Genomic DNA, 57671 nt, shown 5'->3' with positions numbered 1-57671 from the left:
TTAGAGTAATGATCCATTATTAATTTTCTTTTTTGATTTGCGTCCATTTTATATAAAACTTAAAAAGTCTCCTCCTTCTTTTAGTGCTTGTACTAATTTATCTACATCTGTTTTATCATTATAAAAAGCTACAGAAATTCTTACATAATTATTTTCATTTTCTACTTCAGAAAGAAGTTTTGAACAAAAATTTCCGCTTCTAACATATATATCTTTATGACCTAAATAAGAAGCTATATCTTGTGGTGCATATTGTTTTATGTTAAATAAAGTTATAAAATCACCCCTTTTAGATGATATATTTATACCTTCAATTGTTGATAATTGGTCATATAAATAATTAGCTACTTCTAAATTTAAATTATGAATTTTTTCAATTGAAACTTCGTTAATTAAATCAATTGCTTTATCTAATTGTCAAATTGCCGCTAAATTCATAGTTCCTGGTTCAAAAGCACTAATTCCGCTTTTTCGAGTTCAATTATTAGATTTATCTATTTTTTCAACTGCTCCACCACCAAAAATAACAGGGTTAATTTTATTTAAAATTTTACTTTTTATTGCTAAAACTCCTAAACCTGTAGGTCCATACATTTTATTTGCACTAAAAACTACTATATCTGAATTTTTAAAAGAAACTTTGTCATGAGCAATTGCTTGAGCAGCATCATTGAACACTATTGCTTTTACTTCTTTTGCTTTTTTATAAATTTCAGTAGAATTAAAATTTTGGTTTATGTTATTTGTAACTTGAGAATAGCAAATAATTTTAGTATTTTTATTAATATCTTCTAAAAGGTTTTTTGAATATTTTACTTTTAAATTTAACTCTTTAGCTATTTCGATTCAAGGAACTATATTAGAAGAATGATTATAAAATGATAAAAGGATTTCATCATTTGCTTTTAAAAGTTGTTTAGACATTAATGCAAATACATTAATCGATTCAGTTGTTCCTGATGTAAAAATAATTTCATCTTTTTTAGCATCTATAAGTTTGGCAATTTTTTTTCTAACAGTTTCCACTTTTTTTAAAACCTGGATTCCTATTTTTGAATCTGATGTTCTAGTACTTATTGAGTAATTTGAATAAAAATCTACACCCGCTTCTATTACTGATAAAGGTTTTTGAGCTAAAGCTGCATTATCAAAATATGTTATTTTTGATAACATAGGAAATAATTTTTTGTAGTTATTCATATTGACTCCTTTTAAATAAAGTTATATATTCTATATTTTTAGATTTATTGCCTAAAATTGGCGATTTGAAAATTTTTATAAGTTCAAAACCATTATCTTTTCCGTATTCAACAACTCTATTTATTAAAAATTGATGATACTTTTCGTCAACATAACCACCTTTTTCCACATATTTACTACTTGCTTCAAATTGTGGTTTTATCAATAACATAATATCTGTATTTAATGTCACGATTTCTTTTATTACCTTAAACACTTCTTTTAAACTTATAAAAGAAACATCACAAACTATGATATCCATTTTTTCTTTAAAAAGTTCAAATGAAATTGACTTTAAATTTGTCTTTTCTAAAGGAATTACCTTTGTATTCGTTCTTAATGAGTAGTCAAGTTGGTTTGTTCCAGAATCCAATGAATAAACTTTTTTTGCACCATGTTTTAAACTAACTTCTGTAAATCCACCAGTTGAAGAACCAATATCTAAAACTGTTTTATCTTGAAAATTTAAATTAAAAAGTTTAATAGCTTCTAGCAATTTATAAGCCCCTCTAGAAACTCATTCTTTTTTTTCTTCAAAAACTTCTACTTTATCTTTTTCAAAAGAAATTTTAGTACTTGGAATAAAAATAATTTCACCATTAACTTTGACTTTACCCATCCTAATAAGAGTTTCAGCGTTTTTAAGATTTTTTTGTTCTAAAAGTTGTAAAAGAGTTAATTTAGACATTTTTATTTTGCTACCTCTAAAATTTTAGTTATATAATAGTTAAAATTGCAAGTCGACTCCATTAATTCATTTGCAAAAAAATTAAATTTTTTTCTACTTTCTTTTTCAAACTCAAAAATATTATTATGATTCATTTTTACGCGAAAATAAAGGAAATTAGACAAATAAGTAGAAATTTTTTTATTATCTATTTTACTTAAAACTTCATCTGTATTAAGTATTTGTTGTGATATCCATATAAAAGATTCTGAATTAAACTTTTTAATCAATGAAATTTCTTGTTCATAAATCTCTTTTATATCAATTTTTAAATTAAATATTAAAGCTAACTTTGTAATTAAAAAATACATTTTTTTATTACTAAAAATGTATTTATATTCTTTTTCATAATTATTTTTTTTAATTAAAGAATTAATTTTTTTCAATTTTAAATTGTTTTTCATATTCTTTACTTACTTTATCTAAAATAGCATTCACAAATTTATAATCTGTATCTTCTTCTAAAGTAAAATCCTTTGTTATTTCTACGAATTCATTAATTACTATTCTTTTATCCAAATACATTAATTCAAAAGCACCCATCAATAAAATTGCTCTAATTAAAGGTTTTACATTATTTCATAATACATTTTCTTTAAAAAATGAACTAATAATTTTTTTATGGAAAAAATACTGTTTTTCTATTAATTCTAATGTTTGTATTTGTTGCTTATTTAAATCTTTACTCTCAAAAATTCGATTACTTTCAATTACAAGATCTTGTAACTCATAAGAATAAATTACAGAAATTAACTCAATTCTATATTGCTTTCTTGATTTTTTACTAGATATTGATTTCATTTTTTACTCTTCTTCAGAAAGAACAGATAAATCCATATTATGAAATACTTCTTGGATGTCATCATCGTCTTCAAATTTTTCAATATGTTCTAATAATTTTTTTGTTTTTTCTTCATCTAATTGAACCTCTTGATTTGGGATATAAGTTACTTCTGCAGTTTTATATTCAAAATTGTATTGTTTATCCAATGCTGTTTTTAAACTTAAAAATTTTGATGGTTCACAATAAATTTCATAATATTCATTTTCTGATTTAAAGTCTTCTGCTCCATTTTCTAAAGAAAATAACATCAATTCTTCTTCATTTGCAAGATTTTTTTCAATTTCTAAAACACCTTTTTGATCAAAAACATAAGGGATAGAACCTTGTTTTCCAACTTGCCCTCCTGCTTTTTTAAATAGTGCTTGAATATTTGCTGTAATACGGTTCATATTATCTGTTAAACAAATAACCAAAAATGTTACACCACCTGCTAAAGTTCCTGAATAAATAACTTCTTTAAAATCAATGCCTTCTTTTGAAGCACCTGTTGCTTTTGCAATTGCCTTTTCAATATTAGCTTTAGGCATTGATTTTGCTCTTGCTTTAGAAACTACTAATCTTAAAGCTGGATTTGTGTCTATATCTCCACCACCTTTAGCTGCAGCAACCATTATTTCTTTTGAAAATTTAGCAAAAATTTTTCCTCTTATTGCATCTTGAGCACCTTTTCTATGCTTAATATTAGCTCATTTTGAATGTCCAGCCATTTTATCTCCTTATTTTATTGAATTAAATATATATGTAATAATTTATATTAAATTATAATAAATTTTTTGATTTTTATTATGGTTTTTTATATAAAAATTAAAAAAATCTAATTTTTTATATTTATATAGTTATTTTTAATTTTATTTTTAAAAAATGCTGTAAAAAGTTTTATAATTTTATTGTATAGATATTAAAGAAAGAGGTAAATATGTATCAATATAAAGCCATTTTAAAATCTACAAAAGAAGTAATTGCTCAAGGACATTCTTTAGAAGATATTGAAAAAGATATTGTTCATTTTATAAGAGAGCAAAAAAAAGGAATTCATACTAATAGTAATGTTCCTATTGAAATTTATCATATTCAAAGAAATAAAACAGATGGGATTGATCTATCTAAAGAAAAATTAGTAAAAACTATATAAAATTCATAAATATAAATAGGATTAAACAGGGACATAAATTTGGGACACCAAATTTATGTTTTTATTTAAGGAGAAAAATGTCAAAACAATTAAAACCAGAAGAATGAAAATATTGAATTAAAAAATATTTAGCTAATTGTGAGAAAATGAGAAATTTAGATTTATTTTGAACCCAATATTTTCATTTTAGAAAAACAGAACCAACTAATTTTAAAAAAATGTTTTTTAAAGAAAAAGTTAAACTTTATAATTTAGGTATGAATTTAGAATCTCAAACAGGAAAATCACCTAAGAAAAATAAAGGCGTTGGAAGAAAAAGAAAAATCTTAACACCAGAAGAAGAGAAAAAAATTTGGGATAGTATCCCAAGAGAAATTTTAATTAAATCCATAAAAATTTATCAAGATGTTTTACCTAAAGAAGTTTTTGATGAGATTTTTAATCGTGTTGTAAAAGAACATGAAGAAGAGCAAAAAAAAGAAGAAAAAGAAGCAAGAAATTTTAGAAAATTTCTCTTCACTATGAAAATTTCTAAATCAACTTTTTACAGAAACAAGAATAAAAATGTTGAAGCAAAAGAATTGAATCAAGAAGAAAAATTGATTTATGAAGGTTTTACTGAAAATAACTGTTTGTATGGAAGAAAAAGACTTGAAGTTTTTATCGAAAAAAAACATAAAATAAAGATAAATTACAGGAAAATGGGCAGAATTATGAATAAATTAAATTTATTTTGCATAGTTAGAAAAAAATCCAAAAGAAGAGAAGATAAAAATACTTCAGTAAAATTTGAAAACATAATTAATAGAGATTTTCAAGGAAAAAACAACAATATTTTTGCAACAGATGTTTCTTATATAATCTCTCCTAAAGATGTATTTGATTCTAATCATGTATATTTTTCAGCAACAATTCATCACAAAACTAAAAAGATTGTTTCTTGAAATTTATCAAGAAATAATGATTTAAATTTGGTTATAGAACATAATAAAGATTTAAGTTTTAATGAAAAATGAATTATGCATACTGATCATGGAAGCGTTTATTCTTCTAATAAATTTGTAGAAATTATTGAAAAAAATAATGGAATAATTTCAATGTCAAGAGTTGGTAATTCATTAGATAATAGAGAAATTGAATATTTCTTTTCTAATATAAAGAGCGAATGTTTATCACACATTAAAATTAAAAATTTAACTTTTAATAATTTAAAAGAAATGATTAATAATTATATAAATTGATATAATGAAGAAAGACCACAATCAATTTTAAATTGAAAAACCCCAAATGAAATTTGAAATTCTTGAATTTCAAAGTAAAAAAATTTTACCAGTGATATCACTGGTAAAATGTGTCCCAATAAATTGTCCCACTTTAGATTTAGTCCTATTTTTTTATACTTTAAATTAAAAAAGTTCAAAAAAATGGATTTTTTTCTTTTGAAAACTCATTTTTTAGTTTTTTTTATTTTTTAAGTGTTATAATGAATTTGTTATGAATGAATTAGAAATTAAAAAAACTTTTAATGAAATTTTCAGTTGAAAATCTCATTACGATGAAGAAAACAGTCTATCTTGTGGTTACAAAAAACAATACTATCACTTTTTAAGTTATGATTCAAAAACAAATACAATTTATTATAGAGTTAGTGATAGTAATAATCCTGAAGACAACAATGCTTTTTATTATGATACAAGCATTAAATATGAAAAAATGCTTGAAATAAAAAAATAAAAAATGGTGGAGATGCCGGGAGTTGAACCCGGGTCCACACATAAGCTTTATTAAAAGTTTACAGTTTATTTAGTTTTTATAATAAATTAGTCTAAAACTAACAAAAAGAATCTAATTTATTTAACTATAAATTTCTTTAGATTTTAGTTAAATCTATCTAAATATCCTTTAAAAAAACTTAAAAAATAAAATCAAAGGAAAATCTTATTTTTTAACTAATTTTTAATTAAGCAAAAATTAGATTTGAATTTGCAGAAGCTAACATGTTAAATGATACTTCTGATTTTTTATTTTCTTTTCCATTTAGAAAAGCCTAGAAGTAATTATAGTCTACTACACTACTGAGTTTTAATATTACTTATATATGTCGAAGCCAGTACACCCCCATACATAATTATTCTATCACATAAATAAAAAATATCTTAGGGAAAATCCAAGATATTTAATTATTTTAGTTTTGAAGCTCATTTTAGAAATTTTTTTACATTTGGAAAATCTTTTTTAAAATGTATATCATAAATAATTTCATCAATAAATGGTAAATAAAAATTGTCATTTCTTGATTTATACTGAATTTCAATTTGACTAAAAATTTCTTTAAAATCATTTATAGTTTTTGGTTTAGATAAATGTTTGATGAAATCTCTATAAAAATTTTCTGTTTTTAAATCCATTTTAAAAAATATTAAATAATTTGGATTTTGCTTTTTCTGTGGTAATTTTTCATATTCATCAATAAAAATGAATTCTTTTCTAAAAATTTTCTTTTTAGTAAAAATTATTTCATTGAAGATAACGATTCTTCTTGTATATTGTATTAAACTATAAATAAAAATAAATATCAAAATTTCTAAAATCAAAGTTAATGAAAAAATAACTATAAATGATATTCATATAACTTCTCAAGTAAATGAAAAGTAAAAACTATCTTCAACTTCTAAAACCTTTAAAATTGCAGAAAAAATAATCAAAAACAAAAAATACCAAAGGGGAAGTAATCCAATATATGACCGTGTATTATAACGATTAAATTTAAAGTAAATATTTTTTTCTATTTTTTCTTTATTTGTAACTAAAGTTTTAAGAGAAAAATAATTATCTTGTATTAATTTTCTAATTTTAGCACAATATTTTCTTATTAAAATAGGATATACAAATAACAATATTGAAAAAGTAACAACAAAAAAGATAATAACTAAAGGGATTAAAACATATAGTTCCATATTAACCTAAATTATATATTTTAATTTTGTTTTTTCTATTACTGATTATAAATATTGCTCTAAAGTTGCTAAAATTAGATAATAATTTTAAACTTTTTTTCATTTTTCTCCTTTTTTATATGTATAGGGCTAAAAAAATACCCTAAAAAGGGTATTCTAGATTTGTTTTTTTAATAATGTGCATTTACTATATTGTAATAACTTTTTGGTTATTACATATTAATTATAATACTATTTTTACATTTTTCAAGAAAAAAAGTAAAAAAGTGCATAAAAACTCTTATTTTAAAACAAAAAAATGAATTAATTCATAAAATTTAGATAATAAATATTATGAATTTTTCATTGGTTGTGGTGCATTTGTTGAATCTTGGTGTTGGTCACCACTCATCATTGAATTATCTGATGTTGTTTTATTTTTTTCCATACTATTAGAATCAGAATGCATCATATCATTTGAAGTATTAGGATTTTGTTTTGATGTTGATTTATCGCTAGAATCTTTCATCATCATATTTGATTTATCCATTGAATGCATTGTTTCTGTTGAATTTGATTTTCTTGTAGAGGTTCCTTTTATTGCTTCAAATGTATCTTTGCTTTCAACTACAAATTCTGGTTTAAATACTATTCTTTCAGTCCCATCTTTCGCAAAGAAAATAAATGTATAGAATTTTCCTTCTGTTAGTTTATTGTCTCCAGTTCATGAAAATTCTAAAGCATTTTCATTAACTACGTCTGCATTAGCTTTTGCCATAGCCATAGCTTTTTTAACTATTGGTTTTCCATTAGCATCTTTTACTAAAGTATTGTCATGTAATGAAGTTACTTCTGTTGCAAATGCTAATCATTCTCCTTTAACACCTTGTACTGGTGTGTTATGTAATTTAAAAGTAAATATACCATTTGCATCTAATACGTTTTCACTTCTAACTGCTGGAAATTCTAATTGTCTTTCTTTTACAGTTCCTGTTGTAAGTTTAGTTACTCCATATTCTGGTACAGTAAAGTCAATTGATAAATTAGTAATTGTTTTAATGGAAGTTGCAGGGAAAATGTCTTTATTGTCTTTAATAAAATCATTTTTGAAAGTTATTTTTTCTGTGCCGTCATTTTTTCAAAAAATGAATGTATAGAATTTTCCTTCTGTAAGTTTATTGTCACCAGTTCATGAAAATACTAATGGAAAATCTTTGGAAGCATCTACTTCTTTTGCCATCGCCATAGCTTTTTTAACTACTGGTTTTCCTTTTGTGTCTTTTACAAGAGTGTTATCAGTTAATGATTTTACTTCTGTTGCAAAAGCTGTTCACTCACCTGAAACTCCTTGTACTGGTGTGTTATGTAAGTGGAATGAGAAAACTCCGTTTTCATCCATTCTATTTTCTCCTCTTGCAGCAGGAAATTCTAATACTCTTTCTTTTACTTGGTTTGCTTTAGCAATTCCATAGGTTGTATAATCTAATGATTGATTAGTTTCGTTAGTAGTTTTAGCAGGATTAGAACATGAAACAACTGCAAAAACAGTTGTTAGTGTTGGTAAACCTAATAATAAAACTGATTTAAATCTTTTTTTCATAATTTCTCCTTTATATTTAAAGTTTTTTAAAATAGATCTAAAAATCTATTTGAATTATTATAGGTCTGTTGGAAGAAATTGATAACAAAACCCTATTTCTTATAATAAAATTCTTGTTTTTTACAATTTTTTGCTATTTCTAGATAAATTATTTGACTTTTTTGCAAAAAGTAGTATTATACGCCCATTTCATTTGAACTGAATTAAATAAAAAACATTTTGTAATTAAACAAAATGTTATTTTATTGTAATTTTAGTCTTTAAAGTAATTAATTGGGTCTTGAATATCATATTTAGATTTTGCTTCATATTTAGAGTTTGTTCCTGCTGGAATTTTATGTCCTACAATAATATTTTCTTTTAATCCTTCTAATTTATCAATTTGTGAAGAAATTGAAGCGTGAACTAAAATTTTTGAAGTTTCTTGATATGAAGCGGCAGCTAAGAATGAATCAGATAATAGTGGAGTTTGTTTTGCTCCTTTAATTACAATTTGACCAAATGCAGGTTTTTTTCCTTGAGATAGTAATTCTCCATTAACTTCTTGATATTCAAAAATATCAACTAAAGATCCAACAAATAAGTTTGAATCTCCTGCATCAGTAATTAAAATTTTAGAAAGCATTTGACGAATAATAATTTCTATATATTTATCACTAATGGAAATTCCTTGCATTCTATATAGTCTTTGTACTTCTTTTAATAAATAATTTTGTACTTTACGAGCATCAGTGTAGTTTAGTAACTCTTTTAAAATAATAGGACCTTCTGTAATTTTTTGTCCTGGAGTAATAGAATCACCAACTTGTACTCTTAATTTTCTATTTACAGGGACATGGAATACTTTTTCTAATTCTTCACCATCTTTATTTATATAAGCAACTTTTACTAACTTATCATCTGTTTGATTTCTTTCTTTATCCATTAATTGATCAATAGATTTTACATAACCTTTAACTGGAGAAATTTGTGCTGGTTTTCCTCATGGACGTTCAAAAGCATCGATTAATTCAATCAATCTAGCAAAACCTCCTGTAATATCTTCAACCCCAGCAACCCCTCCTGTATGGAATGTACGCATTGTTAACTGTGTACCAGGTTCACCGATTGATTGAGCAGCAATAATCCCTACAGCTTCTCCGATTGCAACAATTCTATTGGTTGCAAGATCTTTTCCGTAACATTTTTTACATACACCATTTCTAGTGTGACAACTTAAAATAGAACGGATATCTACTTCTTTTATGTTAGCATCAATAATTTTTTGTGCAATTTCAGGAGTAATAAATTTATTATCTTCGATTATGATTTCGCCTGTTTCTGGGTGAATTACAGGTGAATTAGTATATCTTCCTTCAATTCTTTCGTATAAAGAAACAATTGTAGAATTGGTTTTAGTATCGATGATTTCTTTTACTAAAAACCCAAAGTCTGAACCACAATCTTTTTGAGTTACTACAATATTTTGTGCAACATCAACTAAACGACGAGTTAAGTAACCTGATTTAGCTGTGTTAAGAGCAGTATCGGTTCCCCCTTTTCTAGCACCGTGAGTTGAAGAATAAAATTCATAAGAAGTTAATCCTTCAAGGAAAGAACTTTTAACTGGAACTTCAACAGTAGAACGTACCACACGCTCATTTTCAGCATCGGCTTTTAATGTTTTAACGTTATTAGCCATCAATCCACGCATTCCAGCTAATTGAACGAAGTTAGAAATATTTCCCCTTGCTCCTGATTTCATCATCATAAAAATAGGGTTATTTGGTTCTTGTAAAGTTACTGTATTTAAGTCTTTTTGAATTTCATCTTTAATTTTGGTTCATTTTTCAATGGTTAAAATATATCTTTCATCATCGGTTAACATTCCCATTCTAAAGTATTTATTAAGTTTAGCAGTGTGTTCTTCACCTTGTTTAATAAATTCATCTTTTCTTGGAGCTAATTTAATATCTCCAATGGAAATTGAAGTACCTGAAAGCATTGAATATGTGAAACCTAAATCTTTAATTTTATCTAGAATTTCAGCAACTAAATTTGTATATTTAAATCAAATTTTTTCCAATAATTCTGCTTTTTCTTCTTTTTCTAACTCTCTATCAATGTTATTGTTTCTGTATTTAACTCTTTTATATATGTTTTCAAATTCTTCAATTGTAAATTTAGTTAAATTGGAAGCATGTTTGCTAGAAATTATTTCATTTTTGTAATCAATTAATTCTGAATAATATTGAAAAACATCTTTATAATTTTCATAATTTATTTTTTTAACAACAGAAGCTACATCTTCCATTGAAACCACGATATCAAAATTGTCATAAGTTTGTCTTATTATTTTAGCAATATGTTTTTTGTTTAGTGGTTCATTTAATGGTAATGCTTTAATAAATTCAGGAATGTTTCCATGTTTTTTAATAACATATTTTTCTAATTGTTTTTGTTGATCTGCATATAAATTATCTACATTTGTGTCAAAAACAAATGGGAAATTATCTGGAAAAGCATTGTTAAAAATAAATTTACCAACTGTAGAAACTACGTATCCTTGAACTGAAGTTTCTAAAGTTTTTTTAACTTTTTCAAAAGGTAAAGCAACTCTTGCGTGTAATGAAACAACACCAACTTCGTGAGCTCTCATCATTTCATCGTAATCTGCAAAATATCTTCCTTCTCCTTTTCTACCGCTTTCTTCTTGTTCTTCTTTAGTTAAATAGTATAAACCAAGAATCATATCTTGTGAAGGGTTAACAATAGGTTCACCATCTTTAGGTCCAAGAATGTTTTTATTTGCAAACATTAATTCTCTAGATTCTCTAATTGCTTCAGGAGAAATAGGAACGTGAACAGCCATTTGATCACCATCAAAGTCAGCATTGAACCCTGCTGTTACAAGCGGATGCAATTTAATAGCACGCCCTCTAACTAAAATCGGTTCAAAAGCTCTAATTGATAAACGGTGTAATGAAGGAGCACGGTTTAAAAGAACTAATTTTCCTTTAATAACTTCATCAACGTGTGGTCAAATGATTGGATTTAATTCTTCAATCATTTTTCTAGCACTTTTAATTGAAGAAGCTAATTCACGCTCAGTTAATCTTTTGATAATTCATGGTTCAAATAGTTTTGCAACCATTTCCCGTGGAATACCAACTTGGTTCATTTTTAGATTTGGACCAACAACGATAACACTACGCCCTGAATAATCAACCCTTTTTCCAAGTAAATTTTGTCTAAATCTCCCTTTTTTACCTGTTAAAGCGTCAGAAATAGATTTTAATGGTCTTCCATCTTTAGCCGAAACTGGAGAAGGACTTCTTCTTTGATTATCAATTAATGCATCTACAGCTTCTTGAATCATTCTTAATTCATTTTGAATTATCAAGATTGGAGCATCTTTTTCCATTCATCCTTTTAAACGGTTATTTCTAATAATAATACGACGATAAAGTTCGTTAATATCACTAGTTGAGTGTCTTCCACCATCTAATTGAATTAATGGTCTTAAATCAGCAGGAATAACTGGTAAATGTTTAATTAACATAGAAGTTGGTTTTTGTTGAGAGTTAATAAAAGAGTTAATAACTTGTAATCTTTTATACAATTTATCTCTTTCTTGAATTTTTGTTGATGTTTGTTTTTCAGGACTTAATTGCTGAATTTCATCAACTTGTTTTTTAACTTTATCTCTTTCTTCTTCAAGATTAATATTTTTTAATAAGTATTCAATAGCCGCTGAACCGGTAGAAATTTTAGCATCTGAATACTCTTCAATAATTTCATTTAATTCATAAAAATCAATTCCGTATTCTTTACCAATTTTGGAAGATGCAAGTTCAGTTAAATCTTTTAAAGCTTCTGATAATTCTTCATAAGCTTCAGTTCCTTCTTTATAACGGGAACGAATTTCAATTAATGCATCTCTATAAATAACTCCAGCTTCATTTAGTTCGATAATTTGATTTTTTGGTAATGCTTTGATGTCTCCAGATTCCAAAATAATGTGAGCTTTATAGTAAATTAAGGATTCTAATGATGATTTAGAAACTGCTTTATTTGAGTCTTCTGTTTTTATTCCAAGTAATTTAGAAATAATTGAGTGATCAATTCTGAAAAATCAAAAGTGCACAACTGGTGATTGTAACTCAATGTGTCCCATTCTTGATCTTCTAGAAATTTTTGGTAAAATTTCAGATTTTAATGCCTTACATTGATCTGTTGCAGAACAAAGAGTTCCTTCGTTGGATTTTTTATATTTTCTTCCACAAATTGAACATTTATAATCAATAATAGGTCCAAAAATTAACTCATCGAATAACCCTTCTCTTTCTGGTTTATATGTTTTATAATTAATGGTTTCTGGTTTAGTAACTTCACCATGTGATCATTCTAAAACATCTTCAGAAGTAGCAAGAGAAAGTGAAATTTTATCAATAGAATTTTCATCAATTGTTGCGTATTTTCTTGTAATTTTATTTGGTTCCTTCTTAATCATTAATAATCTCCTTCTTCTTCTTCAAAATTATTTTCATGAGTATCAATTTTTTCACTAATTAAATTATAATCATTAATAATTTCTGGTGAAAATTCGTCTTCAATACTAATGTTATTTTCTTCATAACTACTAAAATCTTGTTCAAATTCTTCGTCTTTTAGGTAGTTTTCTTTTTTGTGCACTTCTAATTTGATTCCAAGACCTCTTAATTCATAAGCTAAAACGTTAAATGATTCAGGCATTCCAGGTTTAGGAATTTTTCCTCCTGTTGCTAAAACATTATAAAGAATATTTCTTCCTTGAATGTTATCAGATTTATATGTTAATAATTCTTGTAAAACAGTAGATGCACCAAATGCTTCTAATGCTCAGGTTTCCATTTCTCCAAATCTTTGTCCACCATTTTGAGATTTACCTCCTAATGGTTGTTGAGTAATTAGTGAATATGGTCCAACACTACGAGCATTCATTTTGTCATCGACCATGTGTTGTAGTTTTAACATATACATAACACCAACTGATACTTCGTTGTCAAATGGTATTCCTGTAATTCCATCGTATAGTTTAAATTTACCAGAAGTAGGTAAGTTAGCTTCTTTTAAAACATTTGTTATGTCGTTATTTTTTACTCCGTCAAATACAGGAGAAACAAATTTAACATTAAGTTTTCTAGCAGCCATTCCAAGGTGTAATTCAAGTACTTGACCAATGTTCATACGTGAAGGAACCCCTTGTGGATTTAATAGAATATCGATTGGAGTTCCATCTTCTAAGTATGGCATATCCTCTACTGGTAATACAAGAGAAATAACCCCTTTGTTTCCGTGACGACCAGCCATTTTGTCCCCAACTTTTATTTTTCTTTTTTGAGCAATAAATACTTTAACAATTTTATCAATTCCGTCTTCCAGTGAATCCCCTTGTGCTCTTGAAAGAATTTGCACATCAATAACTGTACCAGCATCTCCGTGTTTTACTTTTAATGATGTATCTTTTTGATTTGAAGATTTATTACCAAAAATTGCATTCATTAATTTTTCTTCAGGAGTTGGATTATCTTCTCCTTTCGGACTGGTTCTACCAACAAGAATATCTCCTGTACTTACTTCAGAACCAACACGAACAATCCCGTTTTCATCTAAATGTCTTTTTGAACGTAAAGAAGCATTTGGAATATCTGTTGTTAGAATATCATCTCCTGCTTTTGATGCTCTAAATTGAATAGTTTGCTCTTCAATGTGAATAGAAGTAAAGACATCATCTTTAACTAATTTTTCACTTATAATAACAGCATCCTCGAAGTTGAATCCATGTCATGTAGAGAAGGCAACTAGCACATTTTTACCAAGAGCTAATTCTCCATTTTTAGTTGAAGGACCATCACAAATTAATTGTCCTGCTTCAACTTTATCCCCTACTTTTACTATTGGTTTTTGATTAATAACAGTTCCTTGATTGGATCTTTCAAAAATTCTTAAATTATAATCGATTATTTCGTTTATTTTGTCACTACTTTTTATTTTAATTTGTTGTGAATCGACAAAAACAACTTCTCCAGCTTTCTTTGCTTTTAAATTGGTTGCAGCATATCTTGCAACATCATATTCAGCACCAGTTCCAACTAGTGGAGTTTCAGATTCAATTAATGGTACTGCTTGTCTTTGCATGTTTGCGCCCATCAATGCACGGTTAGCATCATCGTTTTCTAAAAATGGAATGGTACTTGCAGCAATAGAAGTCATTTGTTTTGAAGCTACATCAATATAATCAACTTCTTCAGGTTTAACAATTAAATATTCGTGATCTTTTCTAACAGTAATTTTATCCCCTAAAATTTTGTTATTTTCATCAACATCAACAGAAGATTGAGCAAATTTAAAACCATATTCTTGCACTGCTGTTAATCAGTAAACTTTATCATAGTTAATGATTCCGTTTTCAACTCCATAATAAGGAGTTTGGATAAATCCGTAATCATCAACTTTCGAATAAGAAGCAAGGTTTAAAATAAGTCCAATGTTTTGTCCTTCAGGTGTTTCAATAGGACAAATTCTTCCGTAATGAGTTGCATGAACGTCACGAACTTCAAATTGAGCTGTATCTCTATTTAAACCTCCAGGTCCAAGAGATGTAACTCTTCTTTTGTTTGCAATTTCAGCAAGTGGATTAATTTGATCCATAAATTGTGATAATTTTGAAGAGTTAAAAAATGTTTTAAATTGGTTATAAATTGGTTTATTATTATGAATACTTTTAGGTGTAATTTTATCCATTTCTTTTGTAGATAGTTTTTCTTTTGCGTGTTTTTCTAGTTTAGTAAGTCCCACAATGAATTGGTTTTGTAATAATTCACCAACTCCAACTATTCTTTTATTAACAAGTGAGTCAGGATCATCTTCTTTTCCTAAATTATCAATTAAATTAAAGTAATATGAAATGGTTGCAATAATATCAGAAATTAATAAATGCATTTCTGTAGAAGTAGGATCGTTTGCAATAACTAAAATAGGATCTTTGCCATTTTCTAAAGATCTTTTGTTTGGTCATACTTTTACCATAATTACTTTTGTTCTTTTTTCTAAAGAAGGATTTATATCAAGTTGTTTTCCATAAACTTGAGAAGTAATATCTGGAATGTCTACTGTTTTTAAGATACCTTTATCAAATTGAGATTGAATTTCTAAAGCAAGTTTTGGAGTAATAAAAGTTTCTTTTTTGTAAAGAATTTCCCCTTTGTCATTTGTTAAATCTTCTGCTAAATAAGTTTCTAAAATTCTTTCAACTAAATTTAACTTTCTATTCAACATGTATCTACCAGTTTTAGATAAATTGTATCTTCTGTCATTAAATAAAGTTAAAGGAATTAAATTGAAAATAGCTTCATCGGTGATTCTATCTCCTTTTCTAATAATTCTATAAATTAACTCTAAATTATCTTTACTGGATTCGATTTTTTCTTTTTTAATTGACTCTTTTAAAACACTTGAATTACCAAATAGTTGTAACATTGTTTCTTTTTTCAAACCTAAACCATTTAAAAAAGTGGTTAAAGGAATGTTTTTATGTTTATCAATTCTAATTTTTACTGTATCAATTGAGTTACCTGTAACTCTGTGGAAAATTTCAATTCAAGATCCAAGTTGTGGAATAATTTCAACTTTGTTAAACAAGTCATCCGCTTGTTTATTACGAACGTTTTTACCAAAATATGCCCCAGCAGATCTAATCAACTGAGCAACAATAACTTTTTCAGAACCATTTATGATAAAAGTACCACCACTTGTCATTAAAGGAACTTCTCCATAAATAATATCTGTACTTTCGTCAATTTCTCCTGTTTCCACAGTATGTTTTCTTAAAGAACCAACTATTTTCCCTGTATAAGATGTTCCTTTTTGTTTTGCTTCTTTAATTGCTTGAAATTCATCTTTTGGAATTTCAACTCTTACTGAACCAGGTATGTATTGAATTTCAATTTTTCCATTTGCAGAAACAATAGGGTAAATTTTATTCAATGATTCATCTAAACCATCTGTTAAAAATCAGTTAAATGATTTTCTTTGTGTTTCAAGAAAATCAGGAGTTTCTAACGTATGTTTAGTTTTTGAATAATCTCTTCTTTCAGTTATTGGTCCAAATTTTCTAATTTTGAATTTTTTTTCCATTTTTCTTCCTTTTTTAATTAATTTTGTGTTATATTTAATAGTAATGATTATGGAATTATATCATAATTTACATTAAACAGAATAAAACAATAACTAGATGATTAAATCTAGTTATTTTTTAAGTTTTTTTTCTATTTTCTTTCTTCATAAACAGAAGCAACTTTTCTGTTTCTTTTTGTTTCGAATTTTACATATCCGTCAATTAGTGAGTATAATGTGTCATCGTTTCCACGTCCAACATTATTTCCAGGGAAGATTTTAGTTCCTCTTTGTCTGAAAATAATTGCTCCTGCAGTTGCGAATTGACCATCACTTAATTTAACACCAAGACGTCTACCTATCGAATCTCTACCGTTTCTAGTAGAACCACCAGCTTTGGTTTTTGCCATTTTAAATTATCCTTTCAATTCTGTTATTTTTACACGAGTATAAGGTTGACGATGACCTAATTTTCTTTTATGAGTTGATTTAGGGTTGTGACGATAAACAACGATTTTTTTAGCTTTTCCTTGTTTTTCAATTACACCTTCAACAACTGCACCTTTAACAAAAGGTGTTCCAACTTTTTTATCAAGAACAAGAACTTCGTTAAAAGAAACTTTGTCTCCTTCGTTTCCATCAATTTTTTCAATAAAAATTGTATCTCCTGATTTAACAATAAGTTGTTTTCCACCAGTTTTGATTATTGCAAACATGCTTCCTCCTCATATGGCTCATCTTTGAGGTTCATTTTATAAATGATTGGACTTTTTAGTCACTACCTTTTTAGAATGGTTACACAAGTAACTATTTAATTATAACACTTTTTAATTAATATATAATAAAAAAATGTATTATATTTTGTATAAGAAAATATGTTTAAGTAAAATCTTTTTACAAATTTAATAGATAATTAAGCAAAATATTATATAATTCAAAAGAGTATTTCTAATATATACTCCTTGATCTTGAAAAAAGATCCTGATGACCGAAAGGAGCCAAAATGGCAAAATACGAAATTATGCTAATTTTAGCACCAACAGAAGATGTTGCATTAGCAGAAAAAATTGCAAAAGAAGTTTTTTCAAATGGTGTTAAAAGTGTAGACAAATTAGAAAGAACTGAGTTAGCTTATCCAATCAATAAATCTAAAACAGGAATTTTTGTTTTAATGAATGTAGAATCAGAAGAAAGCAAAATTGCTGAATTTGTTAGAAAAACAAACATTCAAAAAACAATTTGAAGAAGTCTTGTTGTTAACTTAGACACAGAAAAAGGTTTAAATAGAAAAGTAAAACCTAAAAAACGTAAACTTTCATTCTTTAAAAATCAACAAAACTCAAAAGAAAATTCTAATTCTGAAAATTCAGAACAAAATAAAGAAACAAAAGCTGAAGAAAAAAAAGTTGTTAAAAGAACAAGAGTTACAAAAAAAACTGAAAATAAAGAATAATAAGGGAGTTTGCAATGAATAAAGTTATATTAATAGGAAGAATAGCGAATAATTTAGAATTAAATAAAACTAAATCTAATATTAGTTATTTAAGATTAACAGTTGCTGTATCAAGAAGATATTCAACTAATGATGGCAATGAAATTACTGATTTTATACCTGTTGTAGTTTGAAGAAATAGTGCTGAATTTTTAGCAAGAAATGCATCAAAAGGTTCTAGAATCCTTGTGGAAGGTTCCTTTGCTACAAATAGTTTTGTTAATAATCAAGGACAAAACGTTACTTCAAATGAAGTTTCTGCTGAAAATGTAACTTTATTAGAAAGCAAGCAAGAAAGCGAAAATAGAAGAAAAAATATTAATAATAACCCTTCTGTTTCAGCAACAAATCCTGCAGAACCAACATTTTCAACTGTAAATAATTCAGAATATTCATCAAAAAATAATGTAGAAAAAACTACTTTAAATGATGATGAAGAAGAAACAGATTGAGATGTTGAAAGTTTTTTATAATTAACTAAGGAGAAAAATGATTAATCGTAAAGTAAAAAAACAATTCAAAAAAAGACCTTGTAATTTTTGTTTAGAATCAATGCAATATATTGATTACAAAAACACAGAATTACTTAAAAAATATATTAGTAGTCATGGAAAAATTCATCCTTCAAGATTAACTGGTACATGTTCTAGACATCAAAGATTATTATCTACAGCTATCAAAAGAGCAAGAATTATTGCATTATTACCATTCGTATCTGAAAGAATTAGAAAATAATATAAAAATCTTTAGAGCAATACTCTAAAGATTTTTTAAAGGAGAAATATGTCATTAAAAGCCGGAATAGTTGGATTACCTAACGTAGGAAAATCCACTTTGTTTTCTGCATTAACAAAAGTGCAAGCTGAATCAGCAAATTATGCTTTTACAACTATTGAACCAAATATTTCAATAGTTGAATTAAAAGATAAAAGATTAAACGAAATTGCAAAATTTGTTAATCCTGAAAGAATCTTGCCAACAACCTTTACTTTCGTTGATATAGCAGGGTTAGTATCAGGAGCTTCTAAAGGAGAAGGTCTTGGTAATAAATTTTTATCTAATATAAGAGAAGTAGATGCAATTATTCAAGTTGTTCGTTGCTTTGAAAACAAAGATATTTTACATGTTGCAAATGAAATAAATCCTAAAAACGATGTGGAAGTAATTAATTTAGAATTATTACTTGCTGATATGCAAGTAATTGAAAATGTAATTAAAAGGGTAGAAAAGAAAGCACTCAATAGTAGTGATAAAGATGTAAAGGCGGAATATCAAGTTGCTTTAAAACTCAAAAAAGCATTTGATAATAATATTCCAGCAAGAAACGTTAATTTATCAGAAGAAGAATTAAAAATTGTCAAAGGTTACCAGTTATTAACATTAAAACCTATATTATATGTTGGAAATATCTCTCAAGAAGATATAGAAAATCCTTTGAATAATAAGCATTTTTATAATCTTAAAACTCTTGTTGATTCTTACAATAATTTATTACTTCCTATTTCTATCCAATTAGAATATGAAATTAGTTTATTAAATGACGAAGATAAACAAATATTTCTAGATGAATATAAACTAGAATATTCAGGACTTGAAATTTTAACAAGAGAAGCATTTAAGCTTTTAAATTTAGCAACTTATTTTACAGCAGGTGTTAAAGAAGTTAGGGCTTGAACTTTCACCAAAGGAATGTTTGCACCACAATGTGCAGGAATTATTCATAGCGATTTTGAAAAAAAATTCATAAAAGCAGAAATAATTAGTTATAGTGATTATATTGATAATGGTGGTGAAAAAAACGCTAAAGAACAAGGAAAAATGCGTCTAGAAGGAAAAAATTACGAAATGCAAGATGGCGATATTTGTTTATTTAAATTTGGAAAATAAAAAATGAGATACTTAAATCTCATTTTTTTATTATTGTAAATAAAGTGTAGTATTATTAATCAATGAAATTAGATAATATAGAGAATAAACATCAACTAATATATCATTATAAACTTTATTTAAAATTTTAACTTTATCAGATGATTTTGGAAAATCTAGTTCCATAAAACCAAAACTACAATTATAAGTATAATAAATTCTAGATCCTGATGATAATAAATGTAATCCTGTAATTTGAACACCGTTTTTATCATGATATCTCTTTAGTGATAGTTCCATTGCAAGAGGTGTATACATTTGTCTTATTTTTAATTCGTTATTTGAACGTGGAGAAAATGTTTTAACAAAATCTTTATTTTCTAATTTCTCTATGTTTTTTTTACTAAAAAAAGATGATCTAAATAATTCAAAGGCAAAACCTTTATCACCAAGCACTGTTGTATCGATTTGCATAATACCGTTATCTACGTATGTAACTCTATCGTTATCCCCTTTTTTCTTAGCATAATCAATACATTTTCATTTTAAGTTTAAAAAAACAACAGGATATTTTTGATTAATTAAAACTCTTTTAATTGATGTTTTGCTTTCTAAAACAACTTTATCATAGCTTCTTGCTAAATCACTTTGAACTTCTTCAATGTGTCTTTTATCTAAACTAAAATTATTACTTTCGTCAATTTCTTTATTTATTTTATAATCATAGGTTTCATCTAAAACTTTAATGCTTTCTTTATAAATAGAAGGAACATTGAGGTTTTTTTGAATTTCAAGTTGAAGCATCAAAATTAAATTTTTCTTTTTCTTCATAAATATTGAAGCTACCAAAGAACTTATTAAACCTAAAACAAAGAAAACTAATGCAGCTACTGTTAAAGAAACATTTTTTTGAAGTAATCAAATAACAACAAATAAAATAGATAATCCAAGTAAAACTAGTGTTGTGATTATAAAAATAGAAAAAATTAAATGTGCTTTTTTTATTTTTTCTTGTAAATCTTTTGTCTTATCAAAAGTTTCATCTATTGTATTTTTAATAAATGGATAAATTGTTTCTTTTGAAATATGTTGAAACTCTGAAAATGTTTTATAATTGTCTATTGTTTTCATCTAATTTTATAAATCTTTCATAGAAACATCTTGTCTTTGTTGTGCGCTTGCTTGGAATAATGGATAAGTTTCTAAGTGTAATGAACTTGATATAACTGTTGCTGGGAAAACTAAAATAGAAGTGTTAAATGTGTTAACTTTACTATTATATAGTCTTCTTGCTGCAGCTATTTCTCTTTCTAAATAACTTGTTTGTTCCATTAATTCACCATAAAGTGCTGATGTTTTTAAATCTGGATAGTTTTCTGAAACAGCAATCAATCTACCTAAAACTGAATTAGTTAAACCTTCTACTTGAGAAGCATTATCAATACTTTTAGTCATATTTCTTAATTTAGTTACATCAGTAAGAATAGATTGTTCAAAATTTTTGTGTGATTTAACTTGATCTACTAATTTTATTAATGTATCACTACGTTTAGCTAATTGAGTTTCGATTGTACCAGCTGCCTCATTGATTTCATTTTGTTGTCTTAAAAATCCATTTCTTTTAACTAAGAAATAAATTGGTGCAAAAAATAGAAGTAATGTTCCAAAAACTCAGAAAAATACTTTTGCCGCTACTGAACAAACAGGTTTTTTTGCACTATTATCAACTGTAGGTTCAAATCCTTTTGGTTCATTGTTATTATTTGGATTAAATAAATTTGCCATAATTTTCCTTTCTTTTTTTTATATTTATATTATTAAATTATGTTTAACTTTATATAAATTAAATCAGTAGTAAAATTTGTTTTGATATTCAACTAAGATGATTTTTTATGAACAAATAATCCTACTAATAAAATTATATCAATTAAATAGATTTTATTTTACATTAAAATTTCATCCATTTTTTGAATTAATAAATTTAAATTTTTCTTTTTTGTTGAAGAAACAAAAAAACATTCATATTTATTTAGTAATTCGATTTCTTTTTTGACTTTATATAATTGTGACTGGTTTAATTTGTCTATTTTAGTTGCAACTAAAATAATTTTTTTATTTAAAAATTCTAAAAATTCTAACATACTTTTGTCATTATCAGTTAATCCAATTCTAGAATCAAAAAGTAAAAAAGTAGTATCTAAATTTTCCCTAAAAGTAAAATATTCTTCAATCATATTGAACATTTTTTCAGAAAGAGATTTTGACATTTTAGCATATCCATAACCAGGTAAATCCACGATTATTTTTTGGTCGTTGTTTTCAAAAAAATTAATTAATTGTGTTCTACCGGGAGTATTTGAAGTTTTTGCTATTTTTGTGTTTGCAAGAGCGTTTATTAAAGAAGATTTACCAACATTAGATCTACCTATAAAACAAATTTCTTTTCCTTTATGAAAATATCAATTTTCTTTTTTTGAAGAAGATACTATAAATTTTCACATCTAAAATCCTTTATCATAAATTTTTTTATGTCTTTCTAATGTTGAACTTATTTCTCGGTTTTTTTCATCTGGAAAAAATAAAATTGTTTCTAATTCGCTGTAAATTTCTTTATTTCCATATGCAAGTTCTAATTCATAACTAAAGTCTATATCATTTCTTGCTGCTCTTATTAAAAATTTAACATCTAGTTTTTTTGCAAATTCTGCAGTCAACTCTTTATCGTTAATCAATATTTCTACATTTTTAAGTTTATCTATTTTTTGCTGAACTATTGATTTTTTTTCTTGAAATGAACTTATTTGCTTTTTATCTGGATTTCTAGTTATTACAACATATATAAAATCAAATACTTTTAAAGCTTTTTGTAAAATATTTAAATGCCCTTCGTGAAAAGGATCAAAACTACCTGCAAATATTGCTTTATTCATATAATTTTAATGCGTCTTGTGCAATAAGTAATTCTTCATTAGTTCTTATTACATAAACAGGAATGTCGGATTTAGAAGAAGAAATTAATGTATAATCTTTAATTTCTGAAGGTGAAACATTATTTTTATCTTTATCCAGTTCAATATTTAAATTTGGTAAGGTTAATTTTTCAATAACTAATTCTCTAATAAAACTAGAATTTTCACCAATTCCTGCTGTAAAAACTAATGCATCTATTTTTTTACCAACTTTATTAATGTAGTTAACTAAATAATCTACAATTTTTTGAATATATAAATTTAAAGTAAAAATTACATTTTGATCATTTTCTTTGTATCTTTGAACCAAATCTCTCATATCAGATGAAATACCAGAAACACCTAATAATCCAGATTGTTTATTTAATAAATTGGTAAATTCTTTTAAAGAAATATTAGCAGCTTCGGTTGCATATTCATGAATCGCCGGATCTATATCTCCACTTCTTGTTCCCATCATTATGCCCGCTAATGGAGTAAATCCCATAGATGTATCAAATGATTTAGAATCTTTAATAGCACATAAAGATGCTCCATTTCCTATATGTAAATTAACAAAATTTATTTTTTCTTTATTTAAAATTTTTTCTAATTTTAATGTAATAAATTTATGACTAATTCCATGCATTCCATATTTTTTAATGCCGTATTTTTCTGCAAATTCTTTATTAATCCCGTATTTTGAATTAATATCAGGAATAGAAGTATGGAAGGCTGTGTCAAAACTAGCACTCATTTTAGCATTAGGTAAAACTTCTTGCATAGCTTTAATTGCTTGGATTGCTCCAGGATTATGTAATGGAGCAAATTTTGAACATTCATCTATTAATTCAATTGCTTCTTTTGTTAATTTTGTAGAATCTTTAAAATATTCACCACCATGAACTACTCTAAATCCGATTAACTCAATTTCATCTAAAGAATTAATAATTTTATTTTCTTGTCATAAATCAAGTGTTTTATTTGCTGCTTCTTTATGATTTTGCATTTCAACTTCTTTTTTAATATCATTATCACCAAATGACATTTTAATAAAAGAATTAGCTATCCCAACTCTTTCTGCGATTCCTGAAGCTATAACTTTAAAATCTTCTTTATTAAATAATGATCATTTCATTGATGAAGAACCAGCATTTATTACTAATATTTTTTTATTCATATTATTTTTCCTCTTTAAAAGTCTGTAATGTTGTAATTAAAACTGTATTATAAACATCCTCTACAGTTGATCCTCTAGATAAATCATTTACAGGTTCTGCAATACCAGTAATAACTGGACCAATTGCCCCATAATTCCCAAGTCTTTGTGCTATTTTATATCCTATATTTCCTGCATCTAAATTAGGGAATATAAAAACATTAGTTTGTCCCTCATATGACTCTTTTTTATATTTTGCTTTTCTTACATTTTCGCTAATAGCTGCATCGAATTGAATTTCACCGATAGCTTTAACATCATCACTTAATTCATTAAATTTAATAGTTGCTTCTGAACTTAATTTAGATTCATCACTAATAGCTGAACCATCTGTTGAAAAAGAAAGGAAAGCAATTTTTGGTTTTATTCCTAAATTCTTTGCAAATTCTTTTGAATTTAAACCAATTTCTGCTAACTGATCTGAATTTGGTTTTATATTTACAGATATATCTGAAAAAATAAATTTTTCATTTTCTTTGTGCATTATCATAGCAGATGAAATAGTTTTTATCCCTTTTTTAGGACCTATCACTTTAAAACCAGCTCTTAAAATATCGGCTGTAGTATAATTTAAACCACCAACTACACCATCTACTTCTTTGTTTTTTAACATCATCATTCCATAAAAAGGATTGCTTTCTAAACTTTTTTGAGCAGATTCCATTGTTTCTTTTCCGTTTCTTGCTTCAAAAAATAATTTTGCGTATTTTTCCTTTTTAGAAGAACTAATTACTTCTTGTTGAATTTTAGAAGAAAGGTTTTTATTTTCTTTATTTACAAGTAAAATAACATTTACTAAATCAGTATTAACTAATTTTTTAGCTGCATCAATAGCTCTTTGATCTTCTCCATCTATTAATAAAATGGTTTTTTTTGATTTTAATTCTTTGTTTTTTATATCAATTTTATTTTCTAATTCTTTTTGAAAAAACATTTTTTCTCCTTATTTATTTAATAATAAAAATTATAATACTTTTTTAAAAAACTATTTCTTTATTATTGAAAATAAATTCAATAAAAGAATTATTTTCGTTTTTTTATAAAAATTTATAAAAAATAAAGAAAGTTATTTTATTTTTTTGTATTAGTTTTATAATTTATAAATAGTAATTTTTAAATAATCAAAAGGAGAAAAATGTTAAAAAATAAAAAAGAAACAAAAAAAGCATTATTTATAGCTTTGCCAATTATCGCAATCGGAATTCCTGTTGCCGTGGGAACAACTGCTATTGTTTTAAAACATAAAAATAATCAAAATATAGATATTAAAAAAAATGAAACAACTAATTTCAGTATTTCTAAAAATACCAATGGATGACAAATTTTTCTAAAAACTAAAGATAATCAGCCTATAAACAATTCATCCAAAGAAATTGAATTTACTAATGAAGAAAACGAAAGTATTACTTTTAAAGCATCTTGACAAAAAGTGAATAATGATAATTTTTGAGTTATAAATATAAATGATTTATCTATTCCAAAAAAAGGTAGTTATTCAATTCAGATACCAAGCGACATTACACTTGTTGAAAAAACAGAAAATATAAAAATTAATTTCCCTTTTTTTGAAATCAAAAATACGGGAAAAAAGGGGGAATTAGAAATTTTCTTTACCAATATTTTAAATAGTAATTCTATAACTTATACTTTAGAAAATATTGAAAATACAAATATAAATAAAACAAAAAACATAACTATAGTAAATAATTCATTAAAAATAGATATACCTAATGATTTAGTAAAAGGAAAATATTTACTTAAAAAATTATATTTTAATCCCACTGATAATTTAATTGATAATCATTTTTTAGAATTAAATAAAGAAAAATTAACTATTTCAAATTTAAATTTTGGACAAATCATTGAAAATAAATTAATTATAAATTTAGAAACTTTAAATAAAAATATAAAAAATCCAAATAATTTCAATAATTTTTCTTTAATTTTCGAAAATAGAAATAATGAAGTTAAAAAAATATTAGGAACTATTGAAGAAAAAAATCTTTCTTTTGACTTAAATCAATTAAGTGATAAATATGTTTGAAATATTTTGCAATTAGAAATTGCAAATTCTTCAAATGAACAAAATAAAATTATTTCCAATTATAAAGATTTTAGTGAATCTATAAAAAATTATTATAAAGCAGAAAAAAAAGAAGTTTCACTTGAAAATTCTTTTGTAACAAATAAAAGTTCTTTACTTTTTATAAATGATCCGAATAATTGAATAGATTTAAGTTCTCAAAAATTTAAAATTAAGCATTATAATAAAAATAAAGAATTGTTAGAAGAAGTTAATAATTTCAACGTTGTGGATTTAAAGAAAAAAGCTGTATTATTTGAATTTAAAAATTCTTTTCAAACAGAAGATTTTATTCAAGTTGAATATTCCAATAATGAAATTAATTTAAATAAAAATAAGTTTATTTTTAATAAAAATACAATAGAAACAAACAATCTTATTACTGTCCAAAAAGAAGAAAATAAATTAGATATTTTACTAAAAAATAATTTAGAAACTACTAGTAGTTCAGAAATAAAAGCAAGTTTCGTTGTAATAGATGAAAAAAATCATATTACTACAAATGAAGAAAAAATATTACACTTAATAGATAAAAATAAACTAGAAATTATGCTGAATGATTCTTTCTTTGAAGCTAATAAAACATATTATTTATCTTCAATAGAATTTATTAATAATGCTTCACATATGCTTATACCTTTTGCTAATAAAAAAATCACTAAAATTTCAACATTCGAAAATAATATAACAAATATTAATATTTTAAAAAGAGAAACTATAAATAACATAACTTATTTACATTTTGAACTACCAAATACTTATCTAAATAATGAGTTAAATCACCTATTTTCAATAATAATAAATAATAAAGAATATAAAGGATATACAGATTTAAACACGCTAACTTTCTATATAAATGATAATTTACCAGAAAGTTTATCCGGTTCTATAATTAAAGATCTAAACTCTGAAAGAATATTTAAAATTAATAAATAAAAAACTCAATCAAATTGAGTTTTTATCTTTTTAAGAATAATATATCAATAAAATTATTGCCTATATTATTATTGTCATTGTTTTGAATAGTTCTATTAAAGGAATGAGATTTTAAACCGACTTTTAATTTAAGGAAATTATTTTCTCCAATAGTTTCTTTGCTTGCTGTTTCTACTTGAATATTGTAAAAATCTTTTGAAATCGGAGGATTAAATGAATTTTTAACTAAATCAGTTACACTAGATAACAATTTGCTTATTTTTGTATATTCTAAAATTTTATTTCATCTTTCTTGTTTATTAGAAATTTGATTAATTTCAGCAATTAAATTATCTAAATCAACAGAACCAGGATTTTTAAATCCATAATAACTATTAAATTCATCTCATTTTTCTATTGAAAATTTTTCAATTTTTTCTTTAAAATTTAAGTAAAGACTTTGTGATGTATTATCAAAGTTAAATCCACCAACTAACATAGGTCCATAAATTTTCTTATATTTAGATTCTGGATTATTTTCATTTAAATTATCAAATCAAAAACCTATTTTATATTCCATAAAACCTTGCATTGAATATGCAGAAGTTATATGTGGATCATATAAATTTTTTTGATCTCTAAATTTGATAAAAAATATTTTTAGTTTTGAGCTATCATAACTTTTTAGTGATTCATCAATATTTAAAAAATCACTTAATTTTTCATTTTTTATTTCAACTCAAGTAGTTGGATTTCCAAATGAATAATGTAAATCGTTAGTTTCTACTTCAGTAAATGTTTTGTCAAAATCTAATGTGGATTTAGTTAAACCTTTATTCGATATTGAAATTAATTTCTCAAAATAACTATTACTTTGATTAAAATGTTCAAAGAAATTAACATTATATAAATTGTTAATTGTAATTTTTTTAGAAATTGAATAATTAGATCCAGATTTTAATTTGATATTTAATTTTAAAATACCATTTCTTTCATCAATTTCTGTTTCAGAAGAAGATTTATTTACTTCTATTTCTATTGAATCATCAAAATTACTAATCTTATTAATGTCAGTTATGTTTACAAAATCAGATGTTGAATTTAAAGATTTTAGTGCTCCAGAAGCTCAATATTTCTTTGTTAAATTTAAAGAAGAAATATTATTAATTATTTCATTTAATTCTATTTCTGTTTTAGATGTAGATGTCTTTGATTTTGTAAATGAATTTTCAAAACTAAAATTTTTAGTTCCGAAACTTAATTTTTTAATTTTATAATTAACATTGTTTTTTAAAGAAGTGCTAAATATATAATTATTTTTATCTTTATAAAGGAATTTTGGTTCAATAATTTGAGTTAAATTATTTGTATCAAAAATTTCAAGTCTTGGTTTTAATAAAGAAAATTGATCTAAGGATTCGCTATTATTAAAATTTACATAAATATCAGATATAAAGGAATTTTCTTTATTTTCGGTAATATTTACAGAATTTATTAGTGACTCTTCTTCACTATTTTTATTATTATTAAATTCAAGGACACCTTTATGTAAATAATCTAATTGAATTTCTTTATTATTTACAAAAACTTTAGTTAAAGAAATTTTTCCATAATAATTATAATTTGGAATATTTACTTCTCATTTCTCATTAACTTTAGTTGCATTTATTTTTCAATAACCACCAAAATTAGATATAAATTCCAATTTAACATTATTCAAACTACTTGGATCAATATCAACAAGTTCTAATTCTGTTTTAACTTTCAAATTATTATTAGATTCTAAATTAAACTCAGTATTTTTGAATCTACTAAAACTTGTTTTAGAACTAAATTCTTTATTTATTCCGTCTTTTGGTAAAATAGAAATTCTTGGTTCAACAACAGAAACTAATCCACTTCTATCAATTTTAAAATCCACTATTTCTAAAATAGCATTTGAAGGAATTTCAAATCCATCTTCATAGTCAAAAGTTGATGAATCACTAGTTGTACTAATTGTGATAGGAATATTTTTTAACCCTTCATTTTCTGTTTTTCTAATTGAAATATCTACAGTAAATTCTGTATCTGAATTTGTTTTATCTTTTAAAGTTAATTTTCCAATATATTCACTTTCTGTGAATTCAAATAATTTTTCCACATTGTTAAAAGAAAGTAATAAACGATTTGGATTTGTTTCATCAATGTGATAACTTATACTTTCATAAGATATTTTTTGAGAATACTCGTTTGTTTGAAAGACAAAATCATTTGTATTTTCAGAATTTTCTCAATTATTTCCTATTTTTTGTGCTGAATTTAAGCTAGTTAGTGGTTTATTATTTAAAGTAATATTATTAATTAAATAGTTTTCACTAAACTCTAAATTTGATAAATTAAAAATAACTGAATCGGAATTTTCAATATATTGTTGGGAGTTAAAAAATTGTTTATCCTTAATTTTTCCAGATATTTCAATTTGAAAATCTTTATTTTTTACATTTTTTAATAAATGTTTAGAAAAATTTACTTTAAGTTTTGCAAATTCATCTGTTTTTTCTAAAATTTCTAAAGATGAAATTACAAAGTCATCATTTTCATTTGAATCAGGAATTTCTGGCTCTTGTTTATCGTTTGGATCTTCAATATTATTTATGGAACCATTGTCTGGATTATCAATTACGTCTTTTTCCTTTGGATTTTCAGGTTTAGGTGTATCAGGATCTGTTTTAGGAACTTCAGGTTCTTTTTTTTCTTCACTAAATATAATTTCTCTTTCAGTATCAGCATATATTTTTAATGAAATATTTTCTTTATTTATAAAGAGTTTATCGATAAATAATGAAGATTTATCTTGCAAAATTGAAGGAATTAAAACTTCAATTTTGCCATTCAAATAAATAAACTCTTTTGAAACATAAGTTTTAGAATCTGTTTGCTTTTCTTTTAAAGTTAATTCAATATCTTTAATTGATTCTTTAAAAGAATTAGGAAGAAATATAAAAACTTTATCTTTTGTTCTGCTAAATTTAATTTTTTCCTTTAAAAATATACTTTCTTTATTTTTGTTTTTATTAAGGACTATTGCTAAAGTTGCGCCAATAGAAGATGCCGCAATAGTACCAAGCACTATTGATGATAATATAATTTTTTTAGTTTTGTTTTTCATATTTAAATTATAAATATTTTTTTATTTTTACAAAAACAAAATATCAATATTTTTGTATAATTTAAATATTAAATGTATTAGTATGAAAGAGAGAAAAAATGTCTAAATTTATTTTTGTTACAGGTGGTGTAATTTCCGGATTAGGAAAAGGAGTTTCTGCTGCTTCAATCGGAAACCTTTTAAAATCAAGAGGTTTTAGTGTTTTTGTTTTAAAATTAGATCCTTACTTAAATGTGGATCCTGGAGTTATGTCTCCTTACGAACACGGAGAAGTTTATGTAACTGCTGATGGTGGAGAAACAGATCTTGATCTTGGTCACTATGAACGTTTTATTGATGAAAAATTTTCAAAAGATTCCAATTTTACAAGTGGTAGAATCTTTTGAAATATTTTAGAAAAAGAAAGGGAAGGATATTATGATGGTAAAACCGTTCAATATATCCCACATGTTACCGATGAAATAATTAGTATAATTAAAAATATAGAAAAAAAATATAAAAGTGACTTTGTTATAGTTGAAATAGGTGGAACAGTAGGGGATATTGAATCAAATCCGTTTATTTATGCAATAGCACAAATGAGTAGTGAATTCAACGGAATAAACACTTTTTTCATTCACGTAACTTATGTTCCTTTTCTTGAAACATCAGGTGATTTTAAAACCAAACCTACACAAGATTCTATTAACAAATTAAGAGGTATGGGTATAAAACCTAATATGATACTTTTAAGATCTAACGACGAAGTTGATCACACTATTTTAAATAAAGTTGCAAAAACTACATTTTTAAATCCAAGAAATGTTATTTCTGCTCCTGATTTAAAAAATGTATATGAAATGCCTTTATATTTAGAAAAAAAAGACGCAGCTAATATTATATTAGATTACTTTAATATTACACATATAAAACCAAATTTAAGAAAATGAACAACTTTTGCTAACAAAGTTAATAAAGAAAAAAAAGCTGAATTATTAATCAAAATGCTTGGGAAATATACCAGTTTTTCCGATGCTTATAAATCAATAAATGAAGCTATTAAAATTTCTGCATTTGATAAAGGATATGAAGTAAAACTAGAATATGTTGACTCTAATATTCTAACTAATGAAAATATATCTGAAAAACTCGATGATGCTGATGGTGTAATTATCTTACCTGGATTTGGTATTAGAGGTTTTGAAGGAAAAGTTTTAGGAGCAACATATACAAGAGAAAAAAATATTCCAACTTTTGGTATCTGTTTAGGTATGCAAGCAATGTCAGTTGCTCAAGCACGTCTAAAAGGTTATAAACACGCAACTTCTAAAGAATTTGCTACAAACAACAAAGAAGAAGTTTATGTTTTAGATTTTATAAAAGGTAAAAATGAAAAAGACCAAATGGGCGGAACTTTAAGATTAGGAGAATCTGAAACAGTGTTTAAAAAAGATTCTTTAATTGCTAAATTTTACAAAAGTACTTCTGTTTTTGAAAGACATAGACATAGATACGAAATACAACATGAATTTATTGAAAAATTAGAAGATGAAAATTTTAGTTTTTCAGGTTATCATCCAGAATTAGGTCTGGTTGAATCTTGTGAAGATAAAAGCAAAGATTTTTATATTGGTGTGCAGTATCATCCAGAATTCAATGCAAGACCACTAAATCCACATAAACTATTTAGTGCTTTTGTAGAAAAAGCAGCAGAAAGAAATAATGGAAAACAAAAATAATTCTTTACAAAATACATTTAAATACGTTGATTTAAATAAAGGTTTAAATCATGAACAAATTTCTAAAAATAAAGAAAAATACGGTGTAAACGAACTTAAAAATAAAAAGAAAACACCTTTAATTATTAAGTTTTTAAAACAGTTTATTGAACCGATGATTATTCTTTTAATTATTGCTGCATTTTTAGCTTTAGGAATTGCTATTTATGAAGCGATAGTTCATTATGAATATAAGAATCATATAGAATTTATAATTAGTTTTGTAGAACCTTTTGTGATATTTTTTATTGTAATTTTAAATGCTATATTTGGTTTAATACAGGAAAATAAAGCAGAAAAATCTATTGAATCACTTGCTAGTTTAAGTTCTCCAACATCAAAAGTAATTCGAAACGGACAAGAAATAATTATCGATACAAAAGACATTGTTGTTGGAGATATATTACTAATTGAAGCAGGAAATACTATCGGAGCTGATGGAATTATTGTTAATTCTGCTCAATTAGAGGTTGAAGAATCGATTTTAACAGGTGAATCTTTAAGTGTTTTTAAAAAAAATATATCTAATTTAGAATTTAACTGAGAAGAAACCGAAGATACTGAAGTTTATTCTGGCACAAATGTTATAAATGGTAGAGCAAAAATTCTAGTTACAAAAATCGGGATGGAAACAAAATTAGGAAACATTGCTAAATTACTAAATCAAGAAAAAGAAAAACTCACCCCACTCCAAAAACAACTTGCAAATTTAAGTAAAAAAATTGGAATTTTTTCTGCTATTTTATGTGTAATTACTTTCTTTATTTATATTTTTGTAGTTGCTTCAGGAAATTGAAGTCTTTGAGCAAAAGGTGTTGTTATCGCTATAACTTTAGCTATCGGAACTATACCAGAAGGTTTAGTACCAATTGTTACTGTTATTTTATCTATTGGAGTTAAAAGATTATCAAATAAAAATGCTCTGGTTAAAAAATTACCAGCTGCTGAAACTTTAGGAAATGTTTCAATAATTTGTAGCGATAAAACAGGAACATTAACCCAAAATAAAATGAAGGTTGTACAAACCTTTAAACATGACACTTTTTCACAAGAAGACTTTGTTAAATATTTTATTTTATGTACAGATGCCAACTCATCTATAAATGAAAAAGGGGAATACAAATTAATTGGAGATCCAACTGAAACTGCTATTATCCAATATGGAATTGATAATAAAATTTTTAAAGATTCAATTTCTAGTTTACACCCAAGAATAAACGAAATTCCTTTTGATTCAGATAGAAAAATGATGACTGTCTTTATAAAAATTAATGAAAATATTTATTCAATTACAAAAGGAGCTCCTGATTCTATTTTTGCTCTTGCAAACAATTTGTCAAATCAAATAGAACATAAAAACATCGAATTTTCTAATAATGCTTTAAGAGTTTTAGCATTAGCAATTAGAAAATGAGACAAATTACCAGATGATTTAAGTTCAAAAAATGTGGAACAAAATTTAACATTAGTTGGATTAATAGGGATGATAGATCCACCAAGAGAAGAGGTTAAAAGTTCTATTGCAATTGCACAAAAAGCCGGAATAAAAACTGTAATGATTACTGGTGATTATGCAAACACAGCTTATGCTATTGCAAAACAATTAAACATAGTAAAATCCGATGAAGATTTAGTTTTAAGTGGAAGTGAATTAAAACTAATGAGCGATGAAGATTTAAATGAAAACATAGAAAAATATGCAGTTTTTGCTAGAGTTAGTCCTGAAGATAAAATCAGAATTGTTAAAGCTTGACAAACCAAAAATAAAGTTGTTTCTATGACAGGTGATGGAGTAAATGATGCTCCTGCTCTTAAAGCTGCTGACATTGGTTGTGCTATGGGAATAACAGGGACCGATGTTTCTAAACAAGCTGCAGATATGGTATTAACAGATGATAATTTTTCAACAATAGTTAGCGCTATAAAAGAAGGAAGAAGTATTTTATATAGCATAAAAAGGTTAATGATTTTTCTTTTTACAACCAATTTAACAGCTTTATTAACTACTTTTATTGGAATTTTAATTTTTAGTATAAATCCTTTATCTTCTTTACAAATTTTGTGAATAAATGTTATTTCTGAAACTTTCCCAGGAATTGCATTAGGTTTAAATAGACCAAAACAAGATTTAATGAATAAAAAACCAAATCATAAAAATGCTTCTATCTTAACTAAAGAAATGATAATTCAAATATCTTTACTTTCCATCTTGTCAACAACACTATCATTATTAGCATTTTATTTAGGTGCTTATAGTCAAAGTGGTGTAGCAAATTTAAATGAAATAAAAACAATCTTAGCTGCAGAAAATTTATCAACATTAAACTTTGCTTCTTTATCTTGTTTTATGACTATGGGAATAATTTTATCTTTAAATTCTATTATATTAAGAAGTAATGAAAGTTTATTTAAACAAAAATTTAATGATTTAAAATTTGTTCTTTTAGCTTTTGCAATTAGTTTTGTTGTTCTTTTACCAGTTACTTACATACCAGAATTTTCCAAAGTGTTTAATATGAATGTATATGTAAATTCATTTAATAATTGAATATTTGCATTACCATTTATTTTTGGGTTAGTACCAACATTTTTTATTGAATTTATCAAATTAATTAAACTATTTGTAAATAAAAAACTTAAAGTCAATTAAATAAACTTTAAGTTTTTTTCATCATTATTTTAATAACTTTAAATCTCATTTAAAGTTTGAATGAAAATAATTATTTTGTATTTATAGAAAGTATATCATTTACAGCATTTACATCTATAAGTTCTAAATTATCTGACTTATCAATTGAGTAAAAATCAACTTTAATTAAATTAGATTCTCTTGGTTGAGAATAAAGTTGAAATTCATTATAAAAAGGAATAATATAGACCTTTTTATCTTTTTCATTTATATAAACTTGACTTACAGAAAACTGAGTTTTAGGAATATAAATATTTGCAATTAAATCTTTATCATTAAAATATGTTCAATATTCTCTTCTGTATTGCTCGAAATTATTTCTAACATATTCTGAAATAAAAGGATCTAATCAATGAGAATAACTTCTATAGTTTTCTTGAGTTATTTTTATTGATAAATGGTCTGAATCTTGTTGTTTTTGAGAATCGAATAAATCTTCTAAAAGAGATTTTTTAGTAGATAAATCTTCTAATGTTAATTTATCAAAATAAAAATCATTCTTTAAATCTTTTGTATTTACAAATTCTTTATATTTAGATTTAATATCATTATTTGTTAGTAAATCATCTCTTATAGCTTTTTGATTAAATAATTCTATTGTTTCATCGCTATCGTTAGGTTGAAATTTCTTGAAATCTTCATTTGTATTTATTATAGTTCAATTTGTTTTTCCTTTTAATTTATTTCTCGCTAAAAATGAAATTGAATAATTATAATTAGGATCAAAATTTTCATCTAAATGAAAATTAGGTTTTTCTATAATATAAAACTTATTTTCATTATTTTTATAATATAAAGTTCTGTCATCATATAAGAAATTTCTTGAAATTTTATTTGTGTGAAAAACATAAAGATAATTTTCTTTAAAGAATTTGTCTTGAGAAGTATTATTATAATTATCTTTTAAAAATTTATTAAATGCTTCTCTTTCTTCTTCTGTAATCAGATGATTATAACTATCTACTTTGTCAAATCTTCTTGGAAATTTCAGTGAAACTTTTTTTTCATCATAAAGAAATTCTTCTTTTATAAAATCATTTTTAACTTTATAAGCTGAATTCACTACTAAATTTCTGTATTTTTCCTGTAATTTAGATTGTTCTAATTGCTCTTTTTCTTCTTTAGATTCTTGAGCACAAGAAACAGCAATAAAAGAAAATGGCAAAATTAATGAAGAAGATAGGAATAACAATTTTCTTTTTTTAAATTTTTTCATATTATTCTCCTTTATTTGATTGCAATATTATTATATAACTTTATTTGCAAAAACTGAAAAAAATTTAATTTTTTAGAATAGTTTTTATTAAAAATGTGAATTTTTATGAATAATTTAACATTTTAACTTAAACTTCCAACTTTTAAAATAATTATCTACTTTCTTATACTTTCAATAATCTTATAAAGAAAAACTTAGAGAAAATTCTCTAAGCTTATTAAGTTATTTTTTAGTTGCAATAATGTATGCTGTTTTTATTTCTGAATTTAAACTTTCACCTACAGGAGCAAGGAATTTATATTCTACATTATAAATGTCTTCTGGAGGTGTATTTTCATCAGGTTCTAAACCATAAACGGTTTGTGTTTTTTGTTGTGATTTATAAAGGTTTTTTGCTAATTTAGAACTGTTTTCAGTAGTTTCTACTTTAATAGACGAAAGTTTTGGATCATTTTTAAGAATTTCTCCATCTAAACTTTGTAAGATGGAAATTTCTTCAGCATCTTCATCATTTGTTTCTTTTACTGTTGTAGTTGCATCATTAAAATAGAATTTTTCAAAATATTCATAAGTAGATTTAAAAGCAGGTGTATAGTTAACATAGTCAAAGTTTCTTAAATTTGGAAGTGCTTCAAAGTTTAATTTATAACCACGTCCTGACTCTTCCACAAAGTTATCGTCTTTTTGCACATAATTATATCTAACATTTTCAGCTGATTCAAAAATTAACTCATCAACTGAATAATCATCACCTTTATAAAGATTATCATAAAGGTCATCTAATAATTGATTTGCCAAGTTATCATCGATATCTTTTGTAATAATTCAGGCATCTAATAATGTCATATTGTTTTTTGGTCTTATTGCTCTTACTGTAGTTCCATCTTCAACGTTGCTAAAATTATCATTACCGTTAAGTGCATCTAAAGCATCACCATTATAAATAAAACCTACTTCTTGTTTTACTCCAGAGTCAATTAAAGCTGTTAATAATTCTAAACCTGAACTTTTAACACTGTTAATTTTTGTATCAGATAAAGGATGATTTGTTGATTTTTGAACAATTTCAAGAAATTTATTAATTTGCTCTTGATAGTTTTCTTTATCAACAACTCCTGTATAACCATTATTTTTAAGTTTTGGATCATTTACTAGCTCACTACCTAAAAGTAGATTATCTCTCATTGCTTCAGTTCATTCAAAATATTTGTAACCATTTTGAATTAAAGTTTGAGCAATGGATATAGAATCTTGTTTATCAAAACGAATACCTTTTTCTCTAATTTCTTGTTTTTTAGCATCGTCTCAAGAAGCTACTGCTTCTTTTAATTGTACTTTTTTACCATCTTTATCGTAATCACCAACTGTATAAGTGAAAACTTTATCTTGAATATAATAAGGGATTAAAAATTCTCATAATTGATCTTGAATTCCATCACCATCAATGTCGATAATCCCTTTGCTTTTATCACCTTCAACATAAAGAAATTGATTATAATTATCTAAATGTTCTAAAGTTTCTTTTCTTAAAAGTGATTCTATAACTTTCCTTTTATTATTAATGTTTTCTTGTGAACTTAAATTAGGATTATGTTTTAGTTTATTTGCAAGTGCTTTATTTTTTCTAAATAATCTTTCAAAATCAATTTTTCTAATTAATTGTTTTTGAATCATTCTAACAATTTGGAAATCTGAACCAACTCCACCAATAACCCTATTATCTTCTATAGCTTTAGAAAATTCAGAAACATCACCAAATTCTTTATAATTAAAATGTTTATTTAAACCATCAACTGTGCTTTTAGAAAGATAGTTTTGATAGTTCATAATAATTGGTTTAAAATTAGCAGTTGTTTTAATATAAGTTACTCCAATAACTGTTGGAACTAAAACTAATGAAGAAGCTGCGATTGTTCATTTTGCTTTATTTGATAATGCCATTTTTTACTCCTTTTTTGGAATTTTTAGTTTTATAAACTATATAAACAACATTTCCCACAACGGTAAAAAGTAACATAATTGCACCTAAAGCAAGTGCTCAGGTTTTAAAAGTTCCTTGATATAATTCAACTCCTATTGTGGAAACATTAGATGTAATTCTTGTGATAATAAAATCATCAAAAGAAAGAAAAGCTACAATAATGAACACAAAAGAAATAGCAGGAAGCATATATGTTAAATAAATTTTAAATCAAGTTTTTATTCTTCCGTATCCCAAGTCTAAAGAAGCTTCAAAAAGGTTTTTAGAAAATTTTTCACTTCTTGGATATAAAAGCATAATCCCGTAAGGAAGAGTCATAGTTACATGACTAACAATTGCTCTTATCATTCCTTCTTCAGTAGCTTTTAAAACTCCTAAAACAAGTGAAAGCAAGATTGCTAGTGAAATAGCTGTAATAATATCTGGGTTAATTAAAGGGATGTTAGAACTTGTATTAATATAAGTTTTTACACTTTTATTTTTTTGCTTTCATAAAGCAAAAACGGTAATTAACGAAATAAATATAACAATTATAGCTGTTGCAATAGCTATGATAAATGAGTTTGCAAGTGCAAGTAATTTTTCTTGAGATGCTAAGTCTTCATAACCTTTTCAACTAAATGTATTTCAAGTAGTAGAAATAAGTTCTTTATCAGATGGTTTGTTAAAAGAATAGATTAAACCAAAAAATATTGGTGTATAAAAAAGAATTAAAATTATTCAAATGTAACTTTTTCTTAAAATTTCATACTTTTTAAAAAAATCTAATAATCTAGTCATTTTTAATTCCTTTCAATTTTAATAATACAATTGGAAAGAAATAAATTATTGCATAAATTCCCATCATAACTACAATAGTAATTAAAACTAAAGATGATGATCTTGCAAGATCAAATGGGTTAGATGGATTAGCGTTAATATTAATTAAGTTTCCAATTAGTTGATTTTGACCACCGTTTGGTAGCAATTTATCAGAAATAATGATTGAAGTTGCTGCAAGTAAAAATACTAATCCAATACCTGAAAAAATAGCTTTTAATCCATAAGGTAAAACTATTTTAAAAAGTGTTTGAGTTTTATTGTATCCTAAATCTGCAGAAGCTTCTAAAATATTTTTAGGCATATCTCTAAAAACTGTATATAAAGGAATAATCATAAATGGAAGATTTAAAAATACTAAACCTAAAATCATAAATCAAATAGTATTTAAATCTGCTTCATCAAACATTGTTACAAAAAGAGCTCTTAAAGAGAATGTTTTTGCTATTGTGAATATAATCAAAGGCGAAACAATAAGAGAAATTGAATAAATTTTAAACACCTTTGATTTTGCTGTTGAAACATAAAAAGCGTAAGGTAAAGCAATTATTAAACAAATAATCGCTGTTGCAATACCTACAAATACAGATCTTCCTATAATTACTCATGTTTCTTTTTGTTGAATTAATAAATGATTATTAAAAGTTTCACCATCATCGGTGGAAATAGGTGCTACTGCTTTAATAAAAAGTAAAAGTAACGGCAACAATATGAAAATAATTGAAAATAAAATATAAGGAATTGATAAAGAAAGTCTTGGATTAAATCCTGACTTTATTTTTTTCAAAATATTAGTTATCATTTGCTAAAAAGCCTTTACGATCTTTTTTCATTAAGTGTAATGCTTCTTTAGTTCAATGAACATAAACATTTTCACCTATTTCAAAATTTTCAATTGTTTCAGCTTGAATTATTTTGTTTCCTACTTTTACATTTATAAAGTAATATGACCCTTTATAAGTACTTTTTTCCACAACACCAAAATAGTGACTTCTCACTTTTCTTGATAAAACTATGTCTTCAGGTCTAATTAAACCATCTAGTTTTTCATCTTTTGCAAAATTTGTGTGGATTGTTTCAACTAAGTGATTTAAAATCATTACTTTTCCTGGTTCCACAAATTGTGCATCAAAGAAGTTAGCATCACCAATAAAGTTTGCTACTCATTTATTTACAGGATAATCATAAATGTTTTTTGGTGAATCATATTGTTCAATCTCACCATCTCTAATTACTGCAATTTTATCTGAAAGTTCTAAAGCTTCATCTTGATCGTGAGTAACAAAAATAAAGGTAATTCCTAATTTTTGTTGAACTGATCTTAATAATTGTTGCATTTTTTGTCTAATTTTTGCATCAAGTGCTGATAATGGTTCGTCTAATAAAAGGATTTCTGGTTCAATAACTAATGAACGAGCTAATGCTACCCTTTGTTTCATACCACCTGAAAGTTCACTAATATTTTTATTTTCGTTTCCTTCAAGACCAACTATTTTAATAATATCTGAAACTTCTTGTTCCATTTCTTGTTTAGTAATTTTTCTAGTTAAATATCTTTTTTGAAAATGTTCTGTTTTTGTATTAACATAATTTTCTCAATAAGAATATTTAAAATCAGAATCATCCAATCATCTTTGGATTTTTGCTTTTTTAAGTTTAGAAAGTTTAGAATCGTTTAATTCTTCTTTATAAATGGCTTGTTGCTTATCAATTTCAGCCATTTTTTCATTTGCGTGTTTTGTTCATTTTTCTTTATTTTCTTCTAATTTTTTAAGTATATTTTCACTTATATTTGTTTTTGGATAACGTTTTAGTTTAAGTCCGTATTTAATATTTCCAGAAACAGTTAAGTGAGAAAATAAAGCATAATCTTGGAAAATAGTGGATACATCTCTTTTGTTTGCTGGTAAATCTTTAATATCTACACCATCAAATTTAATTTCACCACGAGTGGTTCACTCAAAACCACCAATTAATCTAAGAATTGTAGTTTTTCCTGAACCTGAAGGTCCAAGTAAGGTAACAAAATCACCTTTTTCAATTTTTAAATTTACATTATTTAAAACTTTTTTCTCACCAAATTCTTTATCAACATTTTTTAATTCAATGAGAGTCTTTTGTTTTTCTTTTTGAATCATAAATAAATAAACCCTTCTTTAATAATTAAAATTTTTTTATAAAATATCAAAAACCTCATTATCTAAAGGAAAAAAATCCTTCTCTAATGAAGAAAAATGGGATAATTATCAAAAATATTTTGAGAAGTTTCTGTAGGTAAAAACTTTAAATCAGAATAAACTAAACTGATAAATTTATAAAGTTTTATTCTCAAATTTCCTAAGTTTAAAAATTTCATATTGCAATTATACCAAAATTCAAAAAATGCACTAAAAATTAAGAAAAAAACAATCCTCAAAAGGATTGAAAATTTATACTAATTTAAATATTAATGATCCTTCAGCAATTATTGAACCTTTAGCTTGAAGTAAATATGAACCAAGAGAATCTTTTATTAAGTGTTCATCCATATGAGTTGGATGTGGATCGTTATTATTGGCTTTATTATATTTTATTAATTTTTTATTTAAAGCAACTACTCTAATGATGTAAAGATTTTGAGATCCATCACCATCTTTTTTAGGTAATAATATTTTTTGAGCATCACGATTTGCATTTTCATTATGAACATCAAAATTAAGTTCAAAAGTTGAGTTTAAAATGTTTTTGGAAGTTTCTTGATCGTTGTAGTATTGTTCACCAACAGAAACAAACATTTTATCAGCAACTGCAGGGTTTTCAATATTGATTTTACCACCTAAAATTTTAACTTTATTTCTGTATTCTGCTTCGTTTTTGGTTTTTACTGGACTATAATCTTCAATTCAATACATGTATGACTGTGCTTCTTTTATTTTATTTCAACTTAAACCAAAAGTTTTTAATTGACTTAAATCATTTGAAGTACTTGTTGAAAAATAACCAGTATTTAACATATTATTTTGAATTGCATTTGATTTTATTTCAAGTTTTTTGACTTCATTTGAAGCATATAAATTTCCATTTGATTTTACAGAAGGGTGTTGTTCATATACAAATGTTAAAACACCTTCAGCAATAATTTTATCTTTAATTGCATCATAGAAATCACCTAAATAATATTTATCAAGATTTGATTTTACATTTAATTTTGCTTCACTTAAAGCAAAAACTCTAACTTCATAAATATGTTCTGTTGGAGGAAGTGGTCCAAAATATATACTTGCGTTATGTTCCATCATTTGATCATTTGAATTTATTATTTGTTTGATTTCACTGTTATTTTGTTGTGTTACTGAATAATTTTCTTCTAAAGAAGTAGTGGTTGCAGGTATATCAAAAACACCTCAATGTGTGAAAATTCTTCCCATTACTTCTGTTGCTGTTTTATCAACTAAAACAACAGCATAAGATTTAGCATTCTCTACTTTGTTTCAACTTAAAGGTAAACTTTTACCATATGAAGTTGTTGAATAAGAGTTTGGATCTTGCTTTGCAGCATATTCTTCGTTTAAAAATCCATTTGTAATCCCTGAACTTGTGACAGTGATTTTTCCCATTGCACTTTCTTGAACCTCATTAGATGAACCAGGTTCTTTATTTACATTTCCGCCATTTGTATTTCCAGGGTTTGTTGGTTCTTTTTCAGTTGTGTTACCTTCTTTTTCGATTTTTGTTTGTGAACAAGCTACAAAAGCAGCATAAGAAAAAGGTAGTAACATTGCTGATGAAAATAATATTGTTCTTTTATTTTTTTTATTCATTTTGCCTCATTATTGTTAATTTATTTTTTATAAATTATATTATTTTTACATCAAAAAATAAAAATAAATTTCTTTTTAAATTGAAAATTACTGAACTTGTATTTTACTTTTTGATTATTTCTAATGCTTCATAAAGTGTTTTCTTAATATTTTAGAACTTATAACTAAAAGTGGTAAGGAAACAAAAAATAAAACATATGAAAGCAGATTTAAACCAAAAGATAAAAGAAAATAAAGTATTTCTAATTCTTTTACAGGTTTTAAATACTCTTTAAAATATATATAACCGCTAGTCGAGTGTGATAATAAAATTAATATTGTTATTGCATAGCTAAACAAAATTAATTTTAAATTTTTTATTTTTTTAAATATACCTATTAAAGCAATTAAAATTAAAGGTAAAAAATAATCTAAAAAATAAACTCCTATTTTGTCTTGTATATTTTCAACATAAAAAATTCCTGATATAAAAAAAGCACTAAAAATAGGTGAAATAATAACAAGATAAATAAGAACAGGAATAATAGTTATTAAGACTCCAAAAGCAATTGAACTTATTAAAATAACTATTTCATGAATTTTTGCTATATTTCCCAGCCCATTTGGTAAATCTGGAATAATTTTTTCAATAAATTTAGAAATAACAATTAAAGCCAAAACAAATGCAGAAAAAATAATTTCTTTTGTTCTAGACATCTTTCCTTTCTGATGCAAGAAAATAGCAACTCCTTACGCCGGCATTAACCGAATCAAGTTAAAAGGGTATAATCTCAGCTAAAAAGCACCCCTGTGCATCATAAAAATTATACTATTTTATTTTCTTATTAGTAATAATTATGCAAAAAAATTCCACTTTGATGGAATTTTTTCTGTTTAACTTAATCTAACTATTATCTTAATTAGTTCTTCTTTACTTAAAGAATCAACACCTGAAATTTGCAATTTTTCTGCTATTTTGACTAATTGTGCTTTATCTAATTTAGATAATTTTTGTTTTAATTCTTCTTTTTTTGGATCTTTTTCTTCTTTTGTGACTTCAACAGTTTGTCCTTCTTTATTTAAAGGTTCTTTTATATTTTCATTAGGATAAATATTTTGTTTTTGAAAATCTTTTAAAATGGAATTTAAATCAAAATTTTGTGTAAATTTTTGAAATTGTTCATATTGATAAGCTAAAACGAAAGATCTTTGAATTGATCTTAAAAGTTTTCATGGATATCACATAATTAGTGAAAATACTGCTAATATTGTAAATAAAATTATTGGTGTTATAAAAATAAAACTTTTAGTATTTGCTGCATTTCTTATTATTGGTTCTCTTATCAATAAACTTACAAATCAAATTAAAATTCAAATTAAATAAAAAGATAAAAGGTTTAATCCACCAAGAAAAGAAAAGTTTTTATTCTTGTTTATTTTTGTAAATGAATTGAAAAATAAAAAAGTAACTATAGAAATTAAAAAAGTAGAAGTTACTGAAAAAATTAAAATTGTTTGTAGAAAGCTAGCGAAAGTTGTATTTTCTTCTTGTGAATAATTGCTATAAAAAATAGCTGTCACTACAAATAAAGCAGATGAAAGAATAATCATCAAGATTAATATAGCACTAAAAAGTCATAAACTCTTTTTATATTTATCTTTTTCATCTCATAGTTCTTGAAGTGTTTTTTCTGGTTTTAAAATCATTTAGTCTCCTTTTGTGAATATTATACCATTTTATTTAAAATTTGGCAATCATTATCTTTAATTGCTAATTTCAAATTCTTTTGGTAGTGGTGCATTAAAAATCATTTTTTTGCCGTTAGGATGGGTGAATTCTATTTCATAAGCATGTAATCTTTGATTAAATTCATCAACTTTTTTTCCATATAGCGGATCTCCATATACTGGGTTTTTAATATATGCCATATGTACTCTAATTTGGTGAGTTCTTCCGGTTTCAAGTTCACATCTTATTAAAGAAAAGTTTTTTTGATTATAAGTAAAAAGTTTTTCTAAAAACACATGTGTAATTGCTTCTTTGGAATTTTGTTTAATTACAGTCATTTTTTGTCGATGAAGTGGATCTCTACCAATTGGTAAATTTATGTGCATTATTTCATTGGAAATAAAACCTTCAACAATAGCTTTATATTTCCTTTTGATTAAGTGATTTTTTAACTGCTCTGCTAAAAAGGAATGACTTTTGTTATTTTTAGCCACAATCAATAAACCTGATGTGTCTTTATCTATTCTGTGCAAAATTCCTGGACGCATTTGTCCATTAATGTTTGATAAATTATTATTAAAATAATATAATAATCCATTTACTAAAGTTCCTTTTAAATTCCCAGGAGCAGGATGAACAACCATACCTGTTGGTTTGTTAATAACAATTAAATCATCGTCTTCATAAATAATGTTTAAGTCCATTTTTTCTGGTTCAACATTAATCTCTTTTACAGGAATTTCCTTTATATAAATTTTTTGATTTTCAAAAACGATAAAATTAGGTTTTAAAACTAATATTTCATCATTTATATAGACGTTTTTGCCTAAAATTAATTCTTTTGCATCATTTCTAGAAATATCAGAATTATCACTAATATATTTATCGATTCTTTCTTTATATTTAACTTCTAATACTAATTCTTCCATACTTTAATATTTTACCTTTGCATCTATATCATCTAAATCTGTTACTATATTTTTAGTTTGATCTAATCATTTTCTTAAAACTGTTTTTTGATTATTTCTTTTTATAGAAATTGTATCTATAATTCCTGTTCCAAAGGATAGTCCTTTTTCATTTTCATCTCCAAAATATCCACCTCAGAAAATTCCTACAACTTGTCCAAATTGATTTAATACAAGAGAACCACTCATTCCGTGACCACTATATATACCAGGTAAATGGATATTTTCTTTAAGAGAAGTATATTGTTTATTATCAATTTCTTGAATTCTGTAACTATCATTATCATATTTTAAATATGGTGATTGACTAACTTCTACATATTCATCACCACCTAAATAACCGGCGAATGTTAATTCCATTGGTAAAGGTAATAAGTTATTTTCACTATTAACTGATTTAGGAAAGTCAATTCTGTCTGTTATTAAAAAATTTAATTTGTGTTCATCATAATATTTAGCTTGATCTGGTTTAAATTGTTCTACATAAGTAGGTTTATTGAATATATTTCTTACAATCTTATCTTCTGGGAAAGTTACTTTTATAAGGGCAAAATCTGTATATTTGCCTTTTTCTGGAGAATTTTCTCCTAATGGAATAACTTCTAAATGTTTTCAAAATTCTTCAGCTTCTTTTGTTATATAAGGTGATTTGTTAATGTTGTAAGCATAAGGTTCATTTATTTTACGATCAAATCTTCTAAATACTTGCGAATATGACACTCCACTAGGAGTAATAGGGGTATTTATATGAGGTAAACTTCTATATTTTGAATTATAACTATAAGCAAATGAAGAAACTTTATCTTTATATTTTAATAAATCAGAAACCACATGTATATTAGTAGCTAAATAATATGTATTTGTATTTTTTTCTTTATCAAAAATTCAAGCTGTCCCACTTATAACTCTTGAAGTTTTAGCATTGTCATTAACAATATAATGAATGGATAATGTTCTAGATTTTAAATCATCTAAAATTTCTTCTTTGCTTTTAATTTGTCCATTTTCTGGAAAATCAACAGCAATATTATTTTTGTCAGAAGGATTTCCTTCAAAAGGAATATATAGTCTATTTTCATCGCCATTTCAATTTTTAATGACAAAATTTAAACTTTTATTAAAAATTTCAAATTTTGAAGAAGTTGAATAAAAGAATTTAGCATAATCTACTCCAAAAGGAGAAAATCTGTTTTTAAATTCATTGCTTTCAAAAAAATTCTGAATTTTGTCACCTATGGTTTCATATCTTAAGGTTTTATCACTAGAATTTAAACTACTTACTACTAAATCTTGTTTAGTTTCTATATTGTATGATTTATTTATATAATTTTTATTAATTTTTGTAAATTCAAAAATTTTGGAACTTATTGTATTAAAATTAAATACTTTAAAATTAAATACTTTTTGGATTTTTGAATTTTTTTCAGTTATCAGGATATCTATATTACCATCTTGATCATCGAGTGTTTGAGTTAATATTTTAAAATCAAATTCGTTAAAATTTACATTGTTATTCAAATTAAAAATTTGGTTAAAATTAGAAATTTTTGCAGCAGAAATTACAGATGGAAAAATATCATTAGCATTTTTATTTAATTTAAAATAATCAGTTACATTTTCATTAAATAAAATCGTTTTTTTATTCAATATTTCTTGTTCATCTTTAAAAGAAACATTATTAATAGTTATAACTTTTCCGTAGGAATAATCAGGAAATGAAGAGTGAGTAAGAGTGAAAATTATGCTAATTTTCTTTGTAATAGGATTATAAGTGTTATTGAGAACCTCTATTTTTGCTTTATAATTTTCATTTTCTTTTAAAATTATTTCTTTAGTTTTTGTTGATGAGTTTGTTTGAATATTAAATTTGGCATCATCTAAAGTAAAATAATCTAAAAAGTTTTCAGATGTAAGGGAATTATGATTTATTGAAGATAACTCTTGTAATCTTGTTAAAGATAAATTTTGTAAAGCATTATTAATTCTTGTTTTAAATCTGATGTCTCCTACTTTTGTAGATTTAAAACCAGAAACTATAAATTCTTTTTCTCCTGCGATAGTTTCTGTTCTTTTATACTTGCTTGTCATTTTAACTTTAATTGTTCCATTAAAGTCATCTGCACTATTTGGTACTTCTTCTAAATCAATATCAAATTTTTCTAAAATATCTGTGGTTTCTATATTCGGTTTTATTCTATAACTTAAATAACTTCTTAAATATGAAATATTATCTGGTTTTGAAATTTCACTTGGTAATATTTCATCTAAACCACTTTTTGCTTCAATGGCTATAAAATTATCAACACCATTATTTTGAATTTTAGTGTTGTTTCCATCGTTGTTGTTTATGAAGTCATCATAACTATTTTTTATAATGAAATAGGAACCAACAACTATTGAAATAACCGGGATTGCTATTATAGAAGATATTCCCAACCAAAAAAGTCCTTTTTTATTTTTCTTTTTATTTTTTTCCATTTTTCACTCTTTTTATGTATAATTTTTATTATTGGCTCATTGGTGAAATGGTAGACACAGGAGATTCAAAACCTCCCGCAAGAGATTGCATATCGGTTCAAGTCCGATATGAGCCACCATTTGTTTTTAAAACGCCTTTTTGAATAAAAAAGTTAGTTAGAGTAAAATTTCTCTTTTATTTCTAACTAACTTTTATTTTGAAATTTCTAAAATTTCAACTGAATATTTATCAGGAGCATCCACATCAACTTTTTCACCAACTGAATGATTTAAAACAGCTAAAGCTAATGGTGTTATATTGGAAATTTTTAATTCTTCAGGATTAGCATCCAAAGAACCTACGATTTGTACTTCAATAATATTTCCTTCATTTTCTTTATTTTTTGCTTCAAAAATTCTTAATTTAACTTTTGAACCAACAGAAACTACATTATTTTTTTCAACTTCAACAATTACTTTAGCTTTTGAAATAATATGTTCTAATTCTGTTATTCTTGCTTCAAGTAATCCTTGCTTTTCTCTTGCTGCATCATATTCAGCGTTTTCAGAAAGGTCACCTTGATTTCTAGCATCTTTAATATCTTCAATTACTTTAGGTCTTTCAACATTAATAAGATTGTGTAATTCTTCTTTAAATTGGTTTAAACGCTCTTGTGTTAGTAAAATTTCATTATCGTTTTTTTTCTTCATTTTGCCTCCAATTTATATTCAATTTTACCAAATTAAATAACTATTAATAAAAAAGTATTAGAAATTTTTATATAGTTATGTTTTAAATTTTTATTTTTAACAAATTCTTTGATTTCTTTTGTGAAACTTTTTTTATTTGTTTTCAAAACAAGCATTCTGTTTTCTTTTAATAAAGAAAGCATTTTATCTCATTCAATTTTATCATTAATATTTGCTGTATCTATGAAAACAAAATCTAATGAGCAAGAATCTAAAGAATCAATATTAAAATTATTAATATTCATATTAAATCTCTTTTGCAAGTCATTTATTTTGGAACTGCTTAAAAAGGAATTTAAATTTTGAAGTTGTTTATTAACTACATAAAATAAAAAACCTTTTTCTTCAACAAAAAGTAAATTTTTGTAATTATTTGCATCAATAGTATTCATAAAAAATTCAAATTCTTCTACCATTCACTCTGTAGCATCTTTTATTTCTTCTTGAATTTCTTCTTTAAGAAAATGTTTATTTTCTACTTCGAACTTTTTATTTTCTTCTTTATATTTTTGAATTTCTTTATTTGTATAAATTTTTAAAATAAAATAAATTAAAAATCCTATAAATAAAACAACAAACATAGAAGTAATTAGAATAATTTTTCAAATTTCCATATTATTCCTCTTCTAGTTCATATGAAAGAAATTTAAATATGTCTATTTTAGTATCATTTAAATAGAAATTTTCTTTATTTTCTTCAATGAAATCATCAAAAATATAATTAGCAATATCATATTCATCTTCTTCTAAATTGCTATAAATTCCTTTATCTTCGTCAAATTTCAAAACATTTATAGAGTTTTCTTCATCTAAGAAAAATATTAAATTTTCCCCAACAACATCATTAGAAAACAACATTGTTATTTTTTGGGAAATTTCTTTCCCTGTTTCATCAGTAAACATTAATTCTGTTTTTCTACTTTTATCATTTAAATCTATTTTCATATTATAACCTTATCAAATAATCTTCTAAAATTAGTTGTGCTGCTAATTTATCTTTACTTTTTTTTCTTTTTTTTCTTGATATGCCTGCTGAAATCATTATTTCTTCAGCTTTTTTTGTTGTTTCTCTTTCGTCAATTAAAATCACAGGTAAAAGAAAAGTTTTTTCTAATATGACTTTAAAATTCTCAACCATAATAGTTCTTTCACTTTTGTTTCCTGTCATTTTGAGTGGATAACCTAATACAAATGTATCAATTTCATATTCATTTAAATATTCACTTATTCTTTTAACTACTTTATCAAAATCATTTTCTTCAAACCTAAAATTTTCAAGTCCAGTTGCTAAAATGTTAAATGGATCACTTATTGCAAAACCACATGTTTTAGTTCCTAAGTCTAATGCTAATTTTCTCTTGTTCATTTAATTTTTCAATATAGAAATTATATTTTTCTCTGAATCTAAATTATTTTCTATATTTCCTTGAGCTAAAATTGAACTTCCACCACCAGAACCTTTTACAAATTTTAAAATTTTATTAAATAATTCTTTACAATCTTCTATTTTTGAACTTATAGTTAATAGTAATTTTTCATTTTTTGCAGAACCTAAAATAAATGTTATTTCTGGATTGTTTTCTCTTAAACTAGCTGCTAAATTTTTTATTGTGCTTGCTTCTAAATTTAAATTTATATAATATTTTTTATTATTAATTTCTATTGGGTTTATATCTAAATTTATGTCAATATTTTGTGAAGTTTTAGATATATTTTTAAAATCTTCTCTTGCTTTTTCAATTAATTCATTTACTTTTTTAAGTGTTTCTCTATCTCCGTTATTTTCAAAATCAGTTATTTTATAATTTGGTTCTATTTTTTGAATTTTATGACATAAATTATTATAAATTTCTTGATTCTTATCAATTTCTTGCTCAAAATATTTAGAAATCATTTTATTTGATGTTATAGCTTTAATTCTAAAAATCCCAGTTCCTTTATTTTCTACTGATACAATTTTAAAATCTTCTATTAAACTTGTATTACAAATATGGGTTCCACCACATAAATCGGTAGTAATGTTTTTGAATTCAACAAGTCTAACATTATTTTTATCCATATATTCAGCTTCTTCAAGCGTCATTATAGCATTCATTTTTTCTGCTTCTTTTATAGAAGTTTCTAAATATCTTCTATCAACTGAACTTTTAATGTAAGAAATAACTCTATTCTCGATTTCATCAATTTCTTTTTCTGATGGTTTTTTATCTAATGGGAAATCAAATGTTAATCTATTTTCATTATTATCTGAACCTAACTGCTTAATAAACATTCCATATTGTTCTCTTAATGACTTGAATAATAAGTGAGTACTTGAATGATTTCTTTCTAAATTTACTCTATTATCTTTATCAATAAATAATTCTACCTCTGATTTTTTGTTCAATTTTCCTTTTATAACATGGACATTATTTTGAAACTTATCTTTAAAAACTTCTATTACTTTAACTATGTTGTTATCTTGTTTTATAAATCCTTGATCATGTTTTTGACCACCGCCAGTTGCATAGAAAACAGTTTTATCAAAAATAACATAACTTAAATCTTCATCAGAAGTAAAATCAATTTCTTTTTCAGAAGAAGCTAAAAACTTAATTTTTGCTTTTAATTTACTATTTTCATAACCGACAAATTCAGATATTTTGCCTTTAATTAAATTTAAAGAATTTATAACTTTTTTCATCCCTTGTTTTTTCTCTCCACGAGAAATATCAGCATGTTCCTTTTTATATTTATCAAATTGAGAAATATCAAGTGATACGCCTTTTTCTTGAAGGATTTCTTGAGTTAATTCAATCGGAAATCCATATGTTTCAAATAATTTAAAAGCTACTGAAAAATCAAAATTTCCTTTATTTTTTTCTAATTCTTGATCTAAAAGTTTTTGTCCTTGTTCGATGGTTTGAGAGAATAACATTTCTTCATTTTTTATAATTGTTTCTACTTTTTTAACATCAATTTCATATGGTAAAGTATCTTTAACAATTTGAGTTAATTTATATAAAAAGGTTTTTTCTTTGATTCCAAGTTGTAAACCAGCTCTATAAGATCTTCTAATTAACCTTCTAATTATATAACCACGAGAAACGTTTGATGGTTTTACTCCATCATTTATAGCATTAACAACAGCTCTTATATGATCTGCAATAATTTTAAATTTAATATTAAAAAATTCTACTTCTTTATTTTTAATAAAATAGTTATTTGGATCATATTTATAAGAAGTCATTTTTTCAACTTCTTTAATAATTGGTAAAAATAAGTCTGTATCAAAATTAGTTGGAGCATCTTGTAAAATTGATACCAATCTTTCAAAACCAGCTCCTGTATCAATATTTTTTTGTGCTAACTCTGTATAGTTATTTTCACCATCATTATTAAATTGAGAAAAAACGATATTTCAAATTTCTATATATCTATCATTTTCGATATCTTCTTTTAATAATTCAATTCCTCTTGAATCAAATTTTTCACCTCTATCGAAAAAAATCTCAGTACATGGACCACAAGGACCAGAACCAATATCTCAAAAATTAGTCTTTCTTGTTCCTTTGATAATATGAGATTCATCAATTCCTAAAGATATTCATTTATTTTTAGTAATTTCATCCTCTTCAAAGTATGTAAAATATAATTTTTTTAAATCAAAATTTAAGCATTTAGTTAAAAATTCATAAGCATATTCGATTGCTTCTTCTTTAAAATAATCACCGATTGAAAAATTACCCAACATTTCAAACATTGTATGATGTCTTGTAGTATAACCCACATTTTCTATATCATTAGTTCTTAGTGATTTTTGAGAGTTAGTTAAACGATTTTTTGGTGGTATTTTCTTTCCTGAAAAATAATCTTTTAAAGTTGCTACACCTGAATTTATTCACAACAAAGAAGGATCATTAACTGGAACTAATGATTTTGTTTCTACAATTAAATGATTTTTTGATTCAAAAAATCTTAATCATTTTTCTCTTATTTCTTTTGATGTTAACATTTTATCTCCTTTATTATAAATAATCAATTTCCTTGTTTTTTCTGTATATTTTGTCTATGATTGCTCCTCCAAGACATTTTTCACCATCGTAAAATACCACTTGTTGCCCAGGAGTTACCGCTTCAGAACCTTGCGGATAAAAAACAGTTATATTTTCTTTATTTTCAGATATTTCTATTGTAACCGGAATATCTTCTTGTCTATATCTGAATTTAGCTGTGATGTTATTTGTATTAAAATCTCAATTATTTAAATTTAAATTTGTTGCTTTTAATTTATCTGATATTAATCATTCTTTTTCCGATGCTGGGGCTACATAAATAATCTTTTTCTCTATATTATGACCCACAACAAAGAAAGGCTCTTTCATACCACCAAGATGTAGCCCTTTTCTTTGTCCTAAAGTATAATACATAGCACCTATATGTTCACCAACAACCTTATTATTTCTTATATCAACAATTTGCCCTGGTTGAGAAGGGATGTAATTTTGCAAGAAATCTTGAAAATTCCTTTCTCCGATAAAGCAAATTCCTGTAGAATCTTTCTTTTTGGCAGTAATTAAACCTAATTTTTCAGCAATACTTCGAACTTCTTTTTTCTCTAAATTTGCAAGTGGAAATAATGTTTTAGAAATTTGAAAATTATTTAATTGAGCTAAAAAATAAGTTTGATCTTTTTCTTTATCCTTTGATCTAAATAAAAAACCATTTTCTGATTTTGCATAATGACCTGTAGCAATAAAATCGCCTTCAAATTCTTGTAAAACAAAATTTAAAAATTTGTCAAATTTTATATATTTATTGCATAAAATATCAGGATTTGGAGTTCTCCCTTTTTTATATTGTTCAATAAAGTCTTGAAAAACATATTCTCAATATTCTTCAATAAAGTCTTTTCTATATATTGGTATATTCAATTTTTTTGCAACTTCTTGAGCATCAGCTCAATCATTTTCTTGTGGACATTGTTCTTGATTATAATCATTGCCTAAAATATCATTATTTATTAATGAATCTCAATTTCTCATAAATACACCAATAACTTCATGACCTTGCTCCTTTAATAAGTGAGCTGCTACCGATGAATCTACTCCACCAGATAATCCTACAATAACTCTTGCCATAATAAAGACTATTATAATAAAAAATATTAAATTTAAGCCTATTTTGCTTAAATTTTTATATTTTTAATATTTTTCCCTTTCAAAAATTAAAACTTGATATTTTGATAACTTAATATTATTTTTATTATTTACTTTCAAGTTTGAACTTGAATATTTTAATTTATATTTTTCTAAATTTAAGATTGATCACTTGTTTTTATTTGTTAAATTAATAAGAATTAATATTTCAGTTCTAATAAAATTAATTTTATATTTTAAAATTGAAATGCTTGGAAAATTTAAAGAAATTTTTAAATTTTTAGAACTATCAAAATCGCTAAAAAATAATTTTTTAAATTTTAGTAATTTAATAATTCAATTTCATAAAGACTCTTCATTAGTAAAATTATCATATAAATTATTGCTTTTATAATTTTCAGGTTTTTTGAAATAATTTATTTCATTTTTATTAAATCCAAGCCCTTTATTTCCAAATCAAGCAAAAGATGTATTATTATTTTTAGCACTTAACTTTGATCTAACATTAAAATAAGATTCCGGTGTAACTCCTTTGTATTCTAAAAATCTTTTTCTATAACTAAAATCTTTTTCATTTAGTTCATCTTCGCTTTTGAAGATAATATTTTCCTGACCGATTTCATCTCCTTGAAAAAAATAATTATTATGATTATTTAAAATAAAAACAGAAAAAATCATTTTCTTAAAAGCAAGCATTTCTTCTTTGTCTTTGCAAGCACAAAGTCTAGATGCTATTCTCCCATAAAATTCATTATTCATTACAAAAGAAGTTTTTATATTAGTTTTCAATATTTTTCTAAAAAAAAGAAAGTTTTTTAATCAATTATACTTAGTTAAATAATCATTTGGATATTTTTTGTGAAGTCAGTATTCTGAATAATAATCTAAAAATAATTCATCAAATTTAAAATTTGATAATATATTCGTCTCTAAATTATGTTTATAAAAGGAAAAATCTAAAGAAGCAAAAATTTTAATTTTATTATTAATTAGTTTTATATTTTCAATTAAGTCGTTAATTATAATATGAGAATTTTCATTATAATTAATTTCTGGTTTATTTATATATAAAATATTTTTAAAAACTATGCCATCAATTCCTAATTGATTATAAAAATTAATAATTTCTTTAAATTTTTCTTTTTTTTCAGTTCTTAATCATTCTAAGTCAATAACTTTAGTTACATCTTTTTTCATTATAAACTCAGAAGTTTTACTAATTTCCTGTAAATCTTCTTTATTTTTGCTACTATAAATTGTTTTATAATTGCTAAAATTTTCAAAATATTTATCAGATTTTTTAAAATCAAAAACCATATTTACTTTTATATCTCTAGATTTAAAAATGCTTATCATTTCTTTAAAATCTAAAATATCTCCATAATGGATTTTAATAAATTTTGGATCTTTAATTTCTTCATAGTTATCTAAAATAGAAGGAATGATTATTTCATCGATTCCTAATTCTGAAAAATAGGATACTTTAGAAGATATCCCTTTATAATCCCCAACACCTGAAGATGTTGAATCATAAAATTTTGTATTTAATATTTCATAATAATTTTTTCTTATTTCGCTTCTCATTATAATAATAATTATATTTTAATTTGTTTAAAAATTATAAATAAATTAAAAATGTTTCAAAACCTTCCTTTTCTTGCATTTTTCCTGATTTTATTAAAAAATCTAATTCAGATAATTTTTTAATTATGTTAAAAACATACTTTTCATCTTTTCTATTATTTTTTAAAAATTCTTTTGCTTTTTTAATTCTAAAAGGATGAATTTTTATTTTCTCAGCAAGTTCTTTTTCACTAATTTTTTTATTGTCAAAATGAATAACTTGAAATAAAACATTAAAAAAAGAAAATATTTGACCAATTAAATTATTTATTGAAAAACCTTCAAGTGTTTTTTCTTTATAAACCTTTCAAATTTCCTCTATATTTAAATTTGATAAGGAATTTATTAATGCAAAATCATTGTCTAGATCAGTTAAAAAAACCAATTTTTGAATACTTGTTTTAGTAATTACTGTATTATAAATTAGCAATTTATCAATTTCTTTTGAAATAAACATTAAGTCATTTGGTAAAAGTGATGCTAAATATATTAAATCTAATTCTGAAATTTCTCCCTTTTTAGCTTTTATTATTTTTTTGATATATTCATTTTTTTCTTTAATATCTATTTTATTTAATTCTTTATGGAAAGAATTTGACAATAAAAATTTAAAGAGTGATGAATTTATTATTTTTCTCTCTTTTTTTTCAAAAAAACAACTAAAAATAATTACTTTTTCTTTATTTATTTTTATGGAATTTAATAAATCTATTAATTTATTTACTTCTGGATTTAAAAATAAATCAGTATCTTTTATTACTAAAACTTCTTCATTAATAAAAATGTCTTTAGAATCTATTTTTTCAAGCAATTGATCAAAAGAAATTCCAGAACAAATTGTGATTTTGTGGTTTGGTAATTTGGAAATAATTTTTTTTATTTCTCTATTTATTAAAAACTGTTCATTACCATAAAAAAAATACATTTTTACCCCTTTTCTTTATTTTTTTTAAAATTGATAATATTTAAAATTAAAAAATAATTACAAATAACAATTAATGATATTATAAAAGAAAAATTCAAATTTATATAATATTGATAAGGATAAAATCATTTAATTATATAAATAAATACCAACGAAATAAAGTCCAATATCTCCTTATTTCAAATAAATATAAAGGAAAAAATATAAAGAATTGAAATAATAGGACTGAAAACTACTGAATTTAATATAGATAAAATATTGTAATGTGTTAAATCTACGATGTTTATAATTAAAAAACCAATAATGTTGCTGCTAATTGAAATTAATAAAATATTAAGAAATTTATTTTTTATTTTAAACTCTAAAATAAAAAGAATATTTAAAGTTATTAAAAAAGTTAATATAAATGAGACAGAAAAAATAACATTAATATTTATAATTATAAAAATTAAAGCTATGAATATTAAAATTTCAATTCTATTAAATTTATTTTTCAATAATTTTAAATTTATATAATTAAAAATTATAAAAACAAAAGCACGTACACTTGAAATTGAAAAATCTAAAATCATTAAATAGACAAAACAAAAGAAAAAGAAAAAAATAAAAAATCAGATTTCTTTAATTTTCAAAAAATTAAAAATTTTCTTAATGAAAAGATTTATTAAACCAATATGAAATCCCGAAATAACAAATAGATGATAAATAGATAAATCTTTAATAATTTTAACTATTTCATTAGATTCATTTGTTTTTTCTCCAATCAAAAGCATTGGAACAATTTTTGCATAATTTTCTTTACCACTTAGTATATATTGTTTTATATTATCTAAAAAAGAAAAATGTTTTTCTTGAAAATTTAAATACAACACTTTTTGAACTTTGTATAAAATGTTTTTAGATTTTAAGAATAAATTTCAACTTAATTTTTCGTTATTATTTTCAATTTTTTCTATTTCTAATTTTGCATTATATAAAGCATTTTCCTGTATATCAGGATAATTAATAAGCACTTTTCTAGATTCAAAATCAAAAAAGAAACTTTTTTTCGATAGTTTATAAAATTGAATATTATTTTTTTCAATTACAAAAGTCTTTTTTTCACTATTTTGACTAAAAAATAAAATAAAAAAGTAAATGGTAAATAAAATTAAAAAGGTTATGTAAAGTTTTGATTTTATGTTTAAAAAATATATAAAAATGATTAAATTAAAAAATAAAAATAAATAATTTAAAAAAGTGAAACTTATTTGAAGAAAAATAATAAATATAATTAATAAAATTAAATCTCAAACTCTTCTTGCAGAATTTTTAGAGTTTTTTCACCTAATCCATTTATTTTTAAAAAATCTTCCCATTTTAGTTTTTCTGTATCTTTATCTTTTAAAAAAAGTATTATTTTTTTTATTATATTCATTCTTATACCAACTTTTTTAAACTCTTCTTCTGTAACTTTATTAATTTTTTTCTTTGTTTTATAATCAATAAAAGGAATAAAAATTTTTTTATTTTCAATAATTTTTTCTTCAAGATTTATTTTTTTAATATCTGC

The 57671-nt window shown here is 24.4% G+C and carries 49 protein-coding genes, 1 tRNA gene, 1 other RNA gene and 1 riboswitch (2 of these 52 cut by a window edge); of the genes, 11 read left to right on the top strand and 40 right to left on the bottom strand.

Annotated features, from left to right (window positions below; genetic code table 4):
* The 6 genes in view from ACR34G_RS01870 to ACR34G_RS01845 are tightly spaced (at most 3 nt apart) and all read right to left on the bottom strand, a layout consistent with a single transcriptional unit that may run on beyond the window.
* Nucleotides 1-47: the 5' end (the start) of an iron-sulfur cluster assembly scaffold protein gene (locus ACR34G_RS01870; RefSeq protein ID WP_436359118.1), read on the bottom strand. 391 nt of this gene lie to the left of the window's left edge; the window shows 47 of its 438 coding nt (coding positions 1-47); the start codon lies at nt 45-47; its stop codon lies off the left edge, out of view.
* A gap of 1 nt (nt 48) precedes the next feature.
* Nucleotides 49-1200, bottom strand: a complete 1152-nt coding sequence (locus ACR34G_RS01865) for an aminotransferase class V-fold PLP-dependent enzyme (protein WP_436359117.1) — start codon at nt 1198-1200, stop codon at nt 49-51.
* Nucleotides 1193-1927 (bottom strand): TlyA family RNA methyltransferase, encoded by a 735-nt coding sequence (locus ACR34G_RS01860; protein WP_436359116.1) that lies wholly within the window; start codon nt 1925-1927, stop codon nt 1193-1195. Before ACR34G_RS01860 ends, ACR34G_RS01865 begins: the two co-directional genes overlap by 8 nt.
* A gap of 2 nt (nt 1928-1929) precedes the next feature.
* Nucleotides 1930-2370 (bottom strand): hypothetical protein, encoded by a 441-nt coding sequence (locus ACR34G_RS01855; protein WP_436359115.1) that lies wholly within the window; start codon nt 2368-2370, stop codon nt 1930-1932.
* Nucleotides 2339-2767 carry a transcription antitermination factor NusB gene (locus tag ACR34G_RS01850; protein ID WP_436359113.1) on the bottom strand — a complete coding sequence of 143 codons (429 nt, stop codon included), beginning with the start codon at nt 2765-2767 and terminating at the stop codon, nt 2339-2341. Before ACR34G_RS01850 ends, ACR34G_RS01855 begins: the two co-directional genes overlap by 32 nt.
* Before the next feature lie 3 nt (nt 2768-2770).
* The gene (locus ACR34G_RS01845; protein WP_436359111.1) at nt 2771-3517 is read right to left on the bottom strand and encodes a YebC/PmpR family DNA-binding transcriptional regulator; all 747 of its coding nucleotides are present in this window, start codon (nt 3515-3517) and stop codon (nt 2771-2773) included.
* A gap of 209 nt (nt 3518-3726) precedes the next feature.
* Here ACR34G_RS01845 and ACR34G_RS01840 point away from each other — a divergent pair, with 209 nt between their 5' ends.
* From ACR34G_RS01840 to ACR34G_RS01830, 3 genes are all read left to right on the top strand, one after another.
* On the top strand, nt 3727-3942 hold the full coding sequence (locus ACR34G_RS01840; protein ID WP_436359110.1) for an MAG6790 family protein: 216 nt from the start codon (nt 3727-3729) through the stop codon (nt 3940-3942).
* Between the two features lie 77 nt (nt 3943-4019).
* Nucleotides 4020-5261, top strand: a complete 1242-nt coding sequence (locus ACR34G_RS01835; protein ID WP_436359109.1) for an IS3 family transposase — start codon at nt 4020-4022, stop codon at nt 5259-5261.
* Between the two features lie 175 nt (nt 5262-5436).
* Nucleotides 5437-5676 (top strand): hypothetical protein, encoded by a 240-nt coding sequence (locus ACR34G_RS01830; RefSeq protein ID WP_436359107.1) that lies wholly within the window; start codon nt 5437-5439, stop codon nt 5674-5676.
* 4 nt (nt 5677-5680) lie between these two features.
* Here ACR34G_RS01830 and ssrA read toward each other — a convergent pair.
* The 7 genes from ssrA to rplU all read right to left on the bottom strand — a co-directional run bounded on the left by ssrA (nt 5681) and on the right by rplU (nt 17330).
* Nucleotides 5681-6062: a transfer-messenger RNA gene (ssrA, locus tag ACR34G_RS01825) on the bottom strand.
* Between the two features lie 60 nt (nt 6063-6122).
* On the bottom strand, nt 6123-6899 hold the full coding sequence (locus tag ACR34G_RS01820) for a hypothetical protein (protein ID WP_436359105.1): 777 nt from the start codon (nt 6897-6899) through the stop codon (nt 6123-6125).
* 331 nt (nt 6900-7230) lie between these two features.
* Nucleotides 7231-8478, bottom strand: coding sequence for a hypothetical protein (locus tag ACR34G_RS01815; protein ID WP_436359103.1), 1248 nt, complete (start codon nt 8476-8478; stop codon nt 7231-7233).
* A 253-nt stretch (nt 8479-8731) separates the two neighbouring features.
* Nucleotides 8732-12970, bottom strand: a complete 4239-nt coding sequence (locus tag ACR34G_RS01810) for a DNA-directed RNA polymerase subunit beta' (protein ID WP_436359102.1) — start codon at nt 12968-12970, stop codon at nt 8732-8734.
* Nucleotides 12970-16635, bottom strand: a complete 3666-nt coding sequence (gene rpoB / locus ACR34G_RS01805) for a DNA-directed RNA polymerase subunit beta (protein ID WP_436359101.1) — start codon at nt 16633-16635, stop codon at nt 12970-12972. Before rpoB ends, ACR34G_RS01810 begins: the two co-directional genes overlap by 1 nt.
* A 131-nt stretch (nt 16636-16766) precedes the next feature.
* Nucleotides 16767-17024, bottom strand: a complete 258-nt coding sequence (gene rpmA, locus ACR34G_RS01800) for a 50S ribosomal protein L27 (protein ID WP_436359100.1) — start codon at nt 17022-17024, stop codon at nt 16767-16769.
* A gap of 6 nt (nt 17025-17030) precedes the next feature.
* Nucleotides 17031-17330 (bottom strand): 50S ribosomal protein L21, encoded by a 300-nt coding sequence (gene rplU, locus ACR34G_RS01795; protein WP_436359099.1) that lies wholly within the window; start codon nt 17328-17330, stop codon nt 17031-17033.
* Between the two features lie 287 nt (nt 17331-17617).
* On the opposite strand from rplU, the gene rpsF reads away from it, so the two are divergent.
* The 4 genes from rpsF to ychF are packed head-to-tail and all read left to right on the top strand — an operon-like array spanning nt 17618 to nt 19993.
* The gene (rpsF, locus tag ACR34G_RS01790) at nt 17618-18067 is read left to right on the top strand and encodes a 30S ribosomal protein S6 (protein WP_436359098.1); all 450 of its coding nucleotides are present in this window, start codon (nt 17618-17620) and stop codon (nt 18065-18067) included.
* Nucleotides 18068-18081: 14 nt separating this feature from the next.
* Nucleotides 18082-18579, top strand: coding sequence for a single-stranded DNA-binding protein (locus ACR34G_RS01785; protein ID WP_436359097.1), 498 nt, complete (start codon nt 18082-18084; stop codon nt 18577-18579).
* Nucleotides 18580-18595: 16 nt separating this feature from the next.
* Nucleotides 18596-18841, top strand: coding sequence for a 30S ribosomal protein S18 (rpsR, locus tag ACR34G_RS01780; RefSeq protein ID WP_436359096.1), 246 nt, complete (start codon nt 18596-18598; stop codon nt 18839-18841).
* Nucleotides 18842-18889: 48 nt separating this feature from the next.
* Nucleotides 18890-19993 carry a redox-regulated ATPase YchF gene (gene ychF, locus ACR34G_RS01775; RefSeq protein ID WP_436359095.1) on the top strand — a complete coding sequence of 368 codons (1104 nt, stop codon included), beginning with the start codon at nt 18890-18892 and terminating at the stop codon, nt 19991-19993.
* 30 nt (nt 19994-20023) lie between these two features.
* Here ychF and ACR34G_RS01770 read toward each other — a convergent pair whose 3' ends face one another.
* From ACR34G_RS01770 to ACR34G_RS01745, 6 genes are all read right to left on the bottom strand, one after another.
* Complete coding sequence (locus ACR34G_RS01770; RefSeq protein ID WP_436359094.1) at nt 20024-21103, bottom strand: hypothetical protein; 1080 nt, start codon at nt 21101-21103, stop codon at nt 20024-20026.
* Nucleotides 21104-21109: 6 nt separating this feature from the next.
* A complete protein-coding gene (locus ACR34G_RS01765) occupies nt 21110-21757 on the bottom strand; it encodes a LemA family protein (protein WP_436359093.1) in 648 nt (215 codons plus the stop codon).
* A gap of 158 nt (nt 21758-21915) precedes the next feature.
* Nucleotides 21916-22473 carry a ribosome biogenesis GTP-binding protein YihA/YsxC gene (gene yihA, locus ACR34G_RS01760; protein ID WP_436359092.1) on the bottom strand — a complete coding sequence of 186 codons (558 nt, stop codon included), beginning with the start codon at nt 22471-22473 and terminating at the stop codon, nt 21916-21918.
* Complete coding sequence (gene coaD, locus ACR34G_RS01755) at nt 22474-22902, bottom strand: pantetheine-phosphate adenylyltransferase (RefSeq protein WP_436359091.1); 429 nt, start codon at nt 22900-22902, stop codon at nt 22474-22476.
* Complete coding sequence (locus ACR34G_RS01750) at nt 22895-24100, bottom strand: acetate/propionate family kinase (protein WP_436359090.1); 1206 nt, start codon at nt 24098-24100, stop codon at nt 22895-22897. Before ACR34G_RS01750 ends, coaD begins: the two co-directional genes overlap by 8 nt.
* A gap of 1 nt (nt 24101) precedes the next feature.
* A complete protein-coding gene (locus ACR34G_RS01745; protein ID WP_436359089.1) occupies nt 24102-25073 on the bottom strand; it encodes a phosphate acetyltransferase in 972 nt (323 codons plus the stop codon).
* 201 nt (nt 25074-25274) lie between these two features.
* On the opposite strand from ACR34G_RS01745, the gene ACR34G_RS01740 reads away from it, so the two are divergent.
* Nucleotides 25275-27158, top strand: a complete 1884-nt coding sequence (locus ACR34G_RS01740) for a hypothetical protein (RefSeq protein WP_436359088.1) — start codon at nt 25275-25277, stop codon at nt 27156-27158.
* A gap of 22 nt (nt 27159-27180) precedes the next feature.
* Here the strand turns inward: ACR34G_RS01740 and ACR34G_RS01735 are convergent, their stop codons facing one another.
* Entirely contained in the window at nt 27181-30288 is a 3108-nt protein-coding gene (locus tag ACR34G_RS01735; protein WP_436359087.1) for a hypothetical protein, read from the bottom strand.
* A gap of 98 nt (nt 30289-30386) precedes the next feature.
* Between ACR34G_RS01735 and ACR34G_RS01730 the strand changes: the two genes are divergently transcribed.
* Together ACR34G_RS01730 and ACR34G_RS01725 are read left to right on the top strand one after the other, a co-directional pair.
* Entirely contained in the window at nt 30387-32006 is a 1620-nt protein-coding gene (locus ACR34G_RS01730) for a CTP synthase (RefSeq protein ID WP_436359086.1), read from the top strand.
* Nucleotides 31990-34695, top strand: a complete 2706-nt coding sequence (locus tag ACR34G_RS01725) for a cation-translocating P-type ATPase (RefSeq protein WP_436359085.1) — start codon at nt 31990-31992, stop codon at nt 34693-34695. Before ACR34G_RS01730 ends, ACR34G_RS01725 begins: the two co-directional genes overlap by 17 nt.
* Nucleotides 34696-34765: 70 nt before the next feature.
* Here ACR34G_RS01725 and ACR34G_RS01720 read toward each other — a convergent pair whose 3' ends face one another.
* The 10 genes from ACR34G_RS01720 to ACR34G_RS01675 form a co-directional block, all read right to left on the bottom strand.
* Complete coding sequence (locus ACR34G_RS01720) at nt 34766-35950, bottom strand: hypothetical protein (protein WP_436359084.1); 1185 nt, start codon at nt 35948-35950, stop codon at nt 34766-34768.
* Between the two features lie 222 nt (nt 35951-36172).
* The gene (locus tag ACR34G_RS01715) at nt 36173-37891 is read right to left on the bottom strand and encodes a hypothetical protein (RefSeq protein ID WP_436359083.1); all 1719 of its coding nucleotides are present in this window, start codon (nt 37889-37891) and stop codon (nt 36173-36175) included.
* Nucleotides 37875-38711 carry an ABC transporter permease gene (locus ACR34G_RS01710; protein WP_436359082.1) on the bottom strand — a complete coding sequence of 279 codons (837 nt, stop codon included), beginning with the start codon at nt 38709-38711 and terminating at the stop codon, nt 37875-37877. The genes ACR34G_RS01715 and ACR34G_RS01710 overlap by 17 nt, the downstream gene beginning before the upstream one ends.
* Entirely contained in the window at nt 38704-39537 is an 834-nt protein-coding gene (locus tag ACR34G_RS01705) for an ABC transporter permease (protein ID WP_436359081.1), read from the bottom strand. Before ACR34G_RS01705 ends, ACR34G_RS01710 begins: the two co-directional genes overlap by 8 nt.
* Before the next feature lie 4 nt (nt 39538-39541).
* On the bottom strand, nt 39542-40888 hold the full coding sequence (locus ACR34G_RS01700) for an ABC transporter ATP-binding protein (protein ID WP_436359079.1): 1347 nt from the start codon (nt 40886-40888) through the stop codon (nt 39542-39544).
* Nucleotides 40889-41179: 291 nt separating this feature from the next.
* Complete coding sequence (locus ACR34G_RS01695) at nt 41180-42550, bottom strand: YbhB/YbcL family Raf kinase inhibitor-like protein (protein WP_436359078.1); 1371 nt, start codon at nt 42548-42550, stop codon at nt 41180-41182.
* Between the two features lie 120 nt (nt 42551-42670).
* Nucleotides 42671-43246, bottom strand: coding sequence for a hypothetical protein (locus ACR34G_RS01690; protein WP_436359077.1), 576 nt, complete (start codon nt 43244-43246; stop codon nt 42671-42673).
* Nucleotides 43247-43258: 12 nt separating this feature from the next.
* Nucleotides 43259-43349, bottom strand: a riboswitch (TPP riboswitch).
* A gap of 74 nt (nt 43350-43423) precedes the next feature.
* Nucleotides 43424-44236 carry a hypothetical protein gene (locus tag ACR34G_RS01685; protein ID WP_436359076.1) on the bottom strand — a complete coding sequence of 271 codons (813 nt, stop codon included), beginning with the start codon at nt 44234-44236 and terminating at the stop codon, nt 43424-43426.
* A gap of 57 nt (nt 44237-44293) precedes the next feature.
* Nucleotides 44294-45187, bottom strand: a complete 894-nt coding sequence (locus tag ACR34G_RS01680; RefSeq protein ID WP_436359075.1) for an RluA family pseudouridine synthase — start codon at nt 45185-45187, stop codon at nt 44294-44296.
* A gap of 3 nt (nt 45188-45190) precedes the next feature.
* Nucleotides 45191-47704 carry a DUF31 family putative serine protease gene (locus ACR34G_RS01675; protein ID WP_436359074.1) on the bottom strand — a complete coding sequence of 838 codons (2514 nt, stop codon included), beginning with the start codon at nt 47702-47704 and terminating at the stop codon, nt 45191-45193.
* Nucleotides 47705-47737: 33 nt separating this feature from the next.
* Here ACR34G_RS01675 and ACR34G_RS01670 point away from each other — a divergent pair.
* Nucleotides 47738-47823, top strand: a tRNA-Leu gene (locus ACR34G_RS01670).
* 73 nt (nt 47824-47896) lie between these two features.
* On the opposite strand, the gene greA is transcribed toward ACR34G_RS01670, so the two are convergent.
* The 10 genes in view from greA to ACR34G_RS01620 are tightly spaced (at most 60 nt apart) and all read right to left on the bottom strand, a layout consistent with a single transcriptional unit that may run on beyond the window.
* Complete coding sequence (gene greA, locus ACR34G_RS01665; RefSeq protein WP_436359073.1) at nt 47897-48394, bottom strand: transcription elongation factor GreA; 498 nt, start codon at nt 48392-48394, stop codon at nt 47897-47899.
* Nucleotides 48395-48426: 32 nt separating this feature from the next.
* The gene (locus tag ACR34G_RS01660; RefSeq protein WP_436359072.1) at nt 48427-49047 is read right to left on the bottom strand and encodes a BC85_0335 family putative methyltransferase; all 621 of its coding nucleotides are present in this window, start codon (nt 49045-49047) and stop codon (nt 48427-48429) included.
* 1 nt (nt 49048) lies between these two features.
* A complete protein-coding gene (locus tag ACR34G_RS01655) occupies nt 49049-49378 on the bottom strand; it encodes a hypothetical protein (RefSeq protein WP_436359071.1) in 330 nt (109 codons plus the stop codon).
* Nucleotide 49379: 1 nt separating this feature from the next.
* Entirely contained in the window at nt 49380-49799 is a 420-nt protein-coding gene (ruvX, locus tag ACR34G_RS01650) for a Holliday junction resolvase RuvX (RefSeq protein WP_436359070.1), read from the bottom strand.
* Nucleotides 49800-52427 (bottom strand): alanine--tRNA ligase, encoded by a 2628-nt coding sequence (alaS, locus tag ACR34G_RS01645; protein ID WP_436359069.1) that lies wholly within the window; start codon nt 52425-52427, stop codon nt 49800-49802.
* Nucleotides 52428-52440: 13 nt separating this feature from the next.
* The gene (gene mnmA, locus ACR34G_RS01640) at nt 52441-53556 is read right to left on the bottom strand and encodes a tRNA 2-thiouridine(34) synthase MnmA (protein WP_436359215.1); all 1116 of its coding nucleotides are present in this window, start codon (nt 53554-53556) and stop codon (nt 52441-52443) included.
* Nucleotides 53557-53616: 60 nt separating this feature from the next.
* Nucleotides 53617-55155, bottom strand: coding sequence for an alpha-amylase family glycosyl hydrolase (locus ACR34G_RS01635; RefSeq protein WP_436359068.1), 1539 nt, complete (start codon nt 55153-55155; stop codon nt 53617-53619).
* A 34-nt stretch (nt 55156-55189) separates the two neighbouring features.
* Nucleotides 55190-56119 (bottom strand): DNA polymerase III subunit delta, encoded by a 930-nt coding sequence (gene holA, locus ACR34G_RS01630; protein WP_436359067.1) that lies wholly within the window; start codon nt 56117-56119, stop codon nt 55190-55192.
* Between the two features lie 2 nt (nt 56120-56121).
* Nucleotides 56122-57477, bottom strand: a complete 1356-nt coding sequence (locus tag ACR34G_RS01625; RefSeq protein ID WP_436359066.1) for an MAG0480 family ComEC-like protein — start codon at nt 57475-57477, stop codon at nt 56122-56124.
* Nucleotides 57402-57671, bottom strand: partial view of an MAG0490 family ComEA-like DNA-binding protein gene (locus ACR34G_RS01620; protein WP_436359064.1) — the 3' portion only. 231 nt of this gene lie beyond the right edge of the window; only the last 270 of its 501 coding nucleotides appear in the window; its start codon lies beyond the right edge, outside the window; its stop codon occupies nt 57402-57404. Before ACR34G_RS01620 ends, ACR34G_RS01625 begins: the two co-directional genes overlap by 76 nt.

Source organism: Mycoplasma sp. 480, assembly GCF_051353065.1.
In the GTDB taxonomy this organism is placed as follows: Bacteria; Bacillota_I; Bacilli_A; order Mycoplasmatales; family Metamycoplasmataceae; genus Mesomycoplasma_A.
This window is presented reverse-complemented; position numbering and strand designations above follow the sequence as displayed.